At 52.0% G+C, this 54,917-nt stretch carries 67 protein-coding genes, 1 tRNA gene and 1 pseudogene (1 of these 69 running past the window's edge); 47 read left to right on the top strand and 22 right to left on the bottom strand.

Going from position 1 to position 54,917, the window contains the following annotated elements; all coding sequences use genetic code 11:
• The 16 genes from ACMV5I_RS10930 to ACMV5I_RS10855 form a co-directional block, all read right to left on the bottom strand.
• Positions 1–1,164, bottom strand: partial view of a tyrosine-type recombinase/integrase gene (locus ACMV5I_RS10930; RefSeq protein WP_414824347.1) — the 5' portion only. The gene continues 36 nt to the left of window position 1, outside the view; only the first 1,164 of its 1,200 coding nucleotides appear in the window; it begins with the start codon at positions 1,162–1,164; its stop codon lies off the left edge, out of view.
• Position 1,165: 1 nt separating this feature from the next.
• Positions 1,166–1,375, bottom strand: coding sequence for a hypothetical protein (locus tag ACMV5I_RS10925; RefSeq protein WP_414824346.1), 210 nt, complete (start codon positions 1,373–1,375; stop codon positions 1,166–1,168).
• A 47-nt stretch (positions 1,376–1,422) separates the two neighbouring features.
• Positions 1,423–2,253, bottom strand: coding sequence for a hypothetical protein (locus ACMV5I_RS10920; protein WP_414824345.1), 831 nt, complete (start codon positions 2,251–2,253; stop codon positions 1,423–1,425).
• Complete coding sequence (locus ACMV5I_RS10915; protein ID WP_414824344.1) at positions 2,250–2,597, bottom strand: hypothetical protein; 348 nt, start codon at positions 2,595–2,597, stop codon at positions 2,250–2,252. The genes ACMV5I_RS10920 and ACMV5I_RS10915 overlap by 4 nt, the downstream gene beginning before the upstream one ends.
• Positions 2,597–3,217, bottom strand: a complete 621-nt coding sequence (locus tag ACMV5I_RS10910; protein WP_414824343.1) for a hypothetical protein — start codon at positions 3,215–3,217, stop codon at positions 2,597–2,599. The genes ACMV5I_RS10915 and ACMV5I_RS10910 overlap by 1 nt, the downstream gene beginning before the upstream one ends.
• Positions 3,214–3,504, bottom strand: a complete 291-nt coding sequence (locus ACMV5I_RS10905; protein WP_414824342.1) for a hypothetical protein — start codon at positions 3,502–3,504, stop codon at positions 3,214–3,216. Before ACMV5I_RS10905 ends, ACMV5I_RS10910 begins: the two co-directional genes overlap by 4 nt.
• A gap of 38 nt (positions 3,505–3,542) precedes the next feature.
• Positions 3,543–4,061: a hypothetical protein gene (locus ACMV5I_RS10900; RefSeq protein WP_414824341.1), complete on the bottom strand. Its 519-nt coding sequence runs from the start codon at positions 4,059–4,061 to the stop codon at positions 3,543–3,545.
• A complete protein-coding gene (locus tag ACMV5I_RS10895) occupies positions 4,058–4,831 on the bottom strand; it encodes a phosphoadenosine phosphosulfate reductase family protein (RefSeq protein ID WP_414824340.1) in 774 nt (257 codons plus the stop codon). The genes ACMV5I_RS10900 and ACMV5I_RS10895 overlap by 4 nt, the downstream gene beginning before the upstream one ends.
• Entirely contained in the window at positions 4,821–5,003 is a 183-nt protein-coding gene (locus ACMV5I_RS10890) for a hypothetical protein (protein WP_414824339.1), read from the bottom strand. The genes ACMV5I_RS10895 and ACMV5I_RS10890 overlap by 11 nt, the downstream gene beginning before the upstream one ends.
• Positions 5,000–5,191, bottom strand: a complete 192-nt coding sequence (locus ACMV5I_RS10885) for a DUF1482 family protein (RefSeq protein WP_414824338.1) — start codon at positions 5,189–5,191, stop codon at positions 5,000–5,002. Before ACMV5I_RS10885 ends, ACMV5I_RS10890 begins: the two co-directional genes overlap by 4 nt.
• The gene (locus tag ACMV5I_RS10880; RefSeq protein ID WP_414824337.1) at positions 5,191–5,724 is read right to left on the bottom strand and encodes an HD family hydrolase; all 534 of its coding nucleotides are present in this window, start codon (positions 5,722–5,724) and stop codon (positions 5,191–5,193) included. The genes ACMV5I_RS10885 and ACMV5I_RS10880 overlap by 1 nt, the downstream gene beginning before the upstream one ends.
• 2 nt (positions 5,725–5,726) lie before the next feature.
• Positions 5,727–6,644, bottom strand: coding sequence for a recombination-associated protein RdgC (rdgC, locus tag ACMV5I_RS10875; protein WP_414824336.1), 918 nt, complete (start codon positions 6,642–6,644; stop codon positions 5,727–5,729).
• A gap of 1,094 nt (positions 6,645–7,738) precedes the next feature.
• Positions 7,739–7,939: a hypothetical protein gene (locus tag ACMV5I_RS10870; protein ID WP_414824335.1), complete on the bottom strand. Its 201-nt coding sequence runs from the start codon at positions 7,937–7,939 to the stop codon at positions 7,739–7,741.
• Between the two features lie 163 nt (positions 7,940–8,102).
• Entirely contained in the window at positions 8,103–8,288 is a 186-nt protein-coding gene (locus tag ACMV5I_RS10865; protein WP_414824334.1) for a hypothetical protein, read from the bottom strand.
• On the bottom strand, positions 8,275–8,538 hold the full coding sequence (locus tag ACMV5I_RS10860) for a hypothetical protein (protein WP_414824333.1): 264 nt from the start codon (positions 8,536–8,538) through the stop codon (positions 8,275–8,277). Before ACMV5I_RS10860 ends, ACMV5I_RS10865 begins: the two co-directional genes overlap by 14 nt.
• Positions 8,539–8,834: 296 nt before the next feature.
• Entirely contained in the window at positions 8,835–9,416 is a 582-nt protein-coding gene (locus ACMV5I_RS10855) for a helix-turn-helix domain-containing protein (protein WP_414824332.1), read from the bottom strand.
• Positions 9,417–9,537: 121 nt separating this feature from the next.
• On the opposite strand from ACMV5I_RS10855, the gene ACMV5I_RS10850 reads away from it, so the two are divergent.
• From ACMV5I_RS10850 to ACMV5I_RS10640, 43 genes and pseudogenes are all read left to right on the top strand, one after another.
• Entirely contained in the window at positions 9,538–9,798 is a 261-nt protein-coding gene (locus tag ACMV5I_RS10850; RefSeq protein ID WP_414824331.1) for a hypothetical protein, read from the top strand.
• A 25-nt stretch (positions 9,799–9,823) separates the two neighbouring features.
• A complete protein-coding gene (locus tag ACMV5I_RS10845) occupies positions 9,824–10,297 on the top strand; it encodes a YmfL family putative regulatory protein (RefSeq protein ID WP_414824330.1) in 474 nt (157 codons plus the stop codon).
• A 66-nt stretch (positions 10,298–10,363) separates the two neighbouring features.
• Positions 10,364–10,552, top strand: coding sequence for a hypothetical protein (locus ACMV5I_RS10840; protein WP_414824329.1), 189 nt, complete (start codon positions 10,364–10,366; stop codon positions 10,550–10,552).
• Complete coding sequence (locus ACMV5I_RS10835) at positions 10,549–11,223, top strand: phage antirepressor KilAC domain-containing protein (RefSeq protein ID WP_414824328.1); 675 nt, start codon at positions 10,549–10,551, stop codon at positions 11,221–11,223. Before ACMV5I_RS10840 ends, ACMV5I_RS10835 begins: the two co-directional genes overlap by 4 nt.
• Position 11,224: 1 nt before the next feature.
• Positions 11,225–11,404 (top strand): DUF4222 domain-containing protein, encoded by a 180-nt coding sequence (locus tag ACMV5I_RS10830; RefSeq protein WP_414824327.1) that lies wholly within the window; start codon positions 11,225–11,227, stop codon positions 11,402–11,404.
• The gene (locus ACMV5I_RS10825) at positions 11,401–12,420 is read left to right on the top strand and encodes a helix-turn-helix domain-containing protein (RefSeq protein WP_414824326.1); all 1,020 of its coding nucleotides are present in this window, start codon (positions 11,401–11,403) and stop codon (positions 12,418–12,420) included. Before ACMV5I_RS10830 ends, ACMV5I_RS10825 begins: the two co-directional genes overlap by 4 nt.
• Positions 12,417–13,286 carry a phage N-6-adenine-methyltransferase gene (locus ACMV5I_RS10820; RefSeq protein WP_414824325.1) on the top strand — a complete coding sequence of 290 codons (870 nt, stop codon included), beginning with the start codon at positions 12,417–12,419 and terminating at the stop codon, positions 13,284–13,286. The genes ACMV5I_RS10825 and ACMV5I_RS10820 overlap by 4 nt, the downstream gene beginning before the upstream one ends.
• Positions 13,286–15,280 carry a DNA cytosine methyltransferase gene (locus ACMV5I_RS10815; protein WP_414824386.1) on the top strand — a complete coding sequence of 665 codons (1,995 nt, stop codon included), beginning with the start codon at positions 13,286–13,288 and terminating at the stop codon, positions 15,278–15,280. The genes ACMV5I_RS10820 and ACMV5I_RS10815 overlap by 1 nt, the downstream gene beginning before the upstream one ends.
• Positions 15,277–16,317, top strand: coding sequence for a DUF968 domain-containing protein (locus ACMV5I_RS10810; protein ID WP_414824324.1), 1,041 nt, complete (start codon positions 15,277–15,279; stop codon positions 16,315–16,317). The genes ACMV5I_RS10815 and ACMV5I_RS10810 overlap by 4 nt, the downstream gene beginning before the upstream one ends.
• On the top strand, positions 16,314–16,982 hold the full coding sequence (locus ACMV5I_RS10805; protein ID WP_414824323.1) for a bacteriophage antitermination protein Q: 669 nt from the start codon (positions 16,314–16,316) through the stop codon (positions 16,980–16,982). Before ACMV5I_RS10810 ends, ACMV5I_RS10805 begins: the two co-directional genes overlap by 4 nt.
• A gap of 634 nt (positions 16,983–17,616) precedes the next feature.
• On the top strand, positions 17,617–18,000 hold the full coding sequence (locus tag ACMV5I_RS10800) for a phage holin family protein (protein WP_253083386.1): 384 nt from the start codon (positions 17,617–17,619) through the stop codon (positions 17,998–18,000).
• On the top strand, positions 17,990–18,478 hold the full coding sequence (locus tag ACMV5I_RS10795) for a glycoside hydrolase family 104 protein (protein WP_414824322.1): 489 nt from the start codon (positions 17,990–17,992) through the stop codon (positions 18,476–18,478). Before ACMV5I_RS10800 ends, ACMV5I_RS10795 begins: the two co-directional genes overlap by 11 nt.
• A complete protein-coding gene (locus tag ACMV5I_RS10790; protein WP_414824321.1) occupies positions 18,475–18,855 on the top strand; it encodes a hypothetical protein in 381 nt (126 codons plus the stop codon). Before ACMV5I_RS10795 ends, ACMV5I_RS10790 begins: the two co-directional genes overlap by 4 nt.
• A gap of 10 nt (positions 18,856–18,865) precedes the next feature.
• Positions 18,866–19,033, top strand: a complete 168-nt coding sequence (locus ACMV5I_RS10785) for a hypothetical protein (protein WP_414824320.1) — start codon at positions 18,866–18,868, stop codon at positions 19,031–19,033.
• A 178-nt stretch (positions 19,034–19,211) separates the two neighbouring features.
• Positions 19,212–20,075, top strand: coding sequence for a DUF6236 family protein (locus ACMV5I_RS10780; protein ID WP_414824319.1), 864 nt, complete (start codon positions 19,212–19,214; stop codon positions 20,073–20,075).
• Positions 20,076–20,181: 106 nt separating this feature from the next.
• Positions 20,182–20,826: a hypothetical protein gene (locus tag ACMV5I_RS10775; protein WP_414824318.1), complete on the top strand. Its 645-nt coding sequence runs from the start codon at positions 20,182–20,184 to the stop codon at positions 20,824–20,826.
• A gap of 253 nt (positions 20,827–21,079) precedes the next feature.
• Complete coding sequence (locus ACMV5I_RS10770; RefSeq protein WP_414824317.1) at positions 21,080–21,649, top strand: hypothetical protein; 570 nt, start codon at positions 21,080–21,082, stop codon at positions 21,647–21,649.
• A complete protein-coding gene (locus ACMV5I_RS10765) occupies positions 21,591–23,699 on the top strand; it encodes a phage terminase large subunit family protein (RefSeq protein ID WP_414824316.1) in 2,109 nt (702 codons plus the stop codon). The genes ACMV5I_RS10770 and ACMV5I_RS10765 overlap by 59 nt, the downstream gene beginning before the upstream one ends.
• Positions 23,700–23,707: 8 nt before the next feature.
• Positions 23,708–23,971 (top strand): gpW family head-tail joining protein, encoded by a 264-nt coding sequence (gpW, locus tag ACMV5I_RS10760; RefSeq protein ID WP_209527011.1) that lies wholly within the window; start codon positions 23,708–23,710, stop codon positions 23,969–23,971.
• Positions 23,971–25,617, top strand: a complete 1,647-nt coding sequence (locus tag ACMV5I_RS10755) for a phage portal protein (RefSeq protein WP_253083397.1) — start codon at positions 23,971–23,973, stop codon at positions 25,615–25,617. The genes gpW and ACMV5I_RS10755 overlap by 1 nt, the downstream gene beginning before the upstream one ends.
• Positions 25,614–26,474 (top strand): S49 family peptidase, encoded by an 861-nt coding sequence (locus tag ACMV5I_RS10750; protein ID WP_414824315.1) that lies wholly within the window; start codon positions 25,614–25,616, stop codon positions 26,472–26,474. The genes ACMV5I_RS10755 and ACMV5I_RS10750 overlap by 4 nt, the downstream gene beginning before the upstream one ends.
• Before the next feature lie 3 nt (positions 26,475–26,477).
• Entirely contained in the window at positions 26,478–27,020 is a 543-nt protein-coding gene (locus ACMV5I_RS10745; RefSeq protein ID WP_414824313.1) for a hypothetical protein, read from the top strand.
• Positions 27,020–27,421, top strand: coding sequence for a head decoration protein (locus ACMV5I_RS10740; protein WP_414824312.1), 402 nt, complete (start codon positions 27,020–27,022; stop codon positions 27,419–27,421). Before ACMV5I_RS10745 ends, ACMV5I_RS10740 begins: the two co-directional genes overlap by 1 nt.
• Positions 27,422–27,523: 102 nt before the next feature.
• A complete protein-coding gene (locus ACMV5I_RS10735) occupies positions 27,524–28,573 on the top strand; it encodes a major capsid protein (protein WP_209527021.1) in 1,050 nt (349 codons plus the stop codon).
• 1 nt (position 28,574) lies between these two features.
• The gene (locus ACMV5I_RS10730) at positions 28,575–28,955 is read left to right on the top strand and encodes a hypothetical protein (RefSeq protein WP_414824311.1); all 381 of its coding nucleotides are present in this window, start codon (positions 28,575–28,577) and stop codon (positions 28,953–28,955) included.
• Positions 28,955–29,302, top strand: a complete 348-nt coding sequence (locus ACMV5I_RS10725) for a hypothetical protein (protein ID WP_414824310.1) — start codon at positions 28,955–28,957, stop codon at positions 29,300–29,302. The genes ACMV5I_RS10730 and ACMV5I_RS10725 overlap by 1 nt, the downstream gene beginning before the upstream one ends.
• Positions 29,299–29,841, top strand: a complete 543-nt coding sequence (locus ACMV5I_RS10720; protein ID WP_414824309.1) for an ATP-binding protein — start codon at positions 29,299–29,301, stop codon at positions 29,839–29,841. The genes ACMV5I_RS10725 and ACMV5I_RS10720 overlap by 4 nt, the downstream gene beginning before the upstream one ends.
• Positions 29,842–29,845: 4 nt before the next feature.
• Complete coding sequence (locus ACMV5I_RS10715) at positions 29,846–30,040, top strand: DUF2635 domain-containing protein (RefSeq protein ID WP_223665235.1); 195 nt, start codon at positions 29,846–29,848, stop codon at positions 30,038–30,040.
• On the top strand, positions 30,037–31,542 hold the full coding sequence (locus tag ACMV5I_RS10710) for a phage tail sheath subtilisin-like domain-containing protein (protein ID WP_414824308.1): 1,506 nt from the start codon (positions 30,037–30,039) through the stop codon (positions 31,540–31,542). The genes ACMV5I_RS10715 and ACMV5I_RS10710 overlap by 4 nt, the downstream gene beginning before the upstream one ends.
• Positions 31,543–31,551: 9 nt before the next feature.
• Positions 31,552–31,920, top strand: a complete 369-nt coding sequence (locus ACMV5I_RS10705; RefSeq protein ID WP_223665058.1) for a phage tail tube protein — start codon at positions 31,552–31,554, stop codon at positions 31,918–31,920.
• A gap of 2 nt (positions 31,921–31,922) precedes the next feature.
• The gene (locus ACMV5I_RS10700) at positions 31,923–32,213 is read left to right on the top strand and encodes a phage tail assembly protein (protein WP_209527033.1); all 291 of its coding nucleotides are present in this window, start codon (positions 31,923–31,925) and stop codon (positions 32,211–32,213) included.
• Positions 32,214–32,333: 120 nt separating this feature from the next.
• Positions 32,334–34,199, top strand: a complete 1,866-nt coding sequence (locus ACMV5I_RS10695; RefSeq protein WP_414824306.1) for a transglycosylase SLT domain-containing protein — start codon at positions 32,334–32,336, stop codon at positions 34,197–34,199.
• Between the two features lie 61 nt (positions 34,200–34,260).
• Positions 34,261–34,698: a hypothetical protein gene (locus tag ACMV5I_RS10690; protein WP_414824305.1), complete on the top strand. Its 438-nt coding sequence runs from the start codon at positions 34,261–34,263 to the stop codon at positions 34,696–34,698.
• Between the two features lie 64 nt (positions 34,699–34,762).
• Positions 34,763–36,166: a DNA circularization protein gene (locus ACMV5I_RS10685; protein WP_414824304.1), complete on the top strand. Its 1,404-nt coding sequence runs from the start codon at positions 34,763–34,765 to the stop codon at positions 36,164–36,166.
• The gene (locus ACMV5I_RS10680) at positions 36,163–37,230 is read left to right on the top strand and encodes a phage baseplate assembly protein (protein ID WP_414824303.1); all 1,068 of its coding nucleotides are present in this window, start codon (positions 36,163–36,165) and stop codon (positions 37,228–37,230) included. Before ACMV5I_RS10685 ends, ACMV5I_RS10680 begins: the two co-directional genes overlap by 4 nt.
• Positions 37,230–37,823: a phage baseplate assembly protein gene (locus ACMV5I_RS10675; RefSeq protein ID WP_414824302.1), complete on the top strand. Its 594-nt coding sequence runs from the start codon at positions 37,230–37,232 to the stop codon at positions 37,821–37,823. The genes ACMV5I_RS10680 and ACMV5I_RS10675 overlap by 1 nt, the downstream gene beginning before the upstream one ends.
• On the top strand, positions 37,823–38,260 hold the full coding sequence (locus ACMV5I_RS10670; protein WP_414824300.1) for a phage GP46 family protein: 438 nt from the start codon (positions 37,823–37,825) through the stop codon (positions 38,258–38,260). Before ACMV5I_RS10675 ends, ACMV5I_RS10670 begins: the two co-directional genes overlap by 1 nt.
• A gap of 3 nt (positions 38,261–38,263) precedes the next feature.
• Complete coding sequence (locus ACMV5I_RS10665) at positions 38,264–39,412, top strand: baseplate J/gp47 family protein (protein WP_414824299.1); 1,149 nt, start codon at positions 38,264–38,266, stop codon at positions 39,410–39,412.
• Positions 39,409–40,083, top strand: a complete 675-nt coding sequence (locus ACMV5I_RS10660; RefSeq protein WP_414824298.1) for a YmfQ family protein — start codon at positions 39,409–39,411, stop codon at positions 40,081–40,083. Before ACMV5I_RS10665 ends, ACMV5I_RS10660 begins: the two co-directional genes overlap by 4 nt.
• Before the next feature lie 259 nt (positions 40,084–40,342).
• Positions 40,343–40,969, top strand: a pseudogene (locus ACMV5I_RS10655) (glycine-rich domain-containing protein); the annotation flags it as partial.
• Positions 40,966–41,184 carry a hypothetical protein gene (locus ACMV5I_RS10650; protein ID WP_414824297.1) on the top strand — a complete coding sequence of 73 codons (219 nt, stop codon included), beginning with the start codon at positions 40,966–40,968 and terminating at the stop codon, positions 41,182–41,184. The pseudogene ACMV5I_RS10655 and the gene ACMV5I_RS10650, both read left to right, overlap by 4 nt.
• Before the next feature lie 72 nt (positions 41,185–41,256).
• Positions 41,257–43,116, top strand: coding sequence for a hypothetical protein (locus ACMV5I_RS10645; RefSeq protein ID WP_414824296.1), 1,860 nt, complete (start codon positions 41,257–41,259; stop codon positions 43,114–43,116).
• Position 43,117: 1 nt separating this feature from the next.
• Positions 43,118–44,044 carry a hypothetical protein gene (locus ACMV5I_RS10640; RefSeq protein ID WP_414824295.1) on the top strand — a complete coding sequence of 309 codons (927 nt, stop codon included), beginning with the start codon at positions 43,118–43,120 and terminating at the stop codon, positions 44,042–44,044.
• A gap of 42 nt (positions 44,045–44,086) precedes the next feature.
• Here the strand turns inward: ACMV5I_RS10640 and ACMV5I_RS10635 are convergent, their stop codons facing one another.
• Positions 44,087–46,042 carry an acyltransferase family protein gene (locus ACMV5I_RS10635; RefSeq protein ID WP_414824294.1) on the bottom strand — a complete coding sequence of 652 codons (1,956 nt, stop codon included), beginning with the start codon at positions 46,040–46,042 and terminating at the stop codon, positions 44,087–44,089.
• A gap of 232 nt (positions 46,043–46,274) precedes the next feature.
• On the opposite strand from ACMV5I_RS10635, the gene ACMV5I_RS10630 reads away from it, so the two are divergent.
• The gene (locus tag ACMV5I_RS10630; protein WP_414824292.1) at positions 46,275–46,676 is read left to right on the top strand and encodes a S24 family peptidase; all 402 of its coding nucleotides are present in this window, start codon (positions 46,275–46,277) and stop codon (positions 46,674–46,676) included.
• Positions 46,677–46,792: 116 nt separating this feature from the next.
• Here the strand turns inward: ACMV5I_RS10630 and ACMV5I_RS10625 are convergent.
• From ACMV5I_RS10625 to ACMV5I_RS10615, 3 genes are all read right to left on the bottom strand, one after another.
• Positions 46,793–46,869, bottom strand: a tRNA-Pro gene (locus ACMV5I_RS10625).
• A 76-nt stretch (positions 46,870–46,945) separates the two neighbouring features.
• Positions 46,946–48,730: an LPS biosynthesis-modulating metalloenzyme YejM gene (gene yejM, locus ACMV5I_RS10620; protein WP_414824291.1), complete on the bottom strand. Its 1,785-nt coding sequence runs from the start codon at positions 48,728–48,730 to the stop codon at positions 46,946–46,948.
• Positions 48,731–48,739: 9 nt separating this feature from the next.
• A complete protein-coding gene (locus tag ACMV5I_RS10615; protein ID WP_021805879.1) occupies positions 48,740–48,967 on the bottom strand; it encodes a YejL family protein in 228 nt (75 codons plus the stop codon).
• Between the two features lie 161 nt (positions 48,968–49,128).
• Between ACMV5I_RS10615 and yejK the strand changes: the two genes are divergently transcribed.
• On the top strand, positions 49,129–50,133 hold the full coding sequence (yejK, locus tag ACMV5I_RS10610) for a nucleoid-associated protein YejK (protein ID WP_024486230.1): 1,005 nt from the start codon (positions 49,129–49,131) through the stop codon (positions 50,131–50,133).
• A gap of 147 nt (positions 50,134–50,280) precedes the next feature.
• On the opposite strand, the gene rplY is transcribed toward yejK, so the two are convergent.
• Positions 50,281–50,565 (bottom strand): 50S ribosomal protein L25, encoded by a 285-nt coding sequence (rplY, locus tag ACMV5I_RS10605; protein ID WP_024486231.1) that lies wholly within the window; start codon positions 50,563–50,565, stop codon positions 50,281–50,283.
• A 150-nt stretch (positions 50,566–50,715) separates the two neighbouring features.
• Positions 50,716–52,473 carry a DEAD/DEAH box helicase gene (locus ACMV5I_RS10600; RefSeq protein ID WP_414824289.1) on the bottom strand — a complete coding sequence of 586 codons (1,758 nt, stop codon included), beginning with the start codon at positions 52,471–52,473 and terminating at the stop codon, positions 50,716–50,718.
• Positions 52,474–52,758: 285 nt separating this feature from the next.
• Between ACMV5I_RS10600 and rsuA the strand changes: the two genes are divergently transcribed.
• Both rsuA and ACMV5I_RS10590 read left to right on the top strand, forming a co-directional pair.
• Positions 52,759–53,472 carry a 16S rRNA pseudouridine(516) synthase RsuA gene (gene rsuA / locus ACMV5I_RS10595; protein WP_021805876.1) on the top strand — a complete coding sequence of 238 codons (714 nt, stop codon included), beginning with the start codon at positions 52,759–52,761 and terminating at the stop codon, positions 53,470–53,472.
• Positions 53,473–53,502: 30 nt separating this feature from the next.
• Positions 53,503–54,699 (top strand): Bcr/CflA family multidrug efflux MFS transporter, encoded by a 1,197-nt coding sequence (locus ACMV5I_RS10590; RefSeq protein ID WP_121607328.1) that lies wholly within the window; start codon positions 53,503–53,505, stop codon positions 54,697–54,699.
• The last annotated feature ends 218 nt before the right edge of the window (positions 54,700–54,917 follow it).

Raw genomic sequence — 54,917 nt, 5'->3', positions numbered from 1 at the left:
CCAATCGATATGGTTCTGGGTGTAAATCTTGGTAGATTTAGCATCGCTGTGAGCCATGCGCGCCTGTGGGTCGATCCCCTGGTTATCGAACAGGTGCGCGGCCAGTGCGCGGATTTCATGGAACGTTGGCCGCTCGTCCATTTCCAGGTGATCGGATAGGCCGAGTTTGTCCCGTACAGCAGAAAATGACCGGCTGAGATAGTCCGGGGCAACCTGCGTCGGGTGCGCCACTTCTTTGCTGGGCTTAACCCTTCGATCTGGGATCCTGTGCACTATGTAAGGACTGGCCACGCTGTCGCGACTTTCGTCAATAATCCGCTTCAGCTCGGCACCGATCGGGATAGCAACGTGCGAGGCCTCTTTCTTCTGTACCTTCTGCCGGTGGATGTACAACGTGCCATAAATGCCATCTTCGGGCTGCTCCAGCCATAGGCAACCGCAAATACCATTCTTGGGCTCCCGGATGGTGTAGCGGATCCTGGATACCTCGAGCCTGGCGTGGGTTGTCTGCAGAGCCAGGTCCATAGCCGTTCGTAGCCATGGAGCCGCAGCTGCGCGGATGGCCATGAAGTTTTCAAAGGACAAGCGCTGGCGCCTTTTCTCCTCGATACGGCGCATCTTCTTGCGGGTGGCCGGGTTATCGAGCATCAGTGATTCATCGACCGCATAGCTGAACAATTTCTTCAAGAAACTGACTTTGCGGTTTTGTACGTTTGCTGATGCGTCAGCGTGATATTCTTTTATATAGGCGTTAACGTGCTCCAGCTCTATATCGCAGGCCGGGATATTGCTGAAGAAAGCTTTCACGCGGATCGAGTCATTATTCCAATCTTCTCGAGTGCTATCTGATGGCTTTTCATCATTTATAGCTCTTTCCATAATATGATCTACGTGCTCAGCAAACGGTAATGCCTCTCCCTGTACCCCGCCGGATTCACGGATCAGATAGTCTACTGATACTGCCACCTCTGGCCGCATCCTATTATTATATTCTCTGGCGATAGCAATTGCTGTTGCGCGATCCAATGGTTTACGAGTAGACGCATCAACAAGTGATTTCCTTACGCCGTTTATTAATGTAAATCGGTAGACGCCCGCGTCCTTGTCATAATAAAGACAATCGGGCAGGTGCCTATTTTCCCGATGGCGCGGGCGGCCAGCCATTTTAAGACTCCCTGATTAATTGAGTAACAGCATGGGAAATAGTAGATTGAACCCCCCATTTCTCAGTGGATGCGACAAATATCGCACCTTCAACAACCTTGCCCTGCAGCTTGCCTATTTCGATCCAGCGCTTGATAGTTCGATTATCTGGTATTGAACCCACCTCAAACTCTCTTTTACCCCAAGCGCTGGCCTTCATCAGTTTTGCCATGGTTTTTTCTCCACACAAATTAGGCCCGCTGCAACGGGCCGTTAAGATTACTGCTGGTGGCCAGTTGGTAAATTGCCACACACCTGGTCTACAAATATGTCGATCTCATCCGGTACAGCCGCCAGCGCTGCAGTAGAGCATGAGGCTGGTGGATTGATACCATTGACCTGATCACCTTCGGAAACCAATCGGATTAACATTGCAAGCAGTTGGACTATCTCCCCTTCAAGATCCTGCCAGGTCATTCGCCCCTCAGCGTAATGAACACCAGCCTGTACGACTTCACCCGCCTCCTCGGCAACCTTCAATAGAACGTAGTTGGGTTGTGGGTGTTTCTGCATGGCCTTATCGGCCGCGATGCGCGCTGCATTCACAAGGGTGCTAAAATAGTCATCCGTAAGCACTGACTGGCCATTAGGCATGGTGTCGCAACCATCCGGAATTGCCGGAGAGTTCAACGTGTAAGCCTGGTTTACATGTTCGGAATTACCGGACAACTGGAGCATTGCAGCTCGGCAGGCAGAAATAGCGGCCTTTGCTCGGACCCAAGCTTCATGGTCACGATCGGAAATGCGAATGACCTCAGCCATTGCATCTAGCAGTTCGCCTGGTAGCGCAGGCGGGGCGGCATAAACAGCCCCCCAAGGCGTAGCATAACCGCTTGCTCTGTCTGCCGGACGAATGGGGCCGATTGAGATTTGCACTTGCCCGTTATGTTCACGCAAATAGCCGTAGGGTGCCGCCTCCCGCACAGCCAGCAGCTCTTTAGCCATGCGATAATCGGCATTTGTGCGGATAACCATGCAATGGCCTTTTTCGTGGCTGTCGATAATCTGGCGCAGCTCTGCGTTGGTTAATTTCTCAGGTAATGTAGTCACGCAACCACCTCCGGATCTTCAGGAATAAGTGCATAATGGGTAATGTTCACATCTTCATGGCTCAGACCTTCGATCTGGAATGTCCATTGCCACTCGCCAGTTTTCTTCCCGCCCAGTGTGCGCCACATACTGCGCCAGCCGATGATCCAACCCTCGCCGTTAGCGTCAAACAGTAGGGCGGATTCGTTTTCTGGGGGCAGGCTTTCAGTTACGGGAATTGCTTTCCCGGCGGCCGTATCGCGCCAGGCCACGGATACCAACTTCCCGCCTAAGACTGCTGTATCCGCGCTGACTTGCGGCTCCAGCCCATCGATATAATCGACAACAAAAGTTACCTTTCCCATCACTCCCCCTCGACCTTGAAGCCTTGCCGACGCAGATAAATGGCGCTTTGTGAAATACCATCGTTCAAGCCCTCGGTGTAATCCGTATCGTTTTCACCGTCACCACTCAGTTTCGGCAACTTGATAGGCTGCTGTAGTCGCTGCTCTGCTGCCTCTGCACGTTCCTCTGCGGCCGCCAACTTCTGCACTGGGGTTAGACCTTCAACGCGTTGCATGGTGACAGTCAGCGGGCCTAGCTCGTCATGCTGGAATAGCAGTTCGAGGTAGTTGACCGCGCCAGCGGCTTTGAATTGCTCCGCGAAAGCCTCCGCCATCATCTGAATAGCAAAGCCTGAAAACGTGAAACCAAAGGATCCATCTGGTTTAGGCTCAGCCTTATTGAGTCGAACCTCTCCGGCCAGGAACTCACCCAGGGTTTTACCTGCTATGCGGTCTGTGTCGATACCTTCAAAGGCATTCATGCAGGCCTTCGCACGGACGCCGGTTTCATTCATCGCTGCCGTTAGTTTGGCCACCTTAGCCCGCAGGCCATCAGCACATTCATGCTTGCCACTGCGTCCACGTTGCCACGAGAATCCACAATCGCAGGTGAAAGTATCCTCAACCTCTTTTACGTTCATCGGTCGTCGTCCTCGTCATCTCCATCCATTACCAGCCGTGTATCATCTGGCACTTCCAGCGTTAGCAGTGGGCTATAGCCACTGTCATGCATGGAGTACATTACCGGCCACTCTGGAATCGGTACGCCTTCATTAACTTGGCATACCCCGATCGTCCAGCAGGCAATGTTTCCCACGCCGTACAGGGCAATGACGAGTAACTCACCTTCGGCAGATTCCAGGTGATACACGCCTGGCTTGCTAAAGCAGCCAATCTCTTCTGTGATAGCGCCAGTTACTTCGAACAAGTCATCACTGGCGCCGAAAAATCTCAGTGTTTTGCCCATCAGTAACCTCCCCGCCGAGTTGCCAACCTGATCTGCTGATACATTTCACCAGCTGCTACACGTTCCTCACCCAGATCGCAGGCGCAGAAATAAGCGTGAGCTGCCTTTGTGCATTCCCGGTGCAGGCGGAGTAACTCGATTTTCAGCGCCTCAACGTGGCATCTGCTGATAAGGTCTGCCAGGGCGGTTGGCTCACCCTCAACGGGGCGGAGCCAGTAACATACCGGGCCGTCCTCTGTATCGTGGATAGAGCCGATAAACCAGCCTTCACCTGCTGGTGGAGTAGGGATCCACTTGCTGATATCGCCATCACCTGCTTCCAGGGCTTCCAACTGCTCATCAGTGACATCGCTTTCCATCCACTGAAGAAGGCCAGTAACGCGATTGGCATCTAGCCATGCTGCAAATTCGCCGGGGTAGCCGTACTCTCTGCCGTCTGCCGGTTCAAAGAAATCAGGGTGGGTCCAGAAACCGAGATCATCGCGCTGCGGATCCATTGCTGTGATCAGTTTTTTCATATTGGTACCTCGATATTTTTCACAGGAATGCCTATATGCTCGTCAAGCCATACTGGCTGCTTACCCTTCATAAACATGGTGTGGCCGATCCGGCGTTCCAGTTCGACATAACGCCGGTACAGATCTTGGTTTTGTTCAGCACCGTGACGTAAGTCATTGCGGCTTCCCATGATGCAGAACACGCAAGAAAGGCGTTCATTCTGCTGATAGGCCCAGAATGGTTTCTGCCCGGCGTCGGCGATCATCTGGAACACCTCGGCGGTGGATAGGTCGAATATTGGTAACCACTCCCAGACCTCACGGCCTTTAACTGTTTGCCCTGGCTTAGCCTTGAATGGAGCGCGGCGTGAGCGTGCGGCAGACTCAGCAGCGCGTAAGCCCATACAGTTCACAGCGATGCCGCCGCCGCGCTTGGTCATATCTTGGCGTATAAATTTTTCGATCGGGCCACGCTTCAGGTCGCTGGTACACTGCCGGTGTTGGGCACTGGGCCACATGCCGCGACGCTCTACCATTCCCAGGAAGGTTTTACCGGCCTGAACGACATTTACCGGGTGGGAAGTAGTCGCCGTGATGTGGTCGATCACACCAGGCCACTCCACTTCCCCCAGGCTTGCATGAACAACGACGATCTGTTCGCTAGGGATATGCTGTGACATCACCGCATACATGGCTTGCGAGTCTTTACCGCCTGAATGCGACACGTAGAAAATTGCGCCAGCGTTGACCAGTTGAATGATTTCCGGCTGGAATGCAGCGTTACTCTTCATGCTGCGCCTCCACGAACACCGCGCGCGAGGGCGACCAATCGCAATAAGTGTCCGTTTCGACGTGGCCGAAAATCGCCTTGCAACGGCGTATGTGCCCGCAGTCGCCGCAGGTTTTACCCACGGGGAGTTGCATTTTGTCCGGATCGGATGGCTCAAAGTTGAGCTCTTTCATTCCCTTTCTCCCTGATCCTGCACTGCTGCTGGAATTACGCTGTCAACCGGCAGGCATTCATACTGGGGTGGCAACTGTTGCTGGTGGATATCCGCCAGGCAGTTGGAGTGGTCCGGGTACACCCAGCCCTGTGGGACATGATCGCAAGGCTGGTAGGTGTAGCAGACGAGGAGGAATAGACCGAACATCAGGACCCCCTTACGCCGGAGAGCTGCAGGAACCGCTGCATAAACATGGTGCGGGCCTGTAGCGGATTAACGGGGCATACCAGGATCACGTCCGAAGGTGCGATGCCTGCAAGCATCGGCCACGGCTCGGCGTCATCGATATCAAGATCCCGGCGCTCGGTCGCCAGCAGGACCAGATCGGCATGCTTGACTGGTTGGCTCTGGATTGGCGGTAGCCCGAACTTATGGCGGATAACGAAATCAATACTGTTTTCAATCCCGCGGTAATCCGGAATAAGCTGTTTCAGTGGCGATGGAATATCTTTGCAATAGGCCTCATGGGCATCATGCAATAAGGCTTCTAGCGCAAATTCATCCGGCACGATCTGGCTGACTAATACGCAGTGCTGGGCGACGCTGTAAAACTCAGGTAGGTGACCAGCGAAACGGCATTCATGAGATAACGCTTGTGCAATATCTTCGATGCAAATACTTTCGACTGTTGGGTTTGCGTAATCAAAATGCTTTCCGGTGAAGGTTTGGATCCATGACATAATTATTTCCCCATCTCTCCGCCAAGAACTTCGGTCAGGTTGGCTATAAGTGCAGATAGCTCCCCGGTCATCAAAACAACATCAGCATCGAAGCGCATGGCAAAATCTTCACGGTCAATATCATCATTCTGCTCGAGCAACTGATCGCAAAACTTCAGCTTCTTGAGGCTTCCAGTGTCAGTAATGGAAAAGCTGATCCGTTCCTTCCACTCAAGGGCCAGCGTGGTAACAAGCTTTCCGGCCTCAATGTTTGTGGCCACCTCATCACCGCACAGGTCTTGTTTTTTGCAGCTAATGGTTCCGCCTTCTTCCAGAATGGCTTTGAGTTGAGCCTCATCCTGCAGCGAGAAACCAGCGGGAGCCTGTCCAGATCTAACCCACTCGGTTAAAGTCAGCTCTATAGGGCTCTCCATCGTTAAAGGGGTGACCGGCAACGAGCCAAGGCTCTTACGTAGCAAGGCCAAGACATCTTCGGCACGTTTAGAGCTTGGCGAATCAACCACAATCAGGCCGTTAACGGTATCGATCCACATGAATACGCTAGTAAAGCGGCTAAACGCGCGAGGTAGCAGGCTCTGCAAAGCCTCATCTTTCAGTTGGTCCCGCTCCGTCTTTTTCAGCTTGCGATGCTGTTCGCCTTCAATTTTTTCGATCTGCTTCTGCACTTCTTCTTTTATTACCGAAGCAGGAAGAATTTTTTCTTCTTTACGAGCGCAAAGAATTACCTGGCCGTTAACGGCATGAAATAGCGACGTTCCGCGCTTTCCCATGGGGGAAACCCAGCCAGCTTTCGCCATATCCTGGCTGCCACATGGCGTAAGGGCGAACGGTGCCAGGTGGGTTTCAATAGTTTCAGGCGATAAATCAACATCCCGAGACAGGCGATAAATAATGATGTTCTTGAAAGTTAAATGGCTCACGATATTCTCCATCACTGATTTTCGGCAAAACGAATCCCTGCCAAGGCTCGGCAATATTTCGCAGAAAATAGGTTGATATTAATTGGCAGGGATACCACTTATCGCCTGCCATATTTCTCCACACACCAGGTGGCGCACCGTTCCGGTTTTTCTTAGACTATCCAGGTTTAAGGGTCCGGACAGTACGCCACCTGATGTGTAAAAAGGGCGGCCAGCCTATGAACATTGTCGTCACCTCTCTGTTAGAAGAAGTTCGACTGACCGCCAAAGCTACACACAGCATTGAGTTGTGACACCAGGGCGCGACCCCCACTTACTTCCCGCCGCTCAGTTTTGGTATTGGCCACCAGTAGCTGTGGCCCAGCCGATTCTCGGGTCTTTGCGTCGGCCGGCGCTGCAGTACGCTTGTACACATCACAACGGAAAGAGCACTGGTCGGCTGATAGCAGATTGGGGAATGGGCCCGTTGCTATCCAATGCTCTTGCCTGTTGAGGGCTGACCTTCCAGCCAGCGTGGCGGGGATCGCAAGCTAAACGCTGAACTTACCCGCTCGGCGGTATCACCACCCGGCTGCCGCCGCATAACCCCGGATGGCATTGCTAAAGTGTGTGGTGGCCGGTGCTGCTATCTTTCCGGCTTTACGGTTATCGTGAGGCGTGTTTTTTCCTACCGCCAAAGGATGGGCCTTTCACCCATCGATTCCCCTCACCAACTTGCGCATCAGCCTACGCATTCACCACAACTGAAACGGCTTTATCTCCGGTTCTCTCGCCACGCTGTAAAACAGACCGCGTCCCCTAAAAACCGTTTCAGTTGGGTGCCGGTTACGTTTATCCGGCGGCCTGGGCCCGGTTTATCCCAAGGTAGGGGATAAGGTGTGTGGTGGGAGGAGTTGAACCCCCGGGCGGAGAGGTAGCCCGCCTATCACCGGATGCCACAACGAAAAGAGCACTGCCTTTGACCACCTTGCGCCGCGTTGCCCGTAACGTCGGCTCTGCGACCTCACTACCACGCCGCCAGCGGGAGTTACACAGGTGCTTGCCACATATCCGGTGCAGAGCTCTTATCGTTGTGTGCTGGTCTTTCCCAGCTGTCAGCCGTCTACTTCCGAGCCGTCACTGCCACAGTAACGCCGGACATCCGCGCCGGAAGTTTTACGCCGTTGGCGGGCGTCCGGTGTGACCGGCGTACATGCTACGGTAGGGTTGAAATGCCCTACGGTTCGCATTGGGTTGTGGTGGTCGGCAGACAACGCCCCGAATACCACCAACCGATTCCACAACGGTCTGCTCACTCATGAGTGCTACCTCCACCGCTTCCAAAATTAATGAAAAGGGCGAGTGAGCAGGCCGTTATGGGTCGGTTACCCGGCGGTATCGATAATTACAGCCATCACCAGGATGGCAAGGAACGCAGTGCCTAACGCCACGCTGAGTATCACCGCTAATTGGACGCCCTTACTCACTTTCAACCTCTGCAAACAGAGCAGGGGGCTGAAAGCCTTGGATGATGCTGACCGCCAACACTGAGGCTGCTGCCTTGTCCACCGGGCCATGCGTTGCTACTTCGCGACCGTCTACAAACTCGGTGAAGAAGAACTGGTCACCCTTCATTTCGAAGGTCCACATTTTATGCTTCAACACGGGCGCCTCCTTTCTGGGTTGCCGCGTCCACGAACGCAGACACACCGGATTTTTTAACGACGAAGAACACCACCAGATCGCCAGCCTTTTCGCCGTATTCTTCATACCCGGCGCTGACGAAGGTTTTAGCCAGTTGGCCACACAGTTTTTTGGTGGCAGCCGCTGGGCCCTCAACGCACATCAGGACAGCATTTTTGATGCCCAGATCGACGTCTCCAAAAAGGTCTGTTGTGCACTGGTAAGCTTTCATCACGCTGCCCTTTGGTAATCAAGTTTGCGACTCTCTGAATTGAAGAAGGTCGCGATATGAGGAAACTATATGCTGTCGCGAATTGCGGAGCAAGCGGATTAGGCAAAAAATTTGTAAACCGCTATAAACACGTGTATAAATATACAGTATATGGTGTTTTGAATGTTTTTAATCAATGACTTAAAAACAAGTCATTGGTTTACGGGGGATTTCATGGCGATATTCGAACTCAAGCGAGTTGGAGGAGGGCTGTATGAGGAGGTTACCCGCGAAGAACAATCCCCGCAGGTTGAAAATCAGTTGCGAATTTTTCTGCTCAAGAAGATAGCGACGCCGATCATTTCTACGCCAGCACCTATCTCTATTAAAGGGACACGCGGTTCATCAACACCTAAAAATTTCTTTCCGGCAACTTCTAAGTATTTAAAAACAGAGATCTCATCTTGAATTTTCGCAACAACATAGTCGTTTGATACAGGGTTTAATTTAATGTTGACAATAACCCTTGTTCCGGCTGGGGCAACATCACAACCACTATCTTTTTCAATGATATATGCCCGATTATTCAGGCCAACGTCCGCCGGTGCGGTTATCACTTCATCTGTCTGACCGTCTTTGTTCCATAGTGGTACAAGAACCTCGTCTCTAGGAGTGGTTTTTTCAATAGGCTTAAAATCTTCAGGGTCGCCAAAAAGCAGCCATCGCGAAGAAACGCCCAATGCTTTTGCAAGCATGTTGATCTCATCGAGTTTCGGTTCTCTATCACCGCTCAACCAACCGCTAACAGTTGATCTCCCTCTGCCAATTTTTTCCGCAATGGCTTCATGAGACACCTTCTGTTGAGCGGCCAGATCTCTGGCTCGTTCATACCAATGCATAAATTAATTACCTATCTGGTTACTTTCTAACATGGTCGCACATCGCGGAATGTCGTTCTGTTGACTATTGAGGAATTTATGCGGATACTAACTCCGAGATTTGCGACCATGAGAAACCAAAATGACCCCTTTATTGAAATTTAAGCAAGAGAAAAAACTTACCCTCAAAGAGCTTTGTGTGCTGCTAGGAGAGACTACTGCATACGAGAAGGCCTTGGGTGATGTGGTGAATGGAAAACGATTGGTCCCTGTGGGAAAGGCTCTGAAATGGGCTGAAAAAACAGGGATTCATCCACATAAACTGCGGCCTGACATTTATAAAACTAGCCATTTCCCAAACAAATTTAAGTCTCGGGCGAAGACTACCCCGATGGTTCAATGAACGTAACTACCAAAAGGAAAACAACATGGTAGAGCAAAACTTGAAAGACGTAGTGAAGAGCATGTGCAAGGCAGTTGCTGGTGGTCGTTCGGCTATGGCTGGTGCGTTGGGCATGACGGATACCACCTTCACCAACAATCTGTATGAGAAGAACGGTTGCCGCTTCTTCGAGGTCGGTGAGCTGGAAGCCATGGAGGATATTTCGGGCACCAACTTGCTTACGGAATATTTTGCCCGGCGCCGTGGGTTGCTGGTGGTCGAGATCCCTGTGTTCGAAGAACTGGACCAGGTAGAGCTGTTCAGCAAAAGCATTCGCACGGCGGCACGTCGCGGCCATGTGGATCAAATCATCCAGGAGTCGCTTTCTGATGGGGTTATTGATGAGAAAGAAGCCGATGAAATCATGCGCTATCACCGCAAGCATCTGCAAGCGCGTGATGCCGAGGTTAGAGCGATATTGGCGCTGTTTGGCAAAAAAGCCAAGGGCCAGAAAGGTTGACGCCCAAAGGTTGCAGCCTCTGGGCGTCGGGTGCGAATTAAATCAGTGTGTGGAGAAATAAATCGCATGAGCATTGTAACCAGAAATTCAACAGTACCGCAAATACGCTGCCGGGCAATGCCTGGCGATAATTCTGCGGCGTCGTTCCGGTATGAGGTCAATGTACTTGGCCAGTGGGTCACCAGCAACTACCAGTTTGCGTGCTGGGTGGTAGATAACGGTAAGTGGCTGGCGCGTAAACAGGAGGGCGTATGAATACCTTGATCACTTCGGTAACGCCAACAATGAGCAGCCGTGAAATTGCGGTGCTGGTTCAGAGTAAACACGGTGACGTGAAGCGTTCGGCTGACCGCCTGGCAACTGCTGGTCTTTTAACCGCGCCGTTGGCGCAGTTCGAATTTGACCATAACGGGAACACCTATATCGGGTACCGGTTCAACAAACGCGATTCTCTGGTTCTCGTCGCCCGGCTATCCCCCCAGTTCACAGCCGCTGTAGTCGATCGCTGGCAGGAACTGGAAAGCGCTTCAGCACCAGCTGTTCCTCAATCTCTCCCTGAGGCTCTCCGCCTTGCCGCCGATATGGCAGAGCAGAACGCAGCCTTAGAACAGAAGGTGCAGGCCGATGCACCGAAGGTGGCCTTCGTGGACCACTACGTTGATGCCGCGGGTGCCAAGAGCCTACGTGAAACGGCCAAAATACTAGATATGCCTGAGAAGGCAATGATTGAGGCCCTGGTGCGTGACAAGGTTCTGTTCCGTCAGTCTGGCAACCTTCTACCGCAAGCGCTCAAGCAGCGTGATGGCCTGTTCACTGTAAAAACGGGTTCCTCTGATTTTGGCCACGCCTATACCCAAACCCGCGTAACTCCACGCGGCATCCAGTGGATCGCCGATCGCTACGCCTCAGAATTGAGGAGCAACTGATATGGCCGAGAACATCCAGGAATTAAACCGAATTTTCCGCGATCAGCACGGAATCACCGTAAACGTGATCCGCTTCGAACGTGATACGCAGAGAGTGATATACCGCCGTCCGGGTTACGAGTGGGAATGCGCCAGCCCGCTGATTATCTTCCGGACTCGTTTTACTGAGGTTGTTGTATGAGCACAAAATTAACCGCATTCGTGTGGGACGGCTGCGCGGCGGCGGGCATGAAGTTATCCATGGTGGCCATCATGGCACGCCTGGCTGATTTCTCGTCTGATGAGGGCTTATGCTGGCCTTCCACCAAGACCATTGCCCGGCAGATCGGCGCGAGCGAGAGCACGGTAAGCGCAGCACTGGCAAAGCTTGTGGAAGAGGGCTGGATTAGCCGCCAGCAGCGCCGCAAGGGTAACCGCAACACCTCAAGCATGACCCAACTGAACGTAGAGAAGCTGCGAGCTGCTGCTAACTTTCACCCTCCAGAATCTGATACCTCAAAATCTGACACATCAAAATTTGATACCTCAAAAACTGACCCCTCAGAATCCGGCAAAAACGAGGCTTTTGACCCTCCAGAATCTGGATACGATCCGTCAGTAAATTCAAAACAAGATCCATCAGTAATAAAACCTGTTGGTCAACTGGCTACGCCAGCCGACGAACCGCAGGCCGATTCTTTAAAAATCGATTATGAGGCTGTGCTGAAAACCTTCCACGACACGCTGCCCGAACTGCCTGTTGTTCTCAAAATGACGGATAAGCGCCGCGGAAAGCTGCGCAAGCTGTGGAAAGACTACGACCTGAACATTGAGAAGTGGGGCGCTTACCTGCGTTACATCTCCAAGAAGTGCCGCTGGATGCTGGAAGACCGCCCAGACACCTCAAGCGGCAAAACATGGCGCAAGAAGGATTTCGACTACCTGATCAAAGAGGAATGCTACCTGTCGGTCAAGGAAGAACGGGCCAACGACCTGCCGAAAGTCGAGAAGGTGGACACCACCGCCCGCGATGATGCCTATCTGCGCATCGTGACCCAGCGCCGGAAGCCACGTAACGAGATCGAGGAGATAGCCCAGAAAATGGCTGGTTCCCTGGGTCGCATGACCGACTACGACGCCCGCCGGGCATGGACAGGCATTTGGGCACAAGCCGTGGCTCAGGCCAGTGAGAACGATCTGGGGAGGTTGGCAGGATGAATTTCTATTGTGAAAATCTCGCAGCGATGCGCGCCAAGCCAGAGCACATGTTGAAAGAAGTTGGCGATCAGTGGTGCACTCCCGATCCGTTGTTCTGGGGTATCAATGCCATGTTCGGGCCGCTTGTACTGGACCTGTTCACTGATGGCCAAAACAGCAAGTGCCCGGCGTACTACACCGCCGAAGATAACGCCTTAACCCAGAACTGGTCAGAAAAGCTGGCAGAGCTGCATGGTGCAGCATTTGGCAACCCGCCATATTCCCGCGCCCAGCAGCACGAAGATCAGTACATCACCGGCATGGTGCACATCATGGCCCACGCGATGGCTATGCGTGAACTGGGTGGCCGGTATGTTTTCCTGATCAAAGCAGCAACCTCAGAAACTTGGTGGCCAGAGCATGCTGATCATGTCGCTTTCATCCGGGGCCGTGTTGGGTTTGATGTGCCGAAGTGGTTTGTGCCAGCGAATGCAAAGCAGGTGCCCACCGGCGCATTCTTTGCCGGTGCGATCGCCGTGTTCGACAAGGCATGGAATGGCCCGGCCACCAGCTATGTGAGCCGCATCCAGTTGGAAAATATGGGGGAAGCCTTTATGGCGCAGATCCGTCGCGAGGCCGAGCGCTTGGCACCACAAATCCAACACCAAAATATTTCAGAAAATATTCAGCCGGAAACTGCCAACACCGTTTGGCCGCAGGAAGTTAATTTCCTGTTTGACAAGGTGGCCACCGCCAGCAGTTTGCCGGAGCACCTGCAGAACAAACTGCGTAGCCACATCAACCGCTTGAAACTGGAAGGCACGTCAGCCGAAGAAATCATCCAGACCGCAACTAATTTAACCGCCGCAATGGGAGCAACAGCATGATCCGGGAACTCACAGTAGATAATTTTGCCGGTGGCGGCGGGGCAAGTACCGGCATTGAGATGGCGACTGGCCGCAGTGTGGACATTGCGATCAACCACGACGAAAACGCCATTGCGATGCACGAAACCAATCACCCCGAGACGTTGCACTATTGCGAGTCGGTGTATGACATCGACCCTGTTGCCGCGACCGCTGGGCGGCCAGTAGGCTTAGCATGGTTTAGCCCCGACTGCCGTCATTTCAGCAAGGCAAAGGGCAGCGCGCCGGTTAAAAAAGAGATTCGCGGCCTTGCCTGGATCATCATCCGCTGGATTTTAAGGGTAAACCCTAGATTTATTCCGATGGAAAACGTGGAGGAGTTCAAGACGTGGGGACCGCTTGTCACTGACGAGAACGGCAATGATTTCCCATGCCCTGACCGAGTAGGGGAGACTTTCGCAGGGTTTGTGGCAATGCTGACCACCGGCATAGCAGCAGATCACCCGGCGCTGGCCGAATGCTGCGACATTTTGGGCATTGAAGAGGGTAGTGACGATCACCGCCGCCTGATTGCCGGTCTGGGTTATGTTGTCGATTACCGTGAGCTCCGGGCCTGTGATTATGGTGCGCCAACCATCCGTAAACGCTTCTTCATGCTGATGCGCTGCGACGGGCGGCCAATTGTCTGGCCAGAGCCTACCCACGGGGATCCTAAATCGTTTGAGGTCCAGAGCGGCAAGTTAAAGCCATGGCGCACCGCGGCAGAGTGCATTGATTGGTCTATCCCGTGCCCGAGCATCTTCGAGCGTAAGCGCCCGCTGGCGGAGAACACCCTGCGCCGCATTGCCCGAGGCATCCAGCGCTTTGTGATCGACAGCCCAGCACCGTTTATCGTCAAGTGCAACCACACAAGCACTAAAACGGTCTACAACTGTTTCCGCGGGCAGCCGCTTGATGAGCCTTTGCAGACGATCACTAAATCACCTGGCTATGCGCTGGTATCGCCACACATCACCAAATTCCGCACCGGAGCCACCGGCCAAGAATGTGACGAACCGCTTTCCACTATCACCGCGGGCAGTTCAGAACGCCCAGGCGGTAACGGGCATGCTTTGGGAATGGTTGAGGCAAAACTGACGCCGTTTATCGCTGGCGCTGGCGGCCCTAAATACTCCGCGAAACCGCGATCTGTAGATCAGCCGATGCATACGCTGTGCAATACAAACCATTCCTGTGTTATTGCGCCAGTCATTGCCCGGATTGGCCAGACAGGCTTTGGTGGTGATCGCCTGGCCTATGAGGCAGATAAACCGCTGACAACCGTCACGACTAAAGCAGAGCACCTGGTGGTGGCTCCTTCACTGGTTCAGGTTGGTTATGGCGAAAGAGAAGGGCAAGCACCCCGATCTCTGGATCTGCATAAGCCATTAGGCACAGTGGTTGCAGGTGGGAATAAACATGCACTGGTATCCGCATTCCTGGCCAAACACTTTGGCGGCAACTATACCGGCCCCGGCGCTGATCTTGCTGAACCGGCACACACAGTGACAACCGTCGATCACCACGCCCTGATCACATCCAACCTCATCAAGATGCGCGGCACCAATATCGGGCAAGAAGTTACCGCACCTCTGCAGACGGTAACCGCCGGTGGCAATCACTTCGGTGAGGTTCGCGCCTTCCTGCTGAAGTATTACGGCACTAACATTGGGCACGCTGCTGATGAGCCATTACAGACGGTCACCACTAAACATCGCTTTGGCCTGGTCACTGTCGAAGGTGTGGATTACCAGATCATTGATATCGGCATGCGCATGCTGCAACCGCATGAGCTTTACGCCGCCCAGGGCTTCCCGGCTTGGTACATCATCGACCAGGACTATAAGGGCAAGAAATACGCGAAGGATAAACAAGTAGCCCGCTGTGGCAATGCGGTACCGCCGCCGTTCGCCGAGGCGCTGGTACGTGCCAATCTGCCTGAAATGTGTGTACCGCGCCGGGAGGTGGCTGCATGAAGATGCTGCTCACTCCTTACCTGCAGCGTGATCTGGGCGTGGTAATGCTGCGCCCTGGTCGTGAACTGCTCCATTACTTCACTGGTCGGGCGCGGCTGTTGGTCGTCAGTGAACCAGATGAGCTTAAACCACTACCATCTGGTCTGGTGCCAGTGACCAGCCAGCACTTAGCCGCCGATCAGCGCCTTTTCTCTTTCTTCTCCAATAAGCGGGTTCTGGCTGCTGCTGGTGGCATTAATGCGCTGGTGGACTGGCTAGAACGGTCGAATGAGTGCCAGTGGCATGCGCCCGCTGACGATTATCACGATCGGAACATGAGCACGCTGCGGTACGGCGTCGGCGCTGTTCGCTTGTGCTGGCACCATGAGCACGCTATTGCCAATCAGACGCTACCGGCACTTGATGCGCTGGCAGCCCGGAATGTGGCGGATTTCGTCTTGTTCCGGGCCCGCACGCATTTCCGCTTTGACGAAAACCACCAGTTGAGCCTTCCGGAGCTGTGCTGGTGGGCCGTTATGACGCAGGTTTCCGATCTGCTGCCGGAATCCGTAGCCAGGTTCTCTTTGCGCCTGCCACCAGCCGAGGTACCTACCGGCACCCGGAAAGAGGCGGATATTGTGTGGGAACGGGCGCCGGCGGAAATCATCAATGACTACGTAGAGCAGATTAAGCCGGTGCTGGCGGTCGATGTCGATCCCGAGCCACCAGCGGGCTTTATGCTGCGACCGAAGATGAAGCGCTGGGAGTGCGAGAAGTATACCCAGTGGGTTAAATCGCAGGTGTGCTGTTGTGGTTGTGGGCGCCCGGCGGATGACCCGCACCACATCATCGATCAGGGATTCGGCGGTACCGGCACCAAACCACACGATATTTTCGCCATTCCTCTCACCAGGGAGTGCCACAACAAGCTGCATGACGATGTGGCGGCATGGGAGGCGGAACACGGTAGTCAACTCTATCACCTGGCCAGAACGCTCGATCGGGCGTACGGCATCGGGGCAATCGTCACAGCAAACAAGCGCGGGGCAAAAAAATGAATCAGCAATATCTGGAGTATGTTCGCGGCGCTGTATCGTTGGCCCTGGCCGATATCCACGGGATGACCAAAGGACAACTGGCAGCATTCGAGGGTGCGGCACTGGCGCACACCACGCGGTTCAAACGCCAGCGCCACCGTACTGTGATAGTCGGCAACCGCAAGGTTTGCCCAGATACCGATCCTATTCATTGCCCGGAGACCCGCACCCGTGCGAAACCCTTCCCGCCGATTGAAGAGCTGACATATTGCACTAGCTCATGGCGCCGGGCGATTTCCGTTCTTGAGACGCATCAGGAAGCGTGGATCCGGTATTGCTATGGCGACTATAGCTATCACCATAACCAGTTATTGGTGGTGCCCTATATTTGGGCGCAATTTTCAGCCCAGTGCCCTGGTAAGATCAGCAAAAAGGTTAAGCTCCGGATGCAGAGCCTGACGCTGCTGGCCGTGCAGGTCGTGGCCAGTGAGATAAAAGGGCATCCAAAGGAATACAGCCACACGAAGTTGGCGGAGCTATCAGGGGTGAGCAAATCAACCTGGTCTGAAACCTACGGCGGGCACTGGAATACCATGCTATCCCTTGTGGAAGCATTGGATGCGGGATCATTAAAGTGGACAGCAGATAAGAGGATCAAATCACGATCAAAACATTTAGCATCATGATGCTTGCAAAACCGAACAAAATAAGCCATATTTAATGTGATTTTGATATTTTGCCAATATTGCAATTGGTGCAAAGGACCTCGCTTCGGCGGGGTCTTGTCGTTTCTGGAGGTTGGAGACCGATATATGCATCCATAAACGGATAGACCGCACGAGCCGTAAGGCGCGCAAGCCACTGTCATGATGTGGTCCCGAGTCCTAAATAGGGAGCCGGAGTGATTCTCCGCGTTAGGGTTAATGAGCGAATCAGTCCCGGTAGTACAGTGTGATGGCCAATTGCACACCGGTTACAGTTGGGGGAAGTCTGAAACGACCCCGACATATGCCCAAGGGCATGGGCGCGGCCACTGCGGAGTGTGGCAAATCTGGCAAGCCTCCGCCAATTGTAAGCGAGGATAGGAACTGGTCTTACATATTCCAGCGAACCAGGACCGAGATAAGCAGGATCACAATCTGAGTAATACCCAGCCAATTTCTTGGCAGAACGGCTGCGCTTATGCGTGGCCTTTTTCATTTAGCCTCCCGCCAAAACAGTCAATCACATCGAACATTACTTATCGCAGAGTGACTACGGCGGGCGGCTAACCCCTTTACACCACCCGATGATCGGGCTGAGCCCCGGCAGGGGGAGGTCATGAAAATGCCTGAAAAAGATCCAAGTTGGCTCACAGCACTTGTTGCGTTCTATTACCACCATTCCCCAGGCATTAACGGGTTTATCGTCGCTTTTATAGTGGCATTTCGCCGAGTTGTTTGGGGCGGTGGTAAGTTGCGCGCAGGAATAGGGGAAGGGGTTGTTTGCGGGATTGTCGCCGTATCAATCAGCCCGGCCATCGCGCCAATTATCGTGTTTCTGGTTCACTCCATTCCTTGGCTTAATGGTGCTATGGCGACTGTGGCCGCTGGTAAGATTGAAATATTCGTCAGCTGCATGATCGGTATGATCGGTTTGTCAGCTATCAGGGAGTTTGTATTGCGGATTGCCCGCAGGGGAACGGGAGACTCGAATGCAAACTAGCAATAATCTCCGGGCGTTCCTCGATATGTTGGCCTGGTCGGAAGGGACATCAACTAGCCCGGCAACCAAGAACAACGGCTATGACGTTATCGTGACTGGAATTGATAAAAAGCCAGAAGTGTTCACCGATTTCTCTGACCATCCTTTCAATAAAGGCCGACCTTCGAAGGTGATCAACAGCAAGGGGCTGACATCGAACGCCTCCGGCAGGTACCAACATATGCTGCGAGACTGGGGGCATTACCGGAATTTGCTCAAGTTGCCTGATTTCGGACCTGAATCTCAAGATCGTTGGGCTATCCAGCTTATTAAAGAGCGCCGAGCGCTTCCAGATATTGAAGCTGGCAACATCACGTTGGCCATCAGTAAATGCCGGAACATCTGGGCGTCACTTCCCGGAGCTAACTATGGTCAGCCAGAGCATAAATTGGATCGACTGCTTGCACAGTACAAATCGGCTGGGGGTCGCCTAGCATGAATCCACTTACACGCTACGGCCTGATTGGCGTTGTGATGCTGGTTATCTGTCTGGGCGCGGTTAGCGCTGTACTGAACCACAGGCTCGATAATGCTAATGAGGCAAACCAGAAGCTTAGCAAGGCTAACAAAGACCTCAACAAGGCGGTGTCAGATCGTGATGAAACCATCACCGCGCTAAAAGGGTCAATCGACGCTGACCGGCGAGCGACCGAGGAGCAACTGAAGATCGAACAGCAGAAGAGGGCCAAGGCCGATGCTGAAAACGGAAAATTACGCCAGGCGCTGGAGCATAGCGACTATAGCAATCAGCGCTTGCCTGATGATGTTATCGACATCCTGCGGGGTAAGAACGCCACCCCCGCCAGCGCCCCCTAAGCTGATCTACGTGTACCCGCCCGCTGTACTGCTTCAACAATGCGAACAGACCCTGTTTACCGGTACCACGTTCGGTGAAGCCGTGCTGGCGCTGCAGGTGGCGCAGAACGAGCTGGACGTGTGCGCATCTCGCATCGAAGGGGTGATTAAGTGGAAGAGGGATAACGGGCGAAAGTAGCATTACAGAGCATCTATACCTAGGACGAGACGGTGAGCTACACCTTGGCGCTGCAAACAGCTTTTTTGATATGCGCTAGGCAGGTGGGAACGATAAATCGGTGGCGTATAGGACTACCTGAGGAATGAGGTAAATGATATGCTCATCTTTCATTCAATCTTAAAATGGAAGAGAATTAATGAAAAGAGGCATTGTTACATTTCCTTGTTCCTTTAAAGAAATATCAAATGGGAATGGCTTCACTACTAGAGATGAATTATCCGCCATTGATATCAACTACTATACTTTATACTGGGATTCGATAATCATAAGTAATATGGAAATGTTCCATTTTCCAATTCCAAATGAGGAAGAATTGATATCATGCGGGGTGATAGAGCGACCCATCTTACCAATTAAATACCCTATACACTCAGGTGATATCCCTAACCAGTTTTTGAGCTCTCAGTCTGGCTTGCTGGATTATTTAAGAAAAGAGCAGAAAGGAACAGATTGGCGTTTGCATCAAAAAGGCGATACTTTCGTATCAACAAATGAACAGTCAAAATTACAGGATACGTTAAGGCTGGAGATTACCAACGCCCTACCTGTCCCAGGAAGTGATGTACCTTTATGTGATATATTGGAATTTAAATTAAGGCGTGCTGATGAACTATCAGCTTTGCATGTATATCTTGAAGAGTTATATAAAGAAGTTATGACATCTCATGACTTTCACTTAGCCAGAGCATCCGCTTACTCCGGACTAGTTAAAGCTATAGATGATATCAACACTCTTAATAACGAAGGATGGAAAACTCTGTTTAAAATGAATGTCACAGCATCATATGAAACAGATGTCAATAGTATCATTACGGGGGCATTATCTGCATACACTGCTGCATCATTGACAGATGCGGTAACGACTGTTTTGACCGGTGTAGGTGGTTTTGTTTTAGGTGGTTTGAAAATAAACTCAGCAAGACAACGGGTTTTAAATGGTAATGAAGGAAGTCTTGTATATCTTTCAAATGCTTCTAAAGAACATATAACCACCTTGTGATTTCAGTTGATGCTGCATCTGATTATTTCAGGGCTGAGGTTATAACAGCCCTTTTTGTAATGATTGCCACCTTGTTTTTAAATTAATTATTCCTAGTAGGTAACGTATGGCTGGAATAAAAGAACTGTCAGCACAGCTACAGAAGATTAAAAAACAGGTGCCTTTTGCTACTGCGCAGGCGTTGACCAGTGTTGCCAGAAAGATCGAGGCTGCTGAGAAAGTTGCATTTCAGCGCCATCTGGATAATCCAACACCGTTTACCGTCAATTCTGTTCGATCGTTTGGTGCCCGAAAAAACAGCCTCACTGCCAAGGTGTTCGTGATGGATACCGCTGCCAGCTACCTGGAGCCATTCGAGTTTGGTGGTCAACATAAGCTGAACAGCCAGGCACTGCTAAACCCCAAGAGCATTAAGCTGAACAAGTACGGCAACCTAACGCGAAACAAGATGAGCCAACTCAAGGCTAAGGCTGATGTGTTCGTTGGGGAAGTCGGTGGTGCAAACGGCGTGTGGCAACGTACCAAGGCCAAGAAAGGCAAGAAGGGTAAGAAGCGGCGTAAGCGCTCTGCCAACGGTACAAGGCAGCCACGCATGAAGATGCCAGCGCCAAAGCTGCTGATCCAGTTTGGTGATGCGCTGCCGGTCAAGCCAACACTTGGTTACTTCGATCGGGCACAAGCTATGGCCAGTGCATTGATGCCGACAGAACTGAGCAGGGCAATGGCCGACGCGATGCAAACGGCGAAGTGATGCCAGGCTGCCCCCTCTGGGCCTCCAGAAAAAAATGGGTCCTTCCTAGCACTTTTGTAAAGCACGGGCATTGCGCGCCGTGCAGTTTCACCAGCTAAATATTTTTCATTTTGTGTCCCATGTCCCACAGGTGGATTTCTCGCTAACCCGCATCCCAGCGGCGTTTACCTGATTTTCCGGGTGGGACATCGGTGTGGGACACAAAAAATGTCCCACACCGATGTCCCAATGTCCCATTGATGCGGAATGTCCCATGACCACGATGACGCAAGTTGACTATGCCAAGCATGCCGGTGTTGATCGCAAGACCGTCGGGCGCTGGATTAAAGCGGGCAAATATATTGTTCTCGATGGTGAATTAATCGACGTTGAGGCGAGCGATAAAGCCTTGGCCGCTTTGCGTGATAGCAAAGATCCGCGGGCGAAAAATGCTGCAAAGAAAAAGCCAGTTATCGCTTCGGCTGCTCCAACTGACGATGACAGCACGGAAGCAACTGTAAAACAGATCATGTTGGCATTCGGCGCAGAGATGTCTCGGGAAGAAGCCAGCAGAGTAAAAGAGAACTATTTGGCGTTATTAACAAAGCTGGAGTTCGAAAAAGAGGATGGGCAATTGGTGGATCTGTCTGTAGCCGAAGATGTCTTATTTAAAGCTTTTCGAGCACAGCGAGATGCCTGGATGAACTGGCCTTCTAGGGTAGCACCTTTGATGGCGGCTGATCTGGATGTTCCCGCCGATAGAATGACCGAGGTGTTAATAGAACATGTCCATAAACACATCTCCGGACTTGGTGAACCCGAATTTAACACAGACGAAACATGATCGATTAACCCTAAGCATTCGCAAGGCCTGGACCCCTCCACCCCGGATCAGTGTGCCTGACTGGGCTGACGAATTCCGTAAGTTGGCGAAAGAGGCAGGAAGTACGTCTGGGGACTGGGATACATCGACAGTAGAGATTGCCCGTGGCCCCATGCTGGCCGCCACAGAATCAGGGGTTCACATCATCACGGTGATGTGTTGTACCCAGCTCATGAAAACGGCATTGCTGGAAAACCTCTTTGGCTATTTTGCTCATCTTGATCCTTGCCCGATGCTGTTGCTCCAACCCAAAGAGGACGCGGCAGAGCAATTTTCCAAAGAGCGTATCACCCCGCTGATAAGGGTTACCCCGGCGTTAAGGCGCTTGGTCGGCGGTAATAAGCAGAAAAACTCGAAAGAGACATTGCTGTATAAATCATTCACGGGTGGCTTTCTTGCCCTGGCTGGTGCTGGTAGTCCAGACAACCTGGCGCGGCGACCGATCCGCGTTCTGCTTGCTGATGAGGTTGATAAATATCCGATTACCCGTGAGGGGGATCCTATTACCTTGGCTGAAGAACGCACCGCTACTTTTGGCCTTAATTGGTTATCTGTTCGTGCGTGTTCGCCGACGGTAGAGGACGAAAGCCGAATTGCGGCCAGCTATGCGGACTCCGATCAACGTCGAGCCTCGATTGCCTGTCCTCACTGCGGGCATCGCCAGTTTCCTGATTTCTTTAAACATGTCCATTGGCCATCTGAAGGGGATAAGCACAATACAAAAGCGGCGATGCTTTATTGTGAAAGCTGTGGTGCCGGCTGGTCTGAAGGTGAACGCCTCCGGGCGCTGAGAACAATTCAGTGGCATCAAACCAAGCCGTTCGAATGTTGCGGTCAGCGCCATGTCCCATTAAATATTTATGAGCAAGCTTGGCATACCGACGATCAGACCGCAGTGGGGCGGGTATGGCAGTGGTCAGCATCCGATCGCCACGCGGTGCATCGTGCTGTTTGCCCTACTTGTGGCGCTTTAGGGGTGGACAATATCCACGCCGGGTACCAGGCATCAAAGCTATTTAGCCCATGGCAAAAAGATAAACCCTCCGATATTGCGGAAAAGTACCTGCGCGCCAAAGGCGACCCTGATAAAGAGCTTGCTTGGTGGAATACCCAGATGGGGCTGCCACACCGTCCAAACTATGGAAAGCTTCTTCCGGTTGATGTCCTGCTTGCCAGGCGCGAGGTTTTTGAAGCCGAGGTTCCTGATGGTGTCGCGGTTCTCACTGCTGGCATTGATACACAGGCAGATCGCCTTGAAATTGAAGTGATCGGATGGGGTAAGGACGAGGAAAGTTGGTCGGTGGCATATGACGTCATAGAGGGAGATCTGGAAACTGCAGAACCCTGGACACGCTTAGATGCCTACCTGCAGCAAATATGGCGCCGAGCCGATGGCCGGGGTTTCAAGATTATGGCCGCATGCCATGACTCCGGTGGCAACCATACCCAAAAGGTGTATGAATTTGCCAAGGCGCGCCTAGGTCGCCGTGTTTGGGCAATCAAGGGGGAATCTGCGACAGGAGGTAAACGTTCACCGATCTGGCCTAACAAGCGGCCAACGGCGCGGAGCAAGAGCCAGTACAGGCCGATAATCCTAGGTGTTAACTCGGCGAAGGACTCGGTTCGGTCGCGACTACATATAGAAAACCCTGGCCCAGGCTACATGCACTACTCCACCGATCGTGACATCGGTTACTTCACACAGTTGACTGCCGAGCGTTTGGTGATGAAAGAGGCAGCCGGCCAACGGTATAGCGTTTGGGAATTGCCTGCAGGCAGGGCTAACGAAGCGCTGGACTGTCGCGTTTATGGCTATGGTGCACTGTGCGGCTTGTTGCATATGGGTTTTAAATTGAACGCATTGGCAAACCTAATATCTACCAACCCAGATCGTTTATTGCCGCCGCCAGAGGAACCTGAAAGTAAGCCAGATTTACGGTTGCCGGGTGTCATTATTGAAGAGCCTGATAAGCCAAAACGCAAACGCCTGTCTCAAATTTTGCCATCTTAAGGATCCCTATGTTTAACCCTAACACTAGCCTGCTGGCCGGTGCGATGACGCCTGAGCAATTGCAGGCCGCATTGGCAAAGGCGCAGCAGGCATATATTGACCTGGCTGCCGGATCCCGTGGTGTGTCGTTTTCTTATACGCAGGGTGATGGCACACGTTCTGTTTCCTACCAGCAATCCTCTATAGCTGACTTGATGGCGCTGATCCAGTTGCTGCAGGCTCAGTTGGGTATTGTTCCCCGCCCGCGTCGGCCTATGAGGTTTAGATTCTGATGAGTGACATCAAGATTTTAGGCCCAAATGGGCAACCACTCGCTCCGTCGAGGTCAAAGGCGTCCATGCTGGTGGGCGGCAGTCGAGTTCCTTACGATGCGGCTGACTCATTCAGTGACCAGTTGGCAAACTGGCAGCCAGCGCTGTGGTCGCCAGATAATGAGATCAATATCTACCGCGATCGCATTGTCTCCCGCGTGCGGGATTTGGCGCGTAATGACGGGTGGGCCAGTGGCAGTATCACCAGGGTGCTGGATAACGCCGTTGGCGCGAACTTTCGCCCCATCCTGAAACCTGATTACCGCATGCTGGCGTTGATGACTGGCAACAGTGCATTCGACGCAACCTGGGCGGATGAATACGGCAAGGTTATAGAGGCACACTGGCGGTCATGGGCGCAGGATGACCCTGGCCGTTTTTGTGATGTTGAGCGGAAACAGACCGTGTCTCAAATGCTGCGGTTGGGTTTCCGTCACAAGCTTATTGATGGGGATGCGTTGGCGATCCTGCAATACCGTCCCGACCGGCTTGGCCGCGGGCGAGGCCGCTATGCAACAACAGTGCAGATCGTTGACCCTGATCGCCTAAGCAACCCGCAACAAAACTTTGATATGCCCAACATCCGCGGTGGTGTTGAAATTGATGGTGATGGTGCACCGGTGGCATACCACATCCGTGAGGCGCATATCGGCGACTGGTGGAGCGGAGCCAAAACGATGACCTGGCGGCGTATCCCGAGGGAAACCGACTGGGGGCGGCCACATGTGGTGCACGATTATGATCATGAGCGTGGTGCTCAGCATCGGGGTAACGGCATGCTAACACCGGTCGTTCAGCGCCTGAAAATGCTCATCAAGTATGACCAGACAGAATTGGAAGCGGCGATTTTGAATGCGGTCTTCGGTGCTTACATCACCTCGCCGTACGATCCGCAGATGGTTGAAGCAGCGATGGGGGAAGCCTTCGACGACACCAGTATTGGTGCTTACCAAGATGGCCGTGTTGATTTTCATAAAGATCGCCGAATTTCTCTGCAAAATGGCGCTAGAATGCCGATTTTGTACCCCGGTGAGGATGTCAAAGCCGTCAATGCTGCGCGCCCGCACAGCAACTTTGAAGTATTCGAAAGCGCTGCTTTACGCAATATTGCTGCTGCCACGGGGCTTTCTACCCAGCAGGTAACACAGGACTGGTCAGATGTTAACTACAGTTCCGCCCGTTCTGCGATGCTGGAAGCATGGAAAACGCTGACTCGTCGGCGTGATGACTTTTCTGCGGGGTTTGCCCAGCCGATCCTCTCTGCGTTTATCGAAGAAATCCATGATACGGAAGATTTACCGCTGCCAGCCGGCGCGCCGCATTTTCTCGACGCTAGGGCTGCTTATTGTCGTGCTCGCTGGATGGGGCCGGGACGTGGCTGGGTGGATCCGGTAGCAGAGAAGAAAGGCGCAATCCTCGGAATGGATGCAGGCCTTTCAACGCTGGAAATGGAAGCAGCGGAAAACGCAGGCGAAGACTGGGAAGAAATGCTGGATCAGCGGCAGCGTGAAATTGCCGCCTTTAAAGAGCGTGGGCTTCCACTTCCAAGCTGGGCACAGGCCGAAATGTTAGCTCCAGAAACAATAAAAGATCCGGAGGCAGAGTGAATTTACCGCATCTGGCGCAGCGACTGTTTAATACGCCGCTGGCGCTTCACCCGCAAAAAGCCGAAGTGGTCATGGCTGCCATGATGGACCGTTTCGGCATAACCCGCATCAACACCCTGGCATCGGATTGGATGGGCGATGACGACACCTTCACCCGAAAGGCCCGAAAGCAGGATACTGGTTATGACGTGGTGGATGGCGTAGCGATCATACCCGTGCAGGGAACGCTGGTCCAAAAACTTGGATCGTTACGCCCATACAGTGGCATGACAGGGTATGACGGTATCCGGCAATCATTCCTCACAGCAATGAATGATCAGGAGGTGAAAGGTATTTGCCTGGATATTGATTCACCTGGTGGGGAGGTTGCCGGTTGCTTTGACCTGGTGGACGAGATTTATCACGCCCGCGGTTCTAAACCGATCCACGCCATCCTGACCGAAAATGCCTATTCAGCGGCTTATGCTATTGCCAGCGCTGCCGATCGCATACACGTCCCGCGCACTGGCGGTGTGGGGTCTGTTGGCGTCATCGTTATTCACTGTGACTGGTCACAGCGGATTAAAGAAGATGGCCTGGCGGTAACCATCATTACCTATGGCGACCGCAAAGCCGAAAGCAATCCTTACGTCAAACTGACCGATCAGGCCCGTGCCGCGATCCAGGATGATGTGGATACGATGGGTAAGCTTTTCGTCAGCACGGTAGCCCGCAATCGGGGTATCACTGAGAAAACTATCCGCAATACCCAGGCTGCCTGTTTCCTGGCGGCTGATGGCGTACAACTGGGGCTGGCTGATGCAGTCATGACCCCTGACGCCGCATTCCGAAAATTACACAATGAAGCAGGAGCTTAACGTATGTCTTACTCAAAGTTTGCCCACCTGATGGGTTTTAAGAAAAAAGCCTCTGAAGATGAGGACGACGACAAAGAAAAAGGTAAAAAGGCGAAATCCCGCCACGCGGAAGAAGAGCGTGATGAGGAAGACGCTGAAGAGGACGATGACGACAAGGATATGGAAGACGACGATGATAGCGATCCTGATGCCGAAGACGACGATGCTGGCGCCGAAGAAGACGATAGCACCGACGTGAAGAAAGGCAGCCGGGCAGAGCGCAAGCGTTGTGCCGCTATTTTTGGCAGCAAGCATGCTGCAGGTCGTCCGGATATGGCTGCACACCTGGCGTTCAATACCCGCATGAGCGCGCGTGAGGCGATCGGCACGTTAGCTGCTATGGGGCCAGCCACTGCCGCACCGACTAAACGATCGTCCCTTGATGAGCGTATGCAGGCAGAACAGGTTCGACTGGGGCCCGATGCTGGCGGTACAGCGGCAACGGGTAAAAATGCGCTGGTGGCCAAGATGACCAGCCTCTATGACACTGCACGAGGTACTAAGTAATGGACCAGTTTGGACAAAACCAATTTGCACCCGGCATGAAGAGCTCGGTGTTTGTGCCTGATCAGCTTGTATCAGGGCCATTGCAGCTTGTCACCGATTCGGTAACGATCGGGGTTTCTGGTGTGCTTAAGCGTGGAACCGTGCTTGGTATGGTCACTGCGTCGGGATCGTATATTCCGAGCAAAAAAGATGCGACCGACGGCAGCGAAAAGCCGGTTGCTATCTTGGTCGACAATGTGGATACCACCACAACAGCACAAACGGGCGGCGTTTATCTGATGGGCGAGTTTAATCAAAATCGTCTCATTTTCGATGCTACCTGGACAATTGCTGGCTTGAAGGCTGCCTTACGACCATTGGCCATCTTCCTGCGCGACGGCATCCAAGCGCCAATCTCCTGATTTAACCTTTTCGAAAGCGTAACTGATGCCAATTCTTTGGCAGGGTTTCACTCGTCCTGAATTCTGGCCAGCCGCGTCGCTGGCATCATAAAGAGACTGAATATGGAAAACATTTTTGATACCAGCGTGCTGGTGCAGGTCGTCCCTAACCTGAAGACCAGCCAGAACTGGCTTCTGGATCGCTTCTTCCCGAACGTGGTGACTTACGAGACGGAAGAAGTGGCTATCGACGTAGACGTGGGTCTGCGTCGCATGGCGCCATTCGTATCGCCGCTGGTGGAAGGTAAGTTGGTCGAAAGCCGTAAATACCAGACCAACACCTTCAAACCTGCTTACATCAAAGACAAGCGTGCTCCAGACCTACGCAAACCCATCCGCCGGCAGATTGGTGAACGCATCGGTGGTGAGTTTACTGCAGCCGAACGTGAAATGCTGAACCTGCAGTTTGAGATGGCCGATCAGATTGACATGATCAACCGTCGCCTCGAATGGATGGCGAGTAGCGCGATGGTATCTGGAAAAGTCACAGTGAGTGGCGAAGGTTACGAAACAAAAGTAGTTGATTTTGGACGTTCATCTGATTTGACCATCACTCTGAGCGGCAGTGACAAATGGCCGCTTACTGTGGCTGCAGGGGCAACAAACACCCAGCCATCGGATGATATTGAGGTGTGGCAGACGCTGATCCTTAAGAATTCCGGTGCTGTGCCGACCGACCTGGTGTTTACCAGCAAGGCGTGGAGAGCGTTCCGACTGGACACCACCATCAAGGATAACGCCATCACCTTCCCGGCGCTGAGCCCGTTTGGTAACCAGGTCAATGCTGGTCCACAGGCCCAAAAAGGGGCTGTCTATAAAGGGCGTTGGGGTAACTTTGACCTGTGGCTGTACAACGACTGGTTTATTGACCCTCTGGACAACGTTGAAAAGCCGATGATCCCAGACGGTGCAGTAATTATGTCGGGCGCCGATCTGATGGGTACTCGCGCGTTTGGTGTGATTCTGGACCCAGCTTTCAATTATGGTCCTTTAGCCTATGCCCCTAAAACTTGGGTGAAAGAAGATCCTGCCCAGCGTCTGCTGATGACTCAGTCTGCACCACTGGTCATTCCAAGCCGGGTAAACGCTGCACTCTGCGCTACGGTGGTGTGATATGAAGCAACCAAAACGGCAGGACAGTGAATTGGGCGGCTTGCCGCCCGAGTTACTGGTAGATGGTCAGGAAGCTGGAAAATCGTTGAAGGTTGACGATCAGCAGCTGGATACTCCTGGCGACACGGACACCGATGGTGATGATTTGGATCAGGAGCCGGATAAAGAAACGCTGGGTGATGGGCTGGTTTCTGTGGTGGTCATCAAGGGCAATACGGTACGGCATGACGGGCGAGACTTTACCGAAAACCGAACGTTGACGCTTTCAACCGAGGATGCCCAGCGGCTGATCGGGTTGGGCGTTGTGGCTGATGTTGATCAACTCCGCAAGCTGGCATTGCTTCGCAGCGCACCGACCGTATCTGTGCAATCGGGGGAATAATGGGAATCAACTGGGATCAGCATTTGCTCGCACCATTACACGGCGTTTTTGGTGACCCGGTTGAGTACCGACCTGGTGGCAGCGGTACGCCTTACATCATCAGCGGCATCTTTGATCGCGCCTATACGCAGGATGTGGAGCCGCTGGATGACGGTAGCACTATCAATACCACATCGCCGGTGCTTGGTGTGCGCGATAGTCAGTTCCAGGCACCACCGAAACGGGGTGATCGAGTGCTGATTGGCATTGTCGGTGGTGTGCCGGTAAACACTCTGTTTGCCATCGCCGATATACAGCCGGACAGCCACGGTGGGACCAAGCTTATTCTCAACAAGGTGAAAGTATGAACGCCAAAGGGGTAAGGCTGCTGGTCATCGATGCGTTGAAGAACAAAACCGATGCCGGTGATCGGGTTTATTCACCGCGGGACTGGTCAACTACGGCGGATATGTATCCTGTGATCCTGGTGCAGACCCCGATCGATGTGAAGAACTCACTGGGCCGCAATGTTCCCCAGTTCACCACTGTGACCACTGTACGCATTACCGGCCGTTTGCAGGAGCTGGACGATGAAACAGAGGACAACGGGGCGGAAAAAGCAGAAGAGGCACTGGAGCAACTGCGCGAGCAGATAGAGCGTGCAGTGATCAACAGCTATGAGCTGACCCGAAAAATTCAGCAGTTTCTGCAGGTGAGATCGACAATTGGTGTGGATGCTGGAGGGGAGGGGCATACCGCGCAGTTGCTGATGGAACTGGATATTGAATATTACCAGGGCCCGGAAGAGTTCTATGAAATCGACGCTGACCCCCTCGAGGGGATAGATGTAGAGATCTCCATGCCGGACGGCACCCCTGTACCACTCGTAAAAATCGATCTGGAGTAACCCTATGTTTGTGAAACCCGCACCGGGCCGCGTTGTGCGCGATCCGGTCAAGGGCACTTTTTTGCCTGAATCCGGCGAACAGGTTCCTGACAATATCTTTTGGGGGCGCCGCATAAAGGACGGCGATGTAGAAGCATTCGACCCGAACGCGGCGGTAAAACCGGCGGCTGGGAAGAAAGGCCAGGAGAATGATCAATGACCGTTCCATTTAATCGCATCCCGTCAAACCAACGCGCGCCATTTTTCTATGCTGAATTTGATAACTCAATGGCCAACACGGCCACTGCAATTCAGCGCACGCTGTTGATCGGGCAAATGCTGTCAACCGGCACGGCAACGCCTGGCCTCGCACAGAAAGTATCCTCTGACTCTGCGGTTGCAGGCATTTGTGGCAGCGGCTCAATGCTGCACAACATGATGACGACGTACCTGGCTAATGACATTTCGGCGGAAATCTGGATCCTTCCGCTGTCTGATGGCACCACGGGTACTGTTGCGGCCACCGGGAAAATTCAGATTTTGAGTGCGGCCGCCGCGACCGGTGTACTGTCCCTGTATATTGCGGGGATGCGTGTACAACTGACCGTTGTCAGCACAGACGATAAAGTTGCTGTGGCTGCTGCGGTCGCAGCGGTGATCAACGGTCAAAGCCGGTTACCTGTAACAGCTGCTGTAGATGGCGCCGCTACCGACACCGTTAATCTGACGGCGAAAAACAAAGGTGCTCACGGTAACAGCATCGATATCCGCCTCAATTATCAAGGGGTGGCTGGCGGGGAAGAAACGCCTCAAGGAATGACGTTGAAGATCACCTCGATGACTGGTGGTTCTGGCGCTCCGATTTTGACGGATGCACTGGGCAACCTGCAGGATCGGGCGTTTGATTTCATCGTTAACCCATACACGGACACCACTTCACTGGATACCGTGAAAGACTTCCTGTCTGATGCAACCGGGCGATGGTCCTATGCTCAGCAGCTTTACGGGCATTCGTTCGGGGCGCTGGCGGGCACGTACGGTTCATTGTCAGCGGCAGGTTCAGCGCGCAATAATCAGCATGAAACGCTGTTGGGCATCAATGGTTCACCGACCCCCGCCTACCTGTGGGCAGCTGCGTTAACCGGTGCTATTGCGCCGAGCCTACGCAACGATCCAGGCCGACCAACGCAAACGCTGACCATCAGCGGTGTCCTGGCACCACCACTGGAAAGTCGCTTCATGCTTATCGAGCGCAATAACCTGTTGTACAGCGGCATTTCCACCTTCACGGTGGCTGATGATGGCTCAGTGCAGGTTGAAAAGACGATCACCACTTACCAGAAGAACAAGTTTGGTGATACTGATGACAGCTACCTGAACATTGAGACCTTGTTCCTGCTGATGTTCGTCACCCGTTTCCTGCGTACCCAGATCACTTCGAAGTTCGGCCGCATGAAGCTGGCTAACGACGGTACGCGATTTGCGCCAGGCTCGGCCATCGTGACGCCGAATGTGATCCGTGCCGAACTGATCGCGCAATACCGCACGCTGGAATACAACGGTTATGTGCAAGATGCAGCAGCATTTTCCAAGACGCTGCTGGTGGAACGTAACAGCAGCAATACAAAGCGCGTGGATGTGCTCTGGACTGGCACGCTGATCGACCAGTTGGAAATTTTTGCACTTCTCAATCAATGGCGCAGAGCTGAAACCGCAGCCTAAGGAGGTCTTATGGGTGATACAACTAACCGCTTGGCCGGTACCGCTTATGTAACTGTTGACGGTATTACGGTGATGGTTGCGGGCCAGTTTAAATATAGCGTTTCAAAGGTTGAGCGCACGACGTTGACTGGGATGGATTGGGTTCATGGGTATAAGGAAAAGCCCAGGGCTCCGTTTATTAGCTATCAAGGGCGTGACAGTGGCGGAACCTCTCTCGAGGGATTGAATGACGCCACAAACGTTACTGTGGTTGTTGAGCTGGCAAACGGCAAAACAATCATCGGTGAAAATATGTGGTCTGTGAACACGCAAGATGTTGACAGTGAAGAAGCCACTTTCGACATGCGCTGGGAAGGCGGTTCGGTCAAGGAGTATTAATTATGCTGGAAGAATCCAAAACTATCACGCTTAAGAAGCCTTTGGAAACGGGAGGCGGAAAGCTCGTTTATTCCGAGTTGGAGCTGAAAGAACCTGTGCTTGTGCAGGCTGAGCAGTTTTACGAGCGCAGGGAGCAAAAAGGCGCACTTAACGCTATGCGCCTGCTGATCAGCCTGGTTTCTGGCGTACCAGAAGGCCCGCTAGCCAACATGCATTTTACCGATTACAAGCGTTGCGAGGTGTACATGTTGGGTTTTTTGAGCTTCGATCCCTCGAAGGATGGCAGCAGTTAGCCGCTGAGGTAACGAAGTATTATGGATGGGGGCCGCAGGATGCATGGGCCCTGAGCCGTACCAGGTTGAATTTCTGGGCCGAACAGGCGCGCAGGATGAATAAGATAAAGGCAGGCAAAAATGGCTAACTCGTTTGATTTTGAACTGCATGCCGATGATCAAGTTTCGGCTGCTATTCAGCGGATTGATGATGTCGTTAAACGGCTAAATCCATTATTGGAAACGACAACTGACAATCTGAAGCTTGGTGGCCAGGACTCTCTTGATGGCTTGGATTCATTGAGCGAACGCCTGTCACAAATCTCAACCTTTGCGTGTGATAACGTACAGTTTATCGGCGATATGGTGCCTCCGTTGAAAATGGTCGGCGAACTTGGGGGAAAGCTTGGCGGAGCACTAAAATTTGGCGCAGCAGGAGCGGCTGCGTACGGTATTGGTAAGGGGGTTGCCTACATGGCTGGCAGTTTGCAGGATGCCAGCCATAGCGCCTATGAGCTAGATGTAGCAGCGAAAAACGCAGGCATGCGGGTTGATGATTTCTCCCGCTTGTCTGGTGCTATGCAGATTTTGGGGGCTGATGCAGCATCTGCCAATCAGTCAGTTGAAGGGCTATATGCTACGTTCAATGATGCGCTTCAGGGGAGAAACGATAAGACACTAGCTATGCTGACACAGATCGGCGTCCAGATCGTCAGAAATAAAGACGGTACCGCTGATGTGTTGAAAACTATGGAAAGACTGGCACAGGTCATTCCAACACTATCTTCAGAAACGCAAAAAACTGTGACCGATACCATGGGACTGGATGCTGCAAGCCTGGCTTTATTAAGAGAGGGTCTCAGGTTAAAAAACCTCTTGGCAAAATCAGACAAGTTTGGCCTAACGGTTGATCCACAATTAAACAGCGAATTGACAGCGCTTGATCGGGTTATCAATGAGCTTGGTGCGTCATACGATGGATTAAAGCAGCGCACTAAAAACAAGATTTTTGAGGGGCTGCTATCAGACGGATCAGTTAAAGATGGGCTGGAAGGTATAACGGATGTTTTTTCTAACGGATTGGACAGTATTTCGCTTGGCCATGCGATTGGTTTAAATAGGGGGAATGAAGCTGAACAGTTGCGCTGGGGGTACAATAATCCAAAGTTTTATGAATCGCTTGGAGAGTGGGATAAGATTGCCCTTGATTATGGCTATATGACTGACGGGTATCGTGAAAAGTACCAAGCTTGGCAAAGACCCAATAATGCTGTAAACCAATTGCAAAAGGATTTAAAGGCGGCTAGCGCCCCTGAACCTAACAACGTAATGAATCCGATAGATCAAGCTTTAGGTGGCTCCCAAGAACAGAAGCGATTATCACAGTTAGAAATCCAGCATAATCTCCCTCAAGGATTACTTGATAAGGTTTGGAAAACTGAATCATCCAGAGGAAAAAAAATGCTCTCTTCTGCTGGTGCTGAAGGTCATTTTCAGTTCATGCCTAATACAGGCAGAGATTATGGTCTTAATACTACAGAGGACCGCATGGATTTTACCAAGTCAAGTGGTGCGGCCGCCCGCTACCTTTCTGACTTGTTGAAAATGTTCGATGGAGATGTGAAAAAAGCAGTTGCTGCATATAACTGGGGCCCAAAGAGAGTAAAAGAACTCGGTTTAGATCGATCCCCGCATGAGACGCGAAATTATTTACAGCAAATAATGCCAGGCCTACCCGCTTATCAACCCCAGGATGCGGCAGGTGATCAGCGTGGTGGCATCACTGATACATTGCCTTCTAGTAATGAGTTTTCTTCCATTCTTAAGCCTGAACAAAGAGATGGTAGCAGCGATTTGATATCAGCTCTCACCTCTTTGAATCAAACGTTGCAGGAAAGCAAAATGCAAGTTGAACTCACTCTCATCGACAGTAAAACCGGTGAGCGTCGCCGGGTTCCTGTTGATGCTGGTGGACGAGTATCGCTTTCCATGCAATCTTTAAGTTGAATGGCTAATTCATTCTAAATATGCTATCAGTAAGTTACTTAATCACTACTAGGGAGTTGTTGTGAAGCATATTATATTATTGATTTTATTCATGTCTTTACCTGCATTTTCTGCACCTGTTGATGTTGTGGCGGCGAAAAGTGCGGCAGGAATGTGGGGGCTTGGTTGCGAGTATGGAAACTCTTATTTAAAAAGGCTCCTTAATGGAGAAGATAAGGCTGAAGCTATGGCTTCAGAGCTTCAGGGATTAGATGAAAAAATAAAAAACACCATCTCCCTGTATGAACAAAATAACCCTGTAGGTAAAGATGAGAAAAAATTCATTCTCGGTCTATATAATAAGTACTCTGTTGATGGTTTTAAATCTAAAGTTCATGATAATTTAATGAATTGCGAGATATCATCGCGAGTGGTTGAGATAAAAATCCTTAGGTCACTTCTAGGTGATATAGAAGCTAAAAGTGAGTTGGCTGATTGGGATTATTATAGATATCGCTAATTTAATTTCTATTGGAATGTTATTCTAACCCGCCATATGTGCGGGTTTTTTTGTGGGGGCAGTAATGGCACTAATTACAGAAGCATTGTCATCTCTGCTGGGTGGTGGCCAGGATTGGGATTGGCGTGGACACATTTATCCAGCCTCTTTTCGTGGCGTCCCGTTCGCCATCGTCAGCGGTGAAGGTGTGTATGGCCGCCGCCAGGCAGTGCATGAATACCCTTACCGAAATACCGCCTGGGTAGAAGATCTTGGGCGTGGGACGCGCAAGTTTACGCTTCGTGGTTTTATCGTCCAGGGCAGTCTGGTTTATGACGCCCCTGATGTGATGACGCAGCGTGATTCTCTTGTTGCAGCCTGTGAAATGGATGGGCCAGGGACGCTGGTACACCCAACGCTGGGAGAGCTTACAGTTAGCATCCCTGATGGTGGCCTGCGCTTGATGGAGGGGATGGAATCAGGGCGATCATTTGAATTTACCCTCACAGTTATCGAGTCCGGACTAAAAGTTTTTGCCATCACCAGCAGCACCCCAGCCAATTCTTTGGTTCAGGCTAACTGGTTGCGTACGGCATCTTCAGCGGCTGCGAAGTTCATTGGCACCGTGAAAGGGGAGTTGCGTACTGTTACACAGGCAGTAAAAACACTGAAGAACACCGCAGCGTTCTGGGGAAACATGGTCAAAAGTGCCACAAATGAGGTAACTAACCTCAGCAATGTGTTGCGCTCTACTTTTGGCAGCTCCCGCTATGGGCGGTACAACAACGGGACCGTGGGCGGAAGTATATCGGGGGCCACCGGCGCCATTACCCGAGAGGCAGACACCGATGATTACCCTGGGCTGGTAAAGCAAAAAATGGCGGAGGCAGTAACGGGCCGCGCGCAACTTTTGTCTGAAACAACCGCCTTGCAAAACACCACTTCCATCGAGGGCTTTTCACAAAGTGCCACAGCGATCGTCATGACGGTGGTCTCAGTGAGCGGTAGCGTTGAAGAAAAAATCAGAATGCTGGAGACATTGGCCGGCTACCGGAGCAGCACGTTCTATGCCACCAGTAGTGACGCTGCTATTTCTCTCAGTGCCAACATATTGTTGTGCGTGCTTTCAGCCGGAGCTATGGCAGCAGTTGCAGCAGACTATTCTCCTTCCAGTTATGACGATGCGATCGCTATGTTAAACCGCGTCTGCGACACGATGGATACCGTTCTGCTGCTGGCCGCAGATGCTGGGAATGATGATGACTACATCAATCTGCTAGAAACGCGAAATTCTCTCGTCGATGCCTTCACACTAAAGGGGGCAAAGCTGAGCGCGTTGACACAAATATCAATGAGTACATCGATGCCTGCATTGGCATTGGCCAACCGCCTTTATCAGGATGGGGCCCGTGGTGATGAGCTGATCCAGACTGTGCAGCCGCGGCATCCCGCTTTTATGCCCCTAACTTTTAGAGCGTTGAGAAAATGACCGATGAACTTACGTTGAAGGTGGGGAATAAGCTCATTCAGGGATGGGGAGAGATCCGGGTTACCCGTGGCATAGAGCGGCTCCCTTCTGATTTTGATTTGTCCCTGATGGACCATTATCCCGGCTCTGACGGGGAGGAACTGGTAAGGAAAGGTGACCCGTGCCAGGTCATGTTGGGCGATGACTTGGTCATGACAGGATATATCGACCGTTGGAACCCGGCATTGTCGAAATCTCGGCATGAGATAAGGGCGACGGGGCGAGGTAAATGTCAGGATCTGGTGGACTGTTCGGCTGAATGGCCTAACAACGTGATCAGCCAGGCCAACGCGCTACAAATTGCCCAGCGCCTGGCCGCGCCCTATGGCATCAATGTTTCCTCGGATGTCGAGGATATGGCGACGGTGCCGCAGTTTACCCTGAACTGGGGGGAGTCTTCGCAGGAAGTGATCGACAGGATCAGCCGGTGGGCCGCGCTTCTCTATTTTGACATGCCAGATGGAAATCTTCTGCTAACTCGAGTGGGCACTCGGAAAGCGGCCAGCGGCGTTGCACAGGGGGAAAACATCGAATATGCCTCATTCACAGACTCGATGGATGAACGGTTTTCCGATTATATCGGTGTTTCGATGTCCACTACTCCGGTTGCTGAGTTCTCCCCGAATGCGGGTTATGACGCGGTGACGCTGGCCCGGGCACAAGATCCCGAAGCGGCGAAGATGCGGTATCGAAACCGCGTCATCATCGTGGAAAGCACCATGATCGCCAACCAGCAGGCGCAAAACTGCATTGATTGGGAAATGAACCGGCGCTTTGGCCGCTCAAGGCAGTTGCAGGTGACCATCGACAGCTGGCGGGACAAGAGCGGCAAGCTGTGGGAACCCAATACACTCATCCCTATCAGTTTGCCAATATTTGGCCTGAAGGATGAGCTCTGGATCCTGGCGGAAGTGACCTTCATGCGTGGTGAGCAGGGGACAGCAGCCAGAATGGTTTTGATGCCACCGGCGGCGTTTGCAGTTCAGCCTTACGCATTCTACCGCCAGCTTCAGGAGGTCAACTGATGTCTGATTTTACAGGGCAACTGAGGCAATTAGGGCGCCGGGTTTCAATGATGCTCGGGATCGGGCGAATTACGGCGCATGGTGATGCTGGGGGGGTGCAAAAAGTACAGTACCAAACCCCCTTGGAGGTACGCGACAGCACGCCGCGCATGGCCGAGTTTGGGTTTTCCTCTGGCTTGCCGGTGGGTACGGATGTCGTGATTGGTTTCCTTGGTGGTGATCGCTCCAGTGCAGTCATCATTGCCAGCAATAATCAACAGTTCCGCCACTCTGATCTGCTTTCCGGTGAAACGGTGATTTATAACCAGTGGGGCATGTTCATCAAGCTGACGGAAGCAGGTATCGAAATAGAAGCCAACAGCAAGGCCGTTACGGTCAGCAATGCAACGCAGGTAACCATCAATGCTACCGAGGGGGTGTTGATGAATACGCCGACCGTAAAGGTTACGGGTGACATCATCGACAACTGCGAAAGCAATACCGCGACCTTAAAACAACTTCGAGATGCCCATAACGACCATGATCATGTTGTCCGGAATGTTCAGGGCGGGGATGAAAATAAAACCAGTGAAAAACCAGGGGAGCAAGTGTAATGAGTGATATCAGCTCCTGGTGGGACGTTGATCAGCTCAGGGCTGATTGGCGAGAAGGCCGTGGCGACTTGCTGGAAGGCGATGATCTCCAGACGGCAATTATTATTAGCCTCTTCACTGACCGCGTGGCCCGCGCAGATGATGATATTGATGGTGATGATAGCCGCGGCTGGTGGGGGAACTCAGGGGCTGAAACGGAGATCGGTTCACGCTTATGGCTTCTCCGTCGGCAAAAGCTGACAACTGCTGTAGCACTCAAAGCGGAAGACCATTGCCGTGATGCCTTGAGCTGGCTGATCTCTGACGGTGTGGTGGGGTCAATCGAAACGGCGACCCAGATCGTTCATCCGCGCCGCCTTAATATTGTGATCCGCTATTACAGGCCAGGTAACAGCAATAGCACGGACTTGCGTTTTTTTTGGGTATGGGAGCAATGATTTATGCCATTCAAAAGGCCTACATTAACCGAGCTACGCGATAGAAACCGTGTTCAGCTCGAATCTGAGTTAAGAAAGACCGGATCCCTGCTTCGTTTCTCCAATATGCGCATCCTTGCAGATGCTGACGCGGGCTTGTCTCATCTGCATTACGCCTACCTCGATTATATAGCGCAGCAATCCACACCCTACACCGCTACTGATGAATGGCTTTCTGGTTGGGCAGCGATGAAATCTGTCTATCAGAATGCGGCTAAAGCTGCACATACTGCGGAATATCAGTTTAGCGGTACCCCAGGCGCTACGGTCGATAAGGGGGCTGTACTTAATCGCGGGGATGGGTACCAGTATCGACTGGATGCCGGGATAACCATTGGCCCTGGTGGTACCGGTGTAGGCGCATTGACGGCCATATTGCCGGATATTATGTCGGACTCGTCTGGTGGAGGTATATCAGGTAATGCTGATGCTGGCACTATCCTTACGCTTGACGTTGCGTTACCGGGTATTGAATCCAGTGGAGTGATGGTGGAACCCGCGGTCGGTGGGGCGGATATTGAGGAGCAGGAGAGCTTCCGGGCTCGCATGCTGCTGGCCTATCAAAACCCACCCCAGGGTGGTAGTGATACAGATTATAAGCAATGGGCTCTCGCTGTACCTGGTGTAACCCGCTGCTGGGTAAAGCGCCGCCTGATGGGCGCAGGCACTGTTGGCGTATACATCATGTGTGACGGCAACGATGAAACTAACCACGGTTTTCCGGTGGGCACTGACGGGATCAGCCAACTCGATGATTGGGGGGCAGTAAAAGCAACAGGGGATCAGGGGCGAGTTGCCGACTATATCTACCCGCTGCAACCCGTAACGGCGCTTGTTTACCTTTGCTCTCCGGTTGAAAAGGTTATCGATTTTGAAATCAGCGGGATTAGCCATGTCGGTAGCGATGTCACAACAGCCATTAATGCCGCGATCGATAATGTCTTCTTTGAAAGCGGCAATCCGGACGGATCTGGGAAGATTTATATTTCTGATCTGAACAGGGCTATTGGTGATATCGAAGGAACTGCAGGGTTTATCCTGGTGTCGCCCAGTGTGAACATTCTCCTGGGCGTTGGTGAGCTTCCTGTTCGCGGCGAGGTGATCTATACATGAGACAGTATCCTGCCGAAAGCTACAGCCAGGCACTGCAATCATTAATTCCTTTGGGGTTAGCCTGGTCACGTGAACCTGGTGCCGTTCAAACTGCAGTGATACGAGCGCTGGCAACCAGTTTTCAGCGTAGTGATAGTGACGCGATTTCCCTCTTAAGCGGCGGGTTCCCCGCAACAGCAACCATTTTATTGCCCGAGTGGGAAAATTCGCTTGGATTACCTGACGATTGTTCTATCGGCGAGGTGGATACGATCGCCAAGCGTCAGGCGGCAGTGGTTTCGAAACTGATCAGCACCGGTGGCCAGTCTAAATCGTATTTTATCGGCATAGCGAAAGCACTGGGATACACAATAACGATTAAAGAGTTTAGGCAGGCGCGCGCAGGGCTATCGGTGTGCGGAGATGGTCTAAATGGTGATGACTGGCCATTTGTCTGGATGGTTGAGGCTGAGGGCGTGTCAGTCACTACCGCTCAAGCAGGGATAAGTTATTGTGGTGACCCCCTGCGTTCTTGGGGAAATAAGCAACTTGAATGCACTATGAATGCATTATTACCATCTCATACCATTGTTAAGTTTGGTTATATCTATTTTGGTTTTAATGATGAAGGTGTTTATGACGTAACGCCGGAATTTGCAGAAATGTTTGACGTCTCATCTGAATACCTTTAGTTAACAAATTCAATTAATATCGCTCTTCGAGTGAGGATCCCTCATGCAAAAAGTAGGAAGCACCACAGATACAGCAGATGCTAATGGTGAATGGACAAATGGGAATGTTGCACAGGGCGTGTCGCCAACTATCATTAATGCCGCTATTTTAAATACGCATCAGCGAGAGTTAGTAAATATTGTTGAAAGTGCAGGTATATCGCTCGATCCTAATGATGATGGTCAAGTTTTAAAAGCTATCAATAAATCAGTAGGTGGTGGTCGGTTGCTCAATACGCTGTCATTCAGAACATCGGGAACGTATACGCCAACACCAGGAACCAAGAAAATCCGCATCACAATGACTGGCGGCGGTGGAGGCGGAGGTGGGTGTCAGGCATCAAGTTCCTCAGAAACATTTTCTGGGGCTGGTGGTGGTGCTGGGGGAACTATAATAACGACGTTCCTGCTGACCGGAGCTACTAGCTACCCCGTAATAATTGGTGCGGGCGGTGCTGGTGGCAATGGTGCTGCAAATGGTTCAGATGGTGGTGCAACAACTTTCGGTTCTCTGGTAGCCGCCGGTGGAGGCGGTGCGGGTAAGTCCAGCGCTTCAAATACTGCAGGAGGTAATGGAGGCGTGCCGCTTACGGGAGATATTCGAATCGCAGGTGGCTACGGAAACGATGGCCAATCAGGTGTGTTATTCCTTACAGGTAGTGGGGGCGCGTCCTACTTTGGTGGCGGAGGCCGGTCTGGGGCTGGTGCAGGAACAGGGGGCGGCGGGGTGAATGGCAGCGCGCCAGGGACCGGCGGAGGCGGGGCATACGACCCGGCATACAGTGGGTTATCGGGGCGAGGCGGTAATGGTGCTGCGGGGATTGTGATTATTGAGGAACTATCATGATACAAACAGATAATTATGCCATGTTAGAAACTGATTCCAATTACGTTGAGAATACGATTGTCGCAGATAATAATTTCTCAGTTGTTGGTTTTAAATTAATAAAAATAGAGGTTGATACCTTTTGTCAGTCCGGTATGTATTTTAATGATAATGATGATTTATTTTACGATGATGAAAATTTCACCAGTATAAATAATAACCCAGCAAGCAAGTAATAACACTTCATTTTCAATAGTTAATACTTAAGTTATTAATTTTATTCGTCAAGAAAATGAATAAGAGGACATATGGCTGAGCGCTATAACACCAACAACCCACGCCCTTCTAACAGCATGAAGGACCTTAATGATAATGCACTGGCATACGATGATTTTATCAATAGTGATGCTGATGATGCTGTAGACCGATTTGGCAAACCATTCCCTACAGTACGAAACCAAGTTGCACTTCGCATTGACGAGTTGGTAGGGGCCAGCCAGAACGCGATAGAGTCAGCCGAGATTGCAAAAGCGGCGGCGCAGAATGCCACGATTACAGCAAATATTTATCCATCAGTTGCCGCAGCCCAGGCAGCCATCACAGCCGGTACTATCCCGCTAAATTCGATGTTCAACGTTTCCGTGCCTGTGGGAGCTGTTCCCCCGAGATTTGCAGACCAGTATCAGAACGTAGCAGGAGTGGCCACGGCAACCGGTGTGAGCTATCCGAGCTCAGAATCGCTGAATGAAGTCACTAAATTGATTAACACCCAAGATTCAGAGAGCGTTGCATTTTCGTTTGAGGATTCTCTCGGGCGCTCATGCGCCATAATTTACGGAGATGGGCGATTTCTTTTGCCTTTGACAATCCAAGAGGAAGTGAAATCAGCCAAATCCGCAGACGGTTGGGTTTGGACGGTTAGAGGGGATAACGGAAATATTCTGGCAGGGTTCAACGATCGCGGCGAGGCTGTCGGATTTTACACCCCACCAGTTGAAGCAAACGCACCAGTAGCCAGAAACGAATCATTATTTATAACGCCGAACAGTTTTGATGGTGCAACACAAACAGATCGAATAAAAGCTGCTCTGGATTTAATTGAATTTAACGGTGGTGGGACGCTGACGCTGGGCATCGATACTGTTACTGCGCCAAACACGAATACTTGGCTTATATCTGAGTCCTTGTTACTTCCTGACTATACGACGTTGTACATCGATAACGCCAAGTTAAAGCTTCAGAATGGTGTGTTTGATAACATCATCCGTAACAAAGGCATTGTGGTTGATCCAGACAATCCATATAGCTACGCCTTAAAGCTTAATGAGAATAGAGGAATAAAGATAAAAGGCAGTGGTATTACAACTGCGTTCATAGAAGGTCCTGACGTTCCATACGTAGCACCGCATCCGGTCACTGGTGGGGCGCCCGTTGCGTGGGTTGGTGATGCTTATGGCTGGCGAACACTCGGCATCTTGCTCGCGAACACGAAAGATTACGAAATTTTCAATTTTAAAATGCAAAAAACAACCTGCTGGGCCATTTCTCAAGAACATGGCTGCGATGGGATGTATTTGCATGATCTTGACTTCAACACAACCGTTAAAAATGGGGACGGCATAGACTTCAGAAAGGGGTGTTCAAACGGAAGGGTTGAGAGAATAACGGGAACAACAGCTGATGATACGATAGCTATGACAGCGCTGCTGAACTTTATCGACACCTATCCATCAGGAAACTATATTTATCCGCTGCAAGTCGGTGGCGATAAGCCTAGTCCACTGGGTGACAATATTACTAATATTTCTATCTCTGGAGTATCAAGTAAGTCAGCGCATAATCAGGTTCGTATTTTGCCAACTGGCGGATCGGTGATTGATACTGTGAGCATTTCTAATATTGAAGATACTGCCGCAACGGGTGGGAGCCAAGTATTGGTTTCCACTTCCTCGTCATACGGCAGGCCTGCATACTTGACAGATATGCGGAATATTGTAGTGAACGGCATTAAATCTAATTTCTCTCAAAATCCGCTGACCATCAGTGGTCCATTGATTAATGCCAGATTCAACTTTATTCAACAGGCTAAAGCAGGCGGTAATCTTTACGTTCAAAGTTCCGCATTCCCGTATGTCAATGTTTCAATTACTAACGCAAAGGCTGTTTAACATGGCGACAAAAATAATTGCCTCAGGAACTGTTTTCACAAACTTTATCGGCGCCGATCGCCTGCTCGGCATGTACCCTGGTGCGGCCGCTGCTTACAGTTTGCGCCAGGTGGGTAGTGGTATTTATGCCGGGCCACTCGTCACCATTCGTCGATCTTCTGACAACTTAACCATGGACTTCTACGCGGTTAACAACGCCGTTAGTATCGATGACGTCAAACTGTTCGTCGGTAGCGGGGATGGGACGGTAGTAACTCTCTATGACCAAACCGGCAACGGCTTACATGCAACGCAACCAACTGCCGGATTCCAACCTAAAGTGATATCCGGCGGCACACCGGTACTCCTTAACGGCAAACCATCAATCATGTTCGATGGTGTCGATGATTTCCTTTCTATTCCCCAGGCTCTGCCCCAGCAGTTCAAAGCGGCAAACGCAGAGCTCTCGATGTTCTTTGTTGCAGAAACAAAGACGACTGCATCGTTTACCGTTCTCTCAATGGCCGCCAGGGATTCAACAGTAGCAAATGATAACGATCTGCTGCTGTTCCAGTGCAACGGCCAGTATTCCGGGGTGAATGGGGGGGTGGGGATGTTCTTGCGTATTGTTCGAACATCAACAGCGATAAAATCCGTCGTATCACCAACAGCCTTGAAAATTGCAGGTCGTTCTGGCGGGGTGATCCGCTCTGGATTAACGGCCTATGCTATTGATGGCTCTGCGGTGGGAACTCCAGGTGATATGAATGCTATCGCAATGCACTTGGAGCAGGCGACGATTGGCGCTACGCGTAGGGGGATAAACCCAACTACTGAGGGCTCAAACCCCAATAGTAAAATCGCTGAAATCGTCATCTATCCAAGTGATAAAGGGACGGTTAACCAGGGGATCATTGGGAATATGGCAAGCTATTACAACACCATTTGAAGAGAAAGGGCCGGGAGATACCCGGCCAGATATTGCTGTTGCTTAGAACATTTTCTGGAACATGGGAACAAGCAACTTATTCCCATACTCACTTAAATGGTCATCATCGTAATAGATTGGCCTACCATCATGTACGCTTTCACATGTACCATTTTTGCACAGCAGAGGTAATGGGTTAAGTATCTTTACGCCACACTTTTCTGCTGCCTTGTCTTGGGCCGCCCATACAAACGAGTGACGCTTCATGTAATCTGTTTCGCTTAAAGAAATATGTGGTGTTTCCTTGCCAAACATCATCGCTCTAGATAACGTTTTTGGAACATCAAACATCATCTCCGGGATAGGGCGAACCATAAACACCGGGCGAGTTGCAGCAATTTCGCATGCCGTATCAATCAGCCCCTTTTCAAATTCACTCAAAAATTCAGGGGTTGGTGTGCGGTAAACGGAGGAGAAGTAGACGATTGGCGTATTCATCTTTTCTACAATGTTATGTTGTCCAAATGCATATGCTGAAGTTCTGTTTATGATGACCACAGGAATGGATTTATCCATAGTGGAAAGCTTCTTTTTTTCCCACTGATTGTACTCAAAGCAATGTTGGTTATCAGGGGCTTCACCTGGAATAACTTTCGCACTATAGATGGTTGGGCAGTTCGCGTAAGTCAGGTCTAACACGCCATCCTTCTTTGAAGGAAGTGCGGCCTCAACCGCAGTTGTCATAGCGTCAGCATGGCTATCACCAACAACAATCGCCTTGATATCACTCCCACCATACACACAGGCATTGGAGGTTGAGCCTGATGTCGAGAAGCACTTATCCCGGTTAGGTTTGATGTTGTAGCTTTCGTTTGCGATGAGATCAATCTGCGCAGGGACGCGGCTTGAAAAATTAAATTTATAGATGGCGAGTGATGCTGCGCTGATTATCACCATGCATAGAGCTATTGTTAATGCGTTGCCCCATGGTGTTTGTTTTGATAACCCTTTGCGAGTTGGGTTTTCAATCAGGCGGAGGGACAGCTCGCCAAGTACGAGGCTGACGATGATCCCGATAACTATCCACTGCCACTGGTGCGCAGTTTCAGTGTATGTCAGCAAAACTACTACCGGCCAATGCCAAAGATAGATCGAGTAGGACGACACGCCCAGTCGTTCTGCTATGAAATTGGACGTAAACATTGAGTTTTGGCGGGCAGCGCCGAGGACGAGCATTGCCCCTATAACAGGAACTGCTGCATACAGGCCTGGCCACGCAAGTGAAGGACTAAAAAGAACAATTGACGCAATAATTAGAATAAAGCCAAGTAGCTCGATCTGTTTGGCTTTGGGCGCTGAAAGTGTGCTATTGCGCGTTACCCACCATACTGCCCCGCCAGCCAGCATTTCCCATGCACGGGTAGGCAATAAGAAAAATGCAGCTGCTGGCGTTTTAAAGGCCAGATAGCTTGACAGTGCAAAGGAAAGAATGCAGCCAGCAAAAATAACGAATTTAATCCCATTCGTTTTCCAGAAACGCCACATCACCATGAGGGCGATCGGTAATATTACATAGAACTGCCATTCAACGGATAAAGACCAGGTATGAAGTAGCCATTTCTCATGCGACGCAGCATCGAAGTATCCAGCCTCTCTCCAAAACTTCACATTTGAAATGAAGAAAATCGCTGATAATGCATGAGTAGCGAGAGTTTTATAGTCTGCTGTTGGCAACCAAAACCAACCCAAGGCCAGCAAGCATAGACACAAGGCAAGAAGTGCGGGAATTATCCTTCTTGCTCGCGCAAGGTAAAACTTCCAGATTGAAAATCTGTCTGCCTCGAGGCCGTTGACGATGATTTGCGTCATCAAGAAGCCGGAGATGACAAAGAACACGTCTACACCGACAAACCCACCACCGAAGCCAGGAATGCCAAAATGAAACAGAACAACAGCAACGACAGCCCAGGCTCTCAGTCCGTTGATGTCATGCCTAAAGGCTCGTGCATTAGAAGACATAATGATGCTCATTTAACTAAATAATAGGTATTTTGCTACAAAACCAAGCAATTGCCCACACCCATGAATTTTTATAAGATTTAAGCTACCCAGTAATAGACTTCGCTGAGCGGTAAACTTTCTTCCCTTCCCGATCAGCACCATACCATTCACCTGCAAAATCGATCTTCACACACATAATTCACTACGTTTATACTGTATGCATAACCAGTAATTGTTGTGTGAGGATTGTATGGCATCAAAATTCCCCAGCCCGGCGCAAGACTATGTGCATAGCCGTATCAGCTTTGACGAGTTGTGCGGCACCAGTAAGGCATCTGTGTATCTCGTTACTGCAAAGGGCGGCGCGTTGATGGCAGGCATCCATCCTGGTGCGACGCTTGTCGTTGATCGCTCGCTCACGGCGGTAGACGGCAGCGTAATTCTTGCTGTGGTCGGCGGTGAGTTTGCAGTTAGGAGGTTGCGCCTGGTTCCGGTTCGATGCCTTGAATATCTCGATGGGTCAGGGAATGTGACCATGATAGACGAGGTGGATGATATTACTGATGACGTTGGGGCGGTTGAGGTGTTTGGCGTGGTCACGTATGCGCTCAATGACATGAGGACGTGCGAGTTTGACGACCTTGTTGTTTAGCGCTCATGGCGTGGCTAACGTCGGCAATTTTACCACCATTTTACCATCATTTTACCATGTGAATATTTTGTTAATAAAAAAACCAACCATAAGTGGTTGGTTTCTCTATCGAATATTGGTCGGCATGAGAGGATTCGAACCTCCGACCCCCGACACCCCATGACGGTGCGCTACCAGGCTGCGCTACATGCCGACGCAGAACCCTATACTACCGTTTTCAGATGTAAATTCAAGCAGCTACCTCACCGATTGCTCTAGATTTAAGCAGTTTAGTTGGCGATAAAGCGTTTTACATCGGTCAGCACCTGTAACAGCAGGGCTAGCTGGGGTTTCTCGTCTTTGATCTCGTTATCGTCTTGATCGTAGGCACGGTAGGTGCCATTGCCATCCAATGTCAGCGTCTGTGTTGGCGTGGTGATCACCAACTGGCTGCCGTCACCGGTGGCGAGCCAATTGTTTTTACGCTGTGCGGCAAACAGATCTTCGCCCTGCGAGTAGTCATTAGCCGGTGTTTTCACATGCAGCAGACGTTGCATCAGCGTACGCATTACATCGTTATGATTGGTCAGCTTATTGATGGTTTGTGCTGGGGTACCAGGCCAGTGAATGACCAACGGAACCTGCAACTGGCTGCGGTTAAAGCTGCTGCCCGCTCCCCAATTGCCTTTGCCGGTATCGTTGAACTCTATGCCGTGCTCGGCGGTGATCACCACCACGGTTTTATCCAGCAGGCCTTTTTCTTTCAGCGTTGCCAGCACCTGATCAATCTGGGCATCGACGTCTTTTGCGCCTGTACGATAGAGCTGGGTAAAGGCTTCCGGCGAGAGCTTGTTGTCGCCTTCTGGGAATTTTGCACCGCTGAAATTGATATAGGAGAACCAAGGGCTATTCCCGCTCTGAGTGGCCAACCAGCTCTGCCACTGATGCGTGGTGGCAGCATCGCTCTGCACGAACGGTTCCGGCGGGAGCGAGAAATCGGTCAATAGTGCCTGGCGGTAAAGCGTGGCGTTGAAACCGTCTGAAGAGAACAGGCCAAACTGATAGCCTTGATCGCTCAGTGCACTAATCAACGCAGCCGGTTTGCGCCCGGCCAGAATGCCATCCAGATAGGTAGGCGAAATACCGTAGAACAGGCCAAACAGGCCGGTGTCCGCATGGTTACCGGAGCTGTAATGGTCGCTGAAGCGGATATTTTCCTGGGCAAAGCGGCTCAGGCCGGGCATGTCTTGCGCCAGATCCTGGGTACGCACGCCGTTAACCACGATCATCAGCAGGTTGTAGCCGCTGCCTTTATCACTGTAGTTCAGGCTATTGAGCGGGTATTCAACGGCCGCCGCTTCTGGATTGCCCTGTTGCATCAGGCGCCGCTCATATTCTTGCTGATCGAGCAGGCCGTGTTTTTCCAGGAACTTACGCGCGGTCATGGGGTAAGAGAGCGGCAAGTTGGCGCGCTGCATGGTGATCGGCCGATAGAAATTGGCATCCGCCCAGATATAAATCAGGTGCGAAGCAAAGAACGAACAGATGAACAGCACCGCCAGCGGCTTACCGAAGTTGCGCCGGTTCAGGCTGCGCAGTTTCTGCCAGCTCCAGGTGGCAAACAGCATTTCAATCAGGAATATCACCGGTACGGCGATAAACACCAGTTGCCAGTCGCGCGCCAGCTCACTTTGGTCCGGGTTGATGACCAACTCCCACACCACCGGATTAAGGTGCAGGTGGAAGTGGGTAAACACTTCGCTGTCGACCAGCAGCAACGTCAGCCCGGCGGTGGCCAACGTCGCGGAAATAAATCGCAGCAGGCGCTGCGACATCACCACAAAGGTGAGCGGGAAGATGATCAGCAGGTAGGCGGCAAAGACAATAAAGCTGAACTGCCCAATCAGGCTGACCAACGCATAGACTCGCCCCAGCAGTGAGGACGGCCAGTCGGTAACAAACAGGTAGCGGCTGCCCAACCCGATACTGAGCAGAATATTAAATAAGGCGAACCAGTGCCCCCAGCTAATCATCTGGGAGACTTTTTCACGATAACGCTGACGGTTTGTCACCATAAGTAATTATTAATGCGCTTTATCTTCACGGATAGAAGCCTGCAGGGCTTCAGCAAACGATCTGGCCAGTGTCTTCCGCTGTGCGGGAGCAATACTGGTGTTGATCAAATTGGTTACCATGTTGCCCAGTACCATCAAAGAGAGATCGGTGGGAGTATGGTGTTTTTCCAGAACGTTGACCAGCTCAGAGAGCAGTTGTTCAACGTGTTCGTCACTATAACGAGATGATTGTGGCATAAATATTGTGCTCAAAGCTCGACAAAGTCCCATATCTTACCGTATGGGGCCGTGATTTTCCGCTCTTTTATAGCGTGAAGATCGTTAAGGCATTGCCATGCCCGTTGTCTTTCGGCTTCGTCAGTGCTTGAATACGCGCTCAAAGAACAGGAGGATTGATCATGAGTCTGGATATCGAGCAGATTGCACTGCACCAGTTGGTAAAACGCGATGAGCAGACGCTGGAAGTGGTGTTGCGCGATTCCCTTCTTACCACCAATGCGGCGGTGGAAGAGATGATGGCAGAGCTGCATCGCGTTTACAGCGCCAAGAGTAAGGCTTACGGCCTGTTCAACGAGCAGAGCGAACTGGCGGACGCGTTGCGCAACTGCCGTAAGGGTGATGACGACTTCCTCGCATTTAGCCGTGCTGCCACCGGCCGTCTGCGCGACGAGTTGGCCAAGTATCCGTTTGCCGACGGTGGCGTGGTGCTGTTCGCCCATTACCGCTATCTGGCGGTGGAATACTTGCTGATCACGGTGCTGAACAGTTGCAACAGTACGCGTGTCAATGAAGAGTTGGATATTCGCACCACCCACTATCTGGATATCAACCACGCGGACATTGTGGCGCGTATCGATCTGACCGAATGGGAAACCAACCCGCAATCGACTCGTTACCTGACATTCCTCAAAGGGCGGGTAGGGCGCAAGGTCTCCGATTTCTTTATGGATTTCCTGGCGGCGTCAGAAGGGCTGGATACCAAAGCGCAAAACCGTGGCTTGTTACAGGCGGTGGATGATTACTGTGCCGATGCTCAACTAGGCAAACACGAACGCCAGACGGTACGTCAGCAGGTTTACAGCTACTGTAATGAGCAGTTGCAGGCCGGTGAAGAGATCGAGCTGCAGGAGTTGTCGAAAGAGATAGCCCCGGTGGGCGAGAAGGATTTCCTGCAGTTTTCCAGCGAGCAGGGTTACGAGCTGGAAGATAGCTTCCCGGCGGATCGCGGCACGTTACGCCAATTGACCAAATTTGCCGGCAGCGGCGGCGGTATCAGCCTGAACTTTGATGCGATGCTGCTGGGGGAGCGGATTTTCTGGGATGCGGCCACCGATACCCTGACGATCAGAGGTACGCCACCGAATCTGCGCGATCAGTTGCAACGTCGCACGGGCGGCAAATAAGTTAAGCGGGTACAGCATGTTCGACCGAAGGGGCGCCGCATGCTGCGCCCGTTTAACCGCCTCTGCATTGTCATGTAGCGGCCAATAAAAAACGCCGCAATTGCGGCGTTTTTCACTTCGGCGTCCCGAAAATCGATAACGTAGCGATTAAACGCGAACGAAGTCGATGTGAGCCAGTTTTGGCTTGAACGGGTGACGCTGTACAGCCTGAACCTTAACTTTGGTTTCTTTACCGTCGACAACCAAAACTACTGCTTCGCTGTAGAATTCTGGTTTAACTTCCATGTTCTTTACAGAATCATGGTCTAGTTCGATAGCAATCGCAGCTTCTTCGCCACCATAGATGATAGCTGGGAATTTGTTTGCTGCACGCAGGCGGCGGCTCGCACCCTTACCCTGGTCTTTACGTACTTGTACGTTGATAGTGAACATTGTTTTTTCTCTTAAAAGAAAATTTACCCTGCTACAGGCGACCCAGTAACAGGCTCGATAACCTGCTTTCACACTGGGCGAACCCAGGTAAAGCGGGCGGCATTTTAACGGAAAGCCGCTCTCCGGGCAATGAAAACCTGCTGCACGGGCTTAATACAGCTCATTGGCGCGGCGAAAGCGGCCCTGATAATCAAAAACTTTTTCACGTATCTGCCAGAACTGGCCGCGTTTGCGCGCGACGACGAAGTCTGGATAGCGCAACAGCGCCTGCTGAGCCAGAATGTCCGCCGCGTTTTGCCAACTGAAGGGGACGCCTGGTGCCCGTTGGTGCGGGCGCAGGAACAGCATCTCGAAGGCCTTGCGTTGTGCGGGCGTTTGCAGGCGGAACCGTTCGCTGGTGCTGGTGCCATCTTCGTCATAATAGGTGGCTTTCAGCCATTCCCCTTTGTCGTCCTTGCCGCTTTGCAGTTCCATTCCGCCGCAGCGCAGGACTAGCGCATCCTTCAGCTTCAATGCGGCCTTCAGCATATCGTCCGGATCGACCAATACTTCCTGACACTGATGGCAGCGGCGTGCCGCAATATCGTTCTCTGCGCCGCAGTGCGGGCAGCATTTGAAACGGAAGCGGTAGTCACACTGCTCGCGATGCCCTTCATCATCTTCCAGCCAGCCCTGACAGCGACGGCCATAGTGCTCGATGATGTCGCCGTTCTCGGTGCATTTGCCCCAAAACAGGTTGGCAAAACCGCAGCCAGGGCAAAAGACCTGCACCGGTTGGCTGTCTGAGTGGGGTTTGCTAACGCCCACTTCCGGCGTGAACAAATCGTGGGGATTGCCGGCATAGTCCAGGATCAGGCAGTCGGTCTTGCCTGGGGCCAGCCGTAAACCGCGCCCGACGATCTGCTGATACAGGCTAACGGACTCGGTGGGGCGCAAAATAGCGATCAGATCGACATGCGGCGCATCGAAACCCGTCGTCAGCACTGCCACGTTAACCAGATAGCGCAATTGCTGTTGCTTAAAAGCTTCGATCAGCGCGTCACGCTCGCCTGGCGGCGTTTCGGCACTGACCAGAGCCGCTTCCCCACCTGGTAACAGGCCATACACTTCACGGGCATGCTCGACCGTGGAGGCAAAAATCATCACGCCTTTGCGGGTTTCGGCGTATTCGACGATCTGGCTGATAATGTGTGGCGTAATGCGGTTTTGCTGTTTCAGCTCACGGTTAAGATCCACTTCGCTGAACAAGCCGTTGCTTCTGGCCTCCAGGCGGCTGAAATCGTACTGTACGATCGGCATATCCAGCCGTTCTGGCGGCACCAGGAAGCCGTGTTTAATCATATAGCGCAACGGCAGTTCATAAATGCAGTCGCGAAACAGGCTGTTGCCGTCGCCACGGGTGATGCCGTGGTAGTGATATTGATAGATCCAGCCTTTGCCCAGCCGGTAAGGGGTGGCCGTCAGGCCAAGCAGGCGCAGTTGCGGGTTGGTTTTTTGCAGGTGTTGAATAATCTGTTGGTATTGGCTGTCGTCATCGTCGCTGATGCGGTGGCATTCGTCGACGATCAGCAGGGAAAATGCGCCGTCGAACAGCGATAGATTACGTGCTACCGATTGCACGCTGCCAAACACCACCTTGCCGCTGCTCTCTTTTTGCTGAAGCCCGGCGGCGAAGATGTCGGCCTCCAGGCCGTAAGCGCAGTATTTGCTATGGTTTTGCGCCACCAGCTCTTTAACGTGGGCCAGCACTAATACCCGGCCACGGGCGCGTTTTGCCAACTCGGCGATCACCAGGCTTTTGCCAGCGCCGGTTGGCAGCACGATCAGGGCCGGTTCAGGATGCTGGCGGAAATGCTTGATGGTGGCGTCGACCGCTTCCAACTGATAGGGGCGTAGGGTAAAAGCCATGCGTTAGTACCGCTCGCTGAAGTGGGCCGTAACATTCCACTGAAATTGTGACATTTTGCTCCTCAGACGGCGGAAAAATTTCTATTATTATGCCCTCTGCGGCTACGCAGTGCGAGAAGCATGGAAATTACCCCTGTTATGGCATCGTTTCCGTCGCTATACTAAGCGGCTTCCCTACGCGAACATCCTCTTCGAACCTGTTTTTTGCACCTGGTGCGACAACGGGGCGTCATATTTAGCAACCAGATCAATGCGATCATAACAACGACAGGCAAAGCAGATTCAATGCGACTGGACAAGTTTTTATCTCAGCAGTTGGGTATCAGCCGTGCGCTGGTAGCGCGTGAACTCCGTGCAAAACGTGTCACCGTAGACGGTGAAGTGGTCAAGAGCGGGGCGCTCAAGCTGGCTCCGGAACAGGAAGTGCGGTTTGATGGCAACGTGTTGTCGCAACTGAACGGGCCACGTTATTTCATGCTCAATAAGCCACAGGGTTATGTGTGCTCTACCGACGATCCGGATCATCCAACCGTGCTCTATTTCCTGGATGAACCCGTCGCGTACAAGCTGCATGCGGCAGGGCGGCTGGATATTGATACCACCGGCCTGGTACTGATGACCGATGATGGCCAGTGGTCGCACCGTATCACCTCACCGCGCCACGAGTGTGAGAAAACCTATCTGGTGACGTTGGAACATCCGTTGGCCGCTGATACCGCTCAGCAGTTCGAGCAAGGCGTGCAGCTGCATAACGAAAAAAATCTGACCAAGCCTGCGAAGTTGGAAAAAATCGAAGATACCCTGGTGCGCCTCACCATCAGCGAAGGGCGTTACCATCAGGTGAAGCGCATGTTTGCAGCCGTGGGTAACCGGGTCATCGAATTACACCGTGAGCGCATTGGCGCCATTGTGCTGGATGACGATTTGGCTCCGGGGGAATATCGCCCGCTGACCGAAGAAGAGATTGCCAGCGTAGGCGCACCGCACCTGCTGGATTAATTTTTGCGACCGACCAAGGAGTCGTTGAACGTGCAACAGAACCGGACCTCTCACCTCGGTTTGATCTTTATTCTGGGCCTACTGTCCATGCTGATGCCGTTGGCGATCGACATGTACTTGCCCAGCATGCCGATAATCGCCCAGGAGTTTGGCGTGGAGTCTGGCCGGGTGCAGATGACGCTCAGCGCCTATATGCTGGGCTTTGCCGTGGGCCAATTGTTCTATGGGCCGATGTCCGACAGCATTGGCCGCAAACCGGTGATCCTGTGGGGCACGCTGATTTTTGCTATCGCCGGTGGGGCCTGTGCGATGGCCCAATCGGTAGAGCAACTGATCAACCTGCGCTTCCTGCACGGGCTGGCCGCAGCGGCGGCAAGCGTGGTGATCAACGCCCTGATGCGTGACATGTTCACCAAGGACGAGTTCTCACGCATGATGTCGTTCGTGATCCTGGTGATGACCATTGCGCCATTGCTGGCTCCGATGATCGGTGGCGTGCTGCTGCTATGGTTCAGTTGGCATGCCATCTTCTGGACCATGGGGGCTGCGGCGCTGTTGGGGTCGGTACTGGTGGCGTTCTTTATCAAGGAGACGTTGCCCAAGGAGCGGCGGCAAAAATTCCATTTGCTCACCACGCTCAGGAATTTCGGCTCGTTGTTCCGCCACAAACGTGTGTTGAGCTATATGCTGGCCAGTGCTTTCTCGTTTGCCGGGATGTTTTCTTTCCTCAGCGCCGGGCCGTTTGTCTATATCGAGCTGAATAACGTTTCACCGCAGCATTTTGGTTATTACTTTGCGCTGAACATCGTGTTTCTGTTCCTGACGACCCTGATCAATAGCCGCAACGTGCGCCGCCTGGGGGCGGTTAAAATGTTCCGCCTAGGCCTGTTTGTGCAATTGACGATGGGGGTGTGGTTGCTGGCCGTCACCGCCAGCGGACTGGGTTTCTGGGCACTGGTGCTCGGGGTGGCGGTTTATCTCGGCTGCATCGCCATGATCTCGTCTAACGCAATGGCGGTGATCCTGGACGATTTCCCCCATATGGCGGGAACAGCCTCTTCGCTGGCTGGGACGTTGCGCTTCAGCATAGGCGCGCTGGTCGGGGCAATACTGTCCTTGGCCCCAGGTAAGAGCGCATGGCCGATGGTTTCATCTATGGCCCTGTGCAGCATCGTGGCGGTGCTGTTCTATTTTTATGCCAGCCGTCCGCGCAATAATCCTGCCTGATTTGCCCCTCACCCTAACCCTCTCCCACAGGGAGAGGGGACCGATCGAGTTGTTTTATCGTTACTGAGATCACCTTGCCCCTTTCTCCTGAAACCAACCACACACCGGAATAACTCCCTCCCCAAAATGGAGAGGCGGCCCAAATATGCCATATGTTAAATCCTGCACCTGATTACAGCTCCGTGCCAGTTCCCTCTCCTTGGGGCTGTCTCTTATAC

It is taken from the genome of Serratia sp. T13T92 (assembly GCF_047530105.1).
Lineage (GTDB): Bacteria > Pseudomonadota > Gammaproteobacteria > Enterobacterales > Enterobacteriaceae > Chania > Chania fonticola.
This window is presented reverse-complemented; position numbering and strand designations above follow the sequence as displayed.

Bases quoted from the DNA above. Each gene is read 5' to 3' on its own strand.
- ACMV5I_RS10925 (WP_414824346.1), bottom strand. From the start codon at position 1,375: ATGGCAAAACTGATGAAGGCCAGCGCTTGGGGTAAAAGAGAGTTTGAG.
- ACMV5I_RS10915 (WP_414824344.1), bottom strand. From the start codon at position 2,597: ATGGGAAAGGTAACTTTTGTTGTCGATTATATCGATGGGCTGGAGCCG.
- ACMV5I_RS10910 (WP_414824343.1), bottom strand. From the start codon at position 3,217: ATGAACGTAAAAGAGGTTGAGGATACTTTCACCTGCGATTGTGGATTC.
- ACMV5I_RS10900 (WP_414824341.1), bottom strand. From the start codon at position 4,061: ATGAAAAAACTGATCACAGCAATGGATCCGCAGCGCGATGATCTCGGT.
- ACMV5I_RS10895 (WP_414824340.1), bottom strand. From the start codon at position 4,831: ATGAAGAGTAACGCTGCATTCCAGCCGGAAATCATTCAACTGGTCAAC.
- ACMV5I_RS10890 (WP_414824339.1), bottom strand. From the start codon at position 5,003: ATGAAAGAGCTCAACTTTGAGCCATCCGATCCGGACAAAATGCAACTC.
- ACMV5I_RS10885 (WP_414824338.1), bottom strand. From the start codon at position 5,191: ATGTTCGGTCTATTCCTCCTCGTCTGCTACACCTACCAGCCTTGCGAT.
- ACMV5I_RS10880 (WP_414824337.1), bottom strand. From the start codon at position 5,724: ATGTCATGGATCCAAACCTTCACCGGAAAGCATTTTGATTACGCAAAC.
- ACMV5I_RS10860 (WP_414824333.1), bottom strand. From the start codon at position 8,538: ATGAAAGCTTACCAGTGCACAACAGACCTTTTTGGAGACGTCGATCTG.
- ACMV5I_RS10855 (WP_414824332.1), bottom strand. From the start codon at position 9,416: ATGCATTGGTATGAACGAGCCAGAGATCTGGCCGCTCAACAGAAGGTG.
- ACMV5I_RS10850 (WP_414824331.1), top strand. From the start codon at position 9,538: ATGACCCCTTTATTGAAATTTAAGCAAGAGAAAAAACTTACCCTCAAA.
- ACMV5I_RS10845 (WP_414824330.1), top strand. From the start codon at position 9,824: ATGGTAGAGCAAAACTTGAAAGACGTAGTGAAGAGCATGTGCAAGGCA.
- ACMV5I_RS10840 (WP_414824329.1), top strand. From the start codon at position 10,364: ATGAGCATTGTAACCAGAAATTCAACAGTACCGCAAATACGCTGCCGG.
- ACMV5I_RS10835 (WP_414824328.1), top strand. From the start codon at position 10,549: ATGAATACCTTGATCACTTCGGTAACGCCAACAATGAGCAGCCGTGAA.
- ACMV5I_RS10830 (WP_414824327.1), top strand. From the start codon at position 11,225: ATGGCCGAGAACATCCAGGAATTAAACCGAATTTTCCGCGATCAGCAC.
- ACMV5I_RS10825 (WP_414824326.1), top strand. From the start codon at position 11,401: ATGAGCACAAAATTAACCGCATTCGTGTGGGACGGCTGCGCGGCGGCG.
- ACMV5I_RS10820 (WP_414824325.1), top strand. From the start codon at position 12,417: ATGAATTTCTATTGTGAAAATCTCGCAGCGATGCGCGCCAAGCCAGAG.
- ACMV5I_RS10810 (WP_414824324.1), top strand. From the start codon at position 15,277: ATGAAGATGCTGCTCACTCCTTACCTGCAGCGTGATCTGGGCGTGGTA.
- ACMV5I_RS10805 (WP_414824323.1), top strand. From the start codon at position 16,314: ATGAATCAGCAATATCTGGAGTATGTTCGCGGCGCTGTATCGTTGGCC.
- ACMV5I_RS10800 (WP_253083386.1), top strand. From the start codon at position 17,617: ATGAAAATGCCTGAAAAAGATCCAAGTTGGCTCACAGCACTTGTTGCG.
- ACMV5I_RS10795 (WP_414824322.1), top strand. From the start codon at position 17,990: ATGCAAACTAGCAATAATCTCCGGGCGTTCCTCGATATGTTGGCCTGG.
- ACMV5I_RS10790 (WP_414824321.1), top strand. From the start codon at position 18,475: ATGAATCCACTTACACGCTACGGCCTGATTGGCGTTGTGATGCTGGTT.
- ACMV5I_RS10780 (WP_414824319.1), top strand. From the start codon at position 19,212: ATGAAAAGAGGCATTGTTACATTTCCTTGTTCCTTTAAAGAAATATCA.
- ACMV5I_RS10775 (WP_414824318.1), top strand. From the start codon at position 20,182: ATGGCTGGAATAAAAGAACTGTCAGCACAGCTACAGAAGATTAAAAAA.
- ACMV5I_RS10770 (WP_414824317.1), top strand. From the start codon at position 21,080: ATGACCACGATGACGCAAGTTGACTATGCCAAGCATGCCGGTGTTGAT.
- ACMV5I_RS10765 (WP_414824316.1), top strand. From the start codon at position 21,591: ATGTCCATAAACACATCTCCGGACTTGGTGAACCCGAATTTAACACAG.
- gpW (WP_209527011.1), top strand. From the start codon at position 23,708: ATGTTTAACCCTAACACTAGCCTGCTGGCCGGTGCGATGACGCCTGAG.
- ACMV5I_RS10755 (WP_253083397.1), top strand. From the start codon at position 23,971: ATGAGTGACATCAAGATTTTAGGCCCAAATGGGCAACCACTCGCTCCG.
- ACMV5I_RS10745 (WP_414824313.1), top strand. From the start codon at position 26,478: ATGTCTTACTCAAAGTTTGCCCACCTGATGGGTTTTAAGAAAAAAGCC.
- ACMV5I_RS10740 (WP_414824312.1), top strand. From the start codon at position 27,020: ATGGACCAGTTTGGACAAAACCAATTTGCACCCGGCATGAAGAGCTCG.
- ACMV5I_RS10735 (WP_209527021.1), top strand. From the start codon at position 27,524: ATGGAAAACATTTTTGATACCAGCGTGCTGGTGCAGGTCGTCCCTAAC.
- ACMV5I_RS10730 (WP_414824311.1), top strand. From the start codon at position 28,575: ATGAAGCAACCAAAACGGCAGGACAGTGAATTGGGCGGCTTGCCGCCC.
- ACMV5I_RS10725 (WP_414824310.1), top strand. From the start codon at position 28,955: ATGGGAATCAACTGGGATCAGCATTTGCTCGCACCATTACACGGCGTT.
- ACMV5I_RS10720 (WP_414824309.1), top strand. From the start codon at position 29,299: ATGAACGCCAAAGGGGTAAGGCTGCTGGTCATCGATGCGTTGAAGAAC.
- ACMV5I_RS10715 (WP_223665235.1), top strand. From the start codon at position 29,846: ATGTTTGTGAAACCCGCACCGGGCCGCGTTGTGCGCGATCCGGTCAAG.
- ACMV5I_RS10710 (WP_414824308.1), top strand. From the start codon at position 30,037: ATGACCGTTCCATTTAATCGCATCCCGTCAAACCAACGCGCGCCATTT.
- ACMV5I_RS10705 (WP_223665058.1), top strand. From the start codon at position 31,552: ATGGGTGATACAACTAACCGCTTGGCCGGTACCGCTTATGTAACTGTT.
- ACMV5I_RS10700 (WP_209527033.1), top strand. From the start codon at position 31,923: ATGCTGGAAGAATCCAAAACTATCACGCTTAAGAAGCCTTTGGAAACG.
- ACMV5I_RS10695 (WP_414824306.1), top strand. From the start codon at position 32,334: ATGGCTAACTCGTTTGATTTTGAACTGCATGCCGATGATCAAGTTTCG.
- ACMV5I_RS10685 (WP_414824304.1), top strand. From the start codon at position 34,763: ATGGCACTAATTACAGAAGCATTGTCATCTCTGCTGGGTGGTGGCCAG.
- ACMV5I_RS10680 (WP_414824303.1), top strand. From the start codon at position 36,163: ATGACCGATGAACTTACGTTGAAGGTGGGGAATAAGCTCATTCAGGGA.
- ACMV5I_RS10675 (WP_414824302.1), top strand. From the start codon at position 37,230: ATGTCTGATTTTACAGGGCAACTGAGGCAATTAGGGCGCCGGGTTTCA.
- ACMV5I_RS10670 (WP_414824300.1), top strand. From the start codon at position 37,823: ATGAGTGATATCAGCTCCTGGTGGGACGTTGATCAGCTCAGGGCTGAT.
- ACMV5I_RS10665 (WP_414824299.1), top strand. From the start codon at position 38,264: ATGCCATTCAAAAGGCCTACATTAACCGAGCTACGCGATAGAAACCGT.
- ACMV5I_RS10660 (WP_414824298.1), top strand. From the start codon at position 39,409: ATGAGACAGTATCCTGCCGAAAGCTACAGCCAGGCACTGCAATCATTA.
- ACMV5I_RS10650 (WP_414824297.1), top strand. From the start codon at position 40,966: ATGATACAAACAGATAATTATGCCATGTTAGAAACTGATTCCAATTAC.
- ACMV5I_RS10645 (WP_414824296.1), top strand. From the start codon at position 41,257: ATGGCTGAGCGCTATAACACCAACAACCCACGCCCTTCTAACAGCATG.
- ACMV5I_RS10640 (WP_414824295.1), top strand. From the start codon at position 43,118: ATGGCGACAAAAATAATTGCCTCAGGAACTGTTTTCACAAACTTTATC.
- ACMV5I_RS10635 (WP_414824294.1), bottom strand. From the start codon at position 46,042: ATGTCTTCTAATGCACGAGCCTTTAGGCATGACATCAACGGACTGAGA.
- ACMV5I_RS10630 (WP_414824292.1), top strand. From the start codon at position 46,275: ATGGCATCAAAATTCCCCAGCCCGGCGCAAGACTATGTGCATAGCCGT.
- yejM (WP_414824291.1), bottom strand. From the start codon at position 48,730: ATGGTGACAAACCGTCAGCGTTATCGTGAAAAAGTCTCCCAGATGATT.
- ACMV5I_RS10615 (WP_021805879.1), bottom strand. From the start codon at position 48,967: ATGCCACAATCATCTCGTTATAGTGACGAACACGTTGAACAACTGCTC.
- yejK (WP_024486230.1), top strand. From the start codon at position 49,129: ATGAGTCTGGATATCGAGCAGATTGCACTGCACCAGTTGGTAAAACGC.
- rplY (WP_024486231.1), bottom strand. From the start codon at position 50,565: ATGTTCACTATCAACGTACAAGTACGTAAAGACCAGGGTAAGGGTGCG.
- ACMV5I_RS10600 (WP_414824289.1), bottom strand. From the start codon at position 52,473: ATGGCTTTTACCCTACGCCCCTATCAGTTGGAAGCGGTCGACGCCACC.
- rsuA (WP_021805876.1), top strand. From the start codon at position 52,759: ATGCGACTGGACAAGTTTTTATCTCAGCAGTTGGGTATCAGCCGTGCG.